Origin of the sequence: Chthonobacter rhizosphaerae (genome assembly GCF_013839525.1) — a bacterium.
GTDB classification, from domain to species: Bacteria; Pseudomonadota; Alphaproteobacteria; order Rhizobiales; family Pleomorphomonadaceae; genus Chthonobacter; species Chthonobacter rhizosphaerae.
The window spans coordinates 57,672-114,802 of the sequence record NZ_JACDIS010000008.1; the positions used below are offsets into that span (position 1 = coordinate 57,672).

A 57,131-nucleotide genomic window follows, 5' to 3' on the forward strand; every position below is an offset into this window, starting at 1 on the left:
CGTCCAGCGAGCCGGTGAGAAGATCGCGGGCGCGGGTGCTCTCGTCGAGGATGCGGCTGGCCACCTCGCCGAGCGAGCCGACGATGAGGTCGCGGGCCCGTTCCGATTCGCCGACCACGCGGGTGGCGGCGGTCTCCACGGAGCCGACCATCTCCAGGCGGGCCCGGTTGGATTCGCGCTCCAGCACCTGGGCGGCCTCGATCATGGCGCGGGCCAGAGCCTCGCGGGCGGTCTCGGTCTCGCTGCTGATGGCGCCGACGATGGCCTCCAGGCGCTCGCCGAGGTTGCGCTGCAGGGTCTCGGTGCGGCTGTCGAGGGTCTCGGCGACCTCGAACACCTTGGAGCCGAGGGAGACGTTGATCTCGGTGACCTTGTCGGCGAGCGTCTCGGTGAACTCCTCGGTGCGGTTCTCCAGGGCCTTGGTGATGGCCGCGAGACGGCCCTCGATGGCCTCCACCATGTCGGTCTGGCCGCCGTTGAAGGTCTGCGCCAGCTCGCGGGTGCGGGCCGCCAGCGTCTCGGTGATCTGCCGGGCGCGGGAGTCGAGCGCCTGATCGATGCGCTGGGTGCGCTCGTCCAGGGACTGGGTGATGGCGTCGGTCTTCTCCGCGATGTTGGTCGTGGCGGTTTCCAGGCGCCCGCCGACGGTGCGGTCGAACTCCTCCAGCTGGGCGGCGAGCGCGGAGGCGAGGCCGCCGGTGCGGTCGTCGAGCTGGCTGACGATCGTGCCGGTGTGGGCGTCGATGGTCTCCACGAAGCGGGTCGCGCGGCCGTCGATGGTGCCGGCGATGCTCTCGGCCCGGCCGTCGAGGGCTTCGACGAGGGCGGCGAGACGCTGGTCGAACAGGCCGGCGATGTTCTCCGACCGGCCGTTCAGGGTCTGCTCGATGCTCTCCGAGCCGGCCGCGATGGCGCCCTGCAGGGCGGCGGTGCGGGCCGCGAGAGCTTCCTCGAACGCGTGGATGCGCTCGGCGAGGGAGCCGTCGAGGGCTTCGCTGCGGCTGACGAGGCTATCCACGAGCGCGGCGGCGCGGCCGTTGACGATCTCGTCCAGGGTCTTGAGCCGCTGCTCGAAGGTGGCCGAGAGCGTGTCCGTGCCGGTGTCGAGCATGTCGGCGATGCGGCCGCCGGCGGTCGCCAGGTTCTCCTGGATGCGGTCGCCGCGGGTGTTGATGGCCGCCGCGATCTCGGCGCCGATGGAGGCCAGCCGTTCGGCGAGGCCGTTCTTCGACGTGTCGAGGATGCCTTCCACCGACTGGGTGACCTGATCGACCAGGGCCCGGATGGCGCTGGCGCGCTCGTCCAGCAGGCGGGCGATCTCCAGGCTGGAGGCGTCGAGCCGGCTGGTGAGGTCGGTGGCGTCGGAGACCGTGCGGGCGAGGGTCTCGCGGGCGTTCTCGGTCTCGGTGACGAGGGTGGCGGTGATCTCCTGCAGGCGGGTGTTCAGGCTGTCCTGCAGCGCGGCCGCGCGGTTGTCGAGGGTCTCGGCGACCTCGAACACCTTGGTGCCGAGGGCGAGATTGATCTCGCCGATCTTGCCGGCGAGCTGCTCGGTAAAGGCGTCGGTGCGCTCGTTGAGCGTGCCGGTGACCGCCACCAGACGGCCCTCGAGGGCGGAGACCATCTCGGTCTGGCCGCTGGAGAAGGTCTGGGCGAGGTCGCGGGTGCGGGCGAGCAGGGTCTCGGTGATCTGGCGGGCCCGGTTGTCGAGGGTCCGGTCCAGGTCGTTGGTGCGGCCGACCAGGTTCTCAAGGAGCGAGCCGGCCCTGTCGTCGAGGGTGCGGATGCGCTCCTCGAAGGTGGTGGACAGCGTGTCCGTGCGGTCGTCGAGGACCGTGGTGAGCCGGTTGGCGGCGACGGTGACCGTCTCGGCGAGGTTGTCGCTGCGGGCCGTGATGGTGCGGGCGATCTCCGCGCCGACGGTGGACAGGCGCTCGGAGAAGTCCTGGCCGGTGCCGCTGAGGAGGGTTTCGGCGGAGAGCGCGGCCTGGTCGATCAGGCTGCGCATGGAGCCGGTGCGCTCCTCCAGGACGCGGGCGACCTCGGTGCCGGTCTCGGCGATGCGGTCGGCGAGGGCGGTGCCGTTGACCGTGATGACGTGGCGCAGGTCGTCGCCGGTGAGGGCGAGGCGGTTGACGAGCTCGGTGCCGCGGGCCGCGATCTCGCCGGTGATGCGCCCGCCGGTCTCGTCCAGGCGGTCGGTGATCTCGCCGCCGCGGATGGAGAGGTCGATGAGGACGCTCTCGCCGGTGGTGCGCAGGGTGTTGGTGATCTCGTCCATGCGCCCGGCGAGGGTGTCGGCGAGCTCGGTGCCGGAGCGGTTGACCGCCTCGGTGATCTCCACGGCGCGGGCGGCGAACTCGTCGGCGAAGCCGCGGCCGGTGCGCTGCAGGGCGTCGGTGGCCTCGGCGCCGCGGACCTCGATGGTGGCGCCGATCTCGGCCGCGGTGCGGGCGAGGGTGTCCTCCAGGGAGCGGGTGTGCTGGTCGAGGGTGCCGGCGAGTTCGGCGGACCGGCCCTCCAGGGCGTTGGCCAGGAGGTCCGTGCGCTCCGTGATGGTGGCGGCCAGCACGTCGGTGCGCTCGCCGAGGGTGACGGACAGGAAGTCGGTGCGCTCCACGAGGGTGCGGCTGAGGACGCCGGTGCGGTCCTCGATGGTCGCGGTGAGGGCGGCGGTGCGCTCCGCGATGGCGCCGGAGAGGGTGTCGGTCCGCTCCGCGATCGTGGTGGCGAGGATGTCGGTGCGCTCGCCGAGGGTCTGGCCGAGGACGCTGGTGCGATCCTCGATGGTGGCCGAGAGGGCGGCGGTGCGGGTCTCGATCTCCGACGAGAAGGCGGCGGCGCGCTGGTCGAGGGCGCCGGACAGGGCCTCGGTGCTGGTCTGCAGGGCGGTGGAGAGGGCGCCGGTGCGCTCCTCCAGGGCGGTGGTCAGGACGCCGGCGCGGCGCTCCAAGGTGTCGGCGAGGAGGCCGGTGCGCTCGTCGATGGCCACCACGATGGCGTTCGACCGGTCGCCGAGGATGCGCTCCAGCTCGGCGGTGCGGTTGGCGAGGGTGGAGCCGATCTCGTCGGACCGGGTGGCGAGGGTGGTGCCGAGGCGCTCGGTCTGCTCCTGGACGGCGCTCGTCAGGCGGGAGCCCTGCTCGGCGAGGGTGACGTTGAGCTCGCCGCCGCGGGCCGCGAGTTCGGACGTGACCGCGGCGCCGGTCTCGGCGAGGCGGATGTTGATGCTCTCGCTCTGGCTGGTGAGCGTGTCGACGATGGCCGAGCCGCGGTTGGTGAGCTCGTTGGCGACGTCGTCGCCGATGGCGGCGAAGCGCTCCGCGAAGGCCGAGGTGTCGGCAGTGAGGCGTTCGGCGATCTCCTGGCCGGCGGTCTCCAGACGGACCGCGAAGGCGTCGCCGCGCTCGGTGACGGCGCTGATCATGGTGCGGCCGGCGCCGTCGAAGGCGGTGGTGAGCTGCTCGGCCTTCTCGCCGATCTCGCGGCTGAGGTCGCGGGCGGTGGTCTCCAGGCGGCCGGTGATCATGTCGCCGGCGACGCGGATCTCCTCGGCGAGGCCCTGGTGGGCGCCGGCGATGGACGCGCGCACGCGCTCGGCGTTGGTGACGACGGCCTCGCGCTGGGTGATGAGCTCCTCGATGAGGCCGCGGATGCGGATCTCGTTCTCCGAATAGGACCGCTCCAGGGCGGCCACCTCGTTGTGGACGAGGACCTCCAGCTCGCTGGCGCGGGCGAGAGCGCGCTCCACGCCGTCGCCCATGGCGGCGACCTCGCGGCGGATGGCCTGGCCGACGGTGACGACGTTCTCCTTGGCGACCGCCTCCGGCTCGGCGAGGCGGACGGCCACCTCGGCGAGGGCGCGGGCGGCGACGCGCATGTCCTGGGCGCGCCAGATCATGACGCCGATGGCCCAGAAGAACAGGATCGGCAGGACGATGCCGAGGCCGAACAGGAGGGCGTCCGGGCGGCGCAGGATGTCGGTGAGGGTGACGGGCGAGGGCAGGGTGGGGCCGATCGCCTCGGCGGCGAGGAAGATGCCGCCGGCGGCCCACAGGAAGGACACGACCAGGCAGATCCAGAACGGCGTGGACGAGGGCCGCCGCTGGATCTGGTAGAGGACGTTGGCGGCGGAGCGCCGGTCGTCGTTGGCGGGCGTGCGCGGGCGGGTGAGGCCGGGACGCGGCGTTTCGGGCTCGGGCGCCGCGTCGGCGAGGACCCGGGTGGGCGGCGGAGGCGGCGTCGGCGCATCGACGCGCGGGCGCGCGGCGGGCTTCTGGTCGGGCTCGCCGAACAGTTCGGTGTCGAACGTCCCCGGATCGCCGTCGGCGGTGCCGAAGTCGATCTTCAGCGCCTCTTCGACGGCGGACAGGGCCGCTTCCGCCGGATCCGTCACCTTGGTATTCTTCGCCATGGTCCCCTGGTCCCCTCGCGTCCGTACTTCGTCACAGACCGGCCGCTTCTCCCGAAGCCGGGTCGGCGCTGCCCGGTCGATGTCCGGCGGGGGGCTCGTGGCCTCCGAACCCCGTCGCCGGCGTCCCGACCGGTTCGCCCTCGGTGTCAGCGCGGGGAGCTAAACTCCCATGGCCAAACGACGCGGAGGCGGGTGACGCCTCCCTACCTAATGGCACAAGCACCCACTCCGAACAAGAAATGGGGCCGGACATATGCGAGTTGTTAACATGCTGTTAACTGAAGCAATGACTGCTCCGGCCGACCCGCGCCAAGAGGCTTTGGGACCGCGGCTTTCCATAATACTCTTCGGCACGCGCCCGCCAAGGCCGGCCCGGACCGCCCCGCCCGACGACGGAAACCCTGATTTTACCGGAGGATCGCGGGACTTTCACGCGTTTCGCGACGGCCCTTTCGCCACCTCGCCCGGGCAGGCGGGGAATAAGGTCCGGCAGAGGTCGGCGGGCTGCGTAAACTTCGTTAATGGGCGTTAACCATATCAGCAAAAACTCGACCGCGCCGATGCTCCCCCGGCCGGAGGGCGGTGCTCCTTAAGCGATCGACAAGCGGTCGGCCCCCATGCTCCGGACCATGCCGCCGGCCCATCGCCGGCCGACCGGAAGGGGAGAGCCGATGACCAACGCCGCCCTGAAGCCCGTGCAGGTCCCCGACGACCAGCAGGCCCGGCCCGTGGATCTCGCCCACCTCGCCCGCCAGACCCACGGCAACCGGGACCTGGAGCGGGAGGTGCTGCACCTCTTCCTGATCCAGTCGGAGCGGCTGATGAAGCGCCTGATGGCCGACGACGGGCCGCGGCTGGAGCTCGCCCACGCGCTGGTCGGCTCGGCCCTCGGAATCGGCGCCTGGGCGGTGGCGAAGGCGGCCGGGCGGGTGGAGACCGCCGCCCGGGAGGCGCGGGAGGACGACGGCGCGCTGCCGGAACTCGCCGACGCGGTGGCGACGGCGAACAGCTACATCCGCTCGCTGATCTGACGACGCGGGCGGCGGCGGGGGCGGCCGCGGGGCGTCGCGCTCTGTTGCGTCGCAGCGGGCGCTTGACGCGGCGCGCCGGCCGCTATTCTGTGGAGCGCCTCGCCAACAGCCCCTTTCCAGGACCGACCGAGACCATGCCCAAGATCACCTACATCGCGTTCGACGGAGCCACCTATGACGTTGAGGCCCCGGTGGGCTCCACCGTGATGGAGAACGCGATCAAGCACATGGTCCCGGGGATCGAGGCGGAGTGCGGCGGCGCCTGCGCCTGCGCCACCTGCCACGTCTACGTGGACGACGCCTGGGCGGAAAAGGTCGGATCGCCGGAGCCCATGGAAGAGGACATGCTGGACTTCGCCTTCGACGTGCGTCCGACCTCGCGCCTGTCGTGCCAGATCAAGGTGAAGCCGGACCTGGACGGGCTCGTGGTGCGGATCCCGGAGCGGCAGGCGTAGGGGGCACCTGACATCCTTTCCGTGTGGAGCCGCTTCGCCGAGGCGTATGGGCCGGCGGGGGAAGCGTGCGTCTGCGTGGTCGCTGATCACGACGGGCGCGGGGGGCATTCGGAAAGGTGGGTGAATGCGTGGGTGGTCCGCGTTCGCGGACCATGACGCGGTCGTCAGCGTGAGCGGACCACGGCGCGGTCGTCCGCGTGAGCGAACCAAGACGGGGTGATCTGCGCGAGCGAACCATGACTCATGAAGGGCTGGCGGACCGTTGCCGACGGCGGCAGGCTCGTCGGCCGCCGGGGTCAGACCGCCTTCAGGAATTGCGCGACGCTATCGCCGAGCCGCCTGGACTGGCCGGAGAGGCCGTCGGCCACGCCGCGGAGTTGGCCGGAGAGGGAGCCGGTCTCGGTGGCGGCTTCCGACACCAGGATGATGTTCGCCGACATGTCCGCCGTCGCTTGCGACTGCTGCTCCACGGCCGCGGCCATCCGGGTCGTGATCTGGGACAGGTCGCCGACGGCATCATTGATGCCCGTGATGGCCGATACCACTCCGTTCGTCGCCGACTGGATCGAGGCGATCTGCTCGGTGATCTCCCCGGTGGCCCTGGAGGTTTCGTTGGCGAGCTGTTTCACCTCGGCTGCCACGATGGCGAATCCTCGGCCGGCCTCGCCGGCCCGGGCCGCCTCGATGGTGGCGTTGAGGGCGAGAAGGTTCGTCTGCTCGGCGATCGACTTGATGAGCGCGACCACGCTGTCCACCTGCCGGGCCTTCTCGGCGAGCGCCCGCATGGTGCTGTCCGTGGTGTCCGCCTGCGCGGCGATCTGCAGGGCGCGGTCGGACATGGTCGCCATGTGGCGGGAAATCTCGGCGACGGAGGTCGCCATCTGTTCGGCCGCGGTGGACACCGACGCGGCCCGCGACCGCGCGGTTTCGGCGGACTGGTGGAGCCCCTGGGCCGATCGAAGCATTTCTCCCGACACGGACGTGACGGCGTCGGCAACGGTCGTGACCTCTTCCGCGATGCGAATTTGCGCGGAGACGACCGACCAGGTCAGCATGGGCCCGACGATCTCGCCGTCCACGTCCCGGATCGGCGTGATGCTGACGTTGAGGTCCTCCCCGCCGAGCCTGATCCGACCGGACCGGACCCGGCTGCCGGCTTCGTCCAGGAAATCGCGTTGCTGCGCGAGATCCTCAAAGAAGACCGACAGCGGCTTGCCGTTCAGATCCCCGGCCCTGAAGGGCAGTCGGTCCTCGATCGGCTCCAGCATCCTCACCGACCAGTCGTTGACGTAGTCGATCCGATGACCGAACGCCGGGTCTGCGGTCATCACGCCGAGCGGCATCGCGTCCAGCATCTGCCACGCCCTGATCATCCGGTTCTTCTGGGCCGTGATGTCGGCGGCAAGCTTGACGATCTTGCAGATCGTGCCGTCGTCTCCCGCGATCGGCAGGTAAAGCGCCTGAAGCCAGATCCGTCGACCGGACTTGGACATGCGCATGAACTCGTCGATTTTCGGTTGGCCTTCGGCAAGATCTCGCCAGAATTCCCGGTAGCCACTGCTGGACGCGTGTGCGGGATCGACGAACATCCGGTGGTGTTTGCCTCTGATCTCGTCCAACGAATAGCCCATCAGGGTCTGGAACGTGGCGTTCGCGAAAAGGACGTGACCGGTGCTGTCGAATTCGATCCGCGCGCAGCAGCGGTCGACAGAGTCGAACAAGGCAGCCGTCGCGTCATACCTGGGCCTTCTCGTGAACATTCCTCTCCCCCAGCCGAAAGAACATGATCGTCGGCAGGGTAAAGATTTCCGGTTTACGAACCGTGAATTTACGCAACTTAAGATTGCAAATTTCCTACTGAGGATGGCTCTGCTCCGCAGGCGGCCGGTTGTTGCATGACGAGTGCGCGAACACTCTTCTCTTGCGAGCGCGAAGAACGCGACATCACACGTTCAGCAACAGATATTCCCGCTCCCAGCTGGAGATGACGCGGTTGTAGAGGCGCCATTCGAGGCGTTTGACGTCGATGTAGGCCTCCACGAAGCGGGGGCCGAGGACGCGGCGGAGCGGGGCGCAGGCGTCGAGTTCGGCGAGGGCGTCGGACAGGTGGGAGGGGAGGGACACGCCGAGGGTGTGGGCGTCGATCTCCACGACGGGCTCGGGCTCGATCGCCTCCTCCAGGCCGAGGAGGCCGCAGGCGAGGGTGGCCGCCATGGCGAGGTAGGGATTGCTGTCGGCGCCGATGACGCGGTTCTCCACCCGGCGCGACTCCGGGCCGCTGTCGGGCACGCGCAGGCCGCAGGTGCGGTTGTCCCGGCCCCAGTGGACGTTGATCGGCGCGTCGGATTCCAGGCGGATGCGCCGGTAGCTGTTCACGTTCGGGCAGAACAGGCTCATGGCCATCGGCACGTAGCGCTGCAGGCCGCCGATGTAGTGGAGGAGCGCCTCGCTGTCGCCGCCGTCCGGGTGGGCGAAGATGTTGGTGCCGTCGTCAATGCGCACGATCGACTGGTGGATGTGGCTGGCCGAGCCCGGCATGTCCTGGTGCGGCATGGCCATGAAGGTGGCCACCATCCGGTGCCGGCGGGCGGCGAGACGGGCGGTGCGCTTGAACAGGAAGGTCTGGTCGGCGCGCTCGATCGGGTCGCCGTGCCGGAAGTTCATCTCCAACTGGGCCGGGCCGGCCTCGTGCGCCATGGTGGCGATCTCGATGCGCGATGCCTCGCAGTAGTCGTACATCAGGTTGACCACGTGGTCGAAGTCGTTGGCGTGCTCGATGCCGTAGGCCTGCCGCCCGCTCTCCTTGCGGCCGGAGAGGCCGATCGGTACGGCGAGCGGGAGGTCGGGGTCGTCGTTCTCGGCGGTCAGGTAGAATTCCAGCTCCGGCGCCACGACCGGCCGCAGGCCCTTCTCGGCATAGAGGTCGACGACGCGCTGGAGCACCTGACGCGGGGCGAAGTCCACCGGGCGGCCGTCGGCGAAGAAGCAGTCGCAGATGACCTGCGCGGTCGGCTCCTCGTACCAGGGCACCACCCGGAGCGTGGTGAGGTCGGGCACGCAGCGCACGTCGCGGTCGAGCGGGTTCACGACCTTGCTGCCGTCGGCGCTGTCGCCGGTCACGGCCTGGAAGAAGACGAACTCCGGCAGGCGGACGCCCTCGACGATGATGCGGATGAAGTCCTCCCGGGGGACGATCTTGCCGCGCATGATGCCGTTCATGTCCGGCACGATGCACTCGACCTCGTCGATGCGGTTCTCGCGCAGCCACGCGACCGCGTCGGTGGCGTTGGTGAGGCGGGCGGAAGTCGGGGGCGATGGCGCCATGATCGGCGGGATCCTCCGGTGAGTCGGATCAGCGCAGACTAGAGCGCTTCCGACGCCAAGGGAATCGCCCGCATCAGGCCGGCCGCATGGGTCCGGCCGTGGCGGCGGGCGGCGTCCTGGACGATCGCGCCGGCGGCCTCGTAGGACGCCCGCCAGGCGAGGAGGTCCTCCTCGGGCATGGGCCGGGCGAACAGGAAGCCCTGGACGCGGCGGAAGCCCGCATTGGTCAGGAAGGCGAGGTCGGCCGCGGTCTCGACGCCCTCCACGAGCGTCTCCGCGCCGATGGACTCGGCGAGCCCCAGAAGGCTGCCCATGATCTTGTCGCGGGCCGCGAGGTCGGGCTCGCGCAGGAAGGAACGGTCGATCTTCACGAGCGACGGGCGCATGCGCATCATGTAGGCGACGTTGGAATAGCCGGTGCCGAAGTCGTCGAGGGCGAGGCGCAGGCCCATGCCGGCGAGGTGGGCGAGGTTCGCCCGCACGATCGGGCTGTCGGCGAGGAAGACGCCTTCGGTGATCTCGATCTCCAGGTAGGCGGGGGCGACGCCGTGGCGCTCCAGGGCGTCCGCCACCGTGCGGACCAGGGTGGGGCGCTGGAAATGCCGGGCGGACACGTTGACCGACAGGCGGATCGGGTCGGCCCCCGCGCGGTCCCAGCGGGCGAGGGTCGCGCAGGCGGCGTCGAGCACGAAGGCGTCGATCTCCAGGATGAGATCGGAGCGCTCGGCGATGGGGATGAACTCGGCCGGCGGTATCATGGCGCCGGTTTCGGGGTCGTGCCAGCGCAGCAGGCCCTCGGCGCCGATCATCCGGCGACGGAGGAGGTCGACCTGCGGCTGCCAGAGAAGCCGGAGATGACCCTCGGCGATGGCCCGCCGGAGGTTGTCCCGCATGCTGTCGACGCGCGTTCGCCGGACCCTGATCTCCGGCTCGAACATGACCGTGCGCCCCTTGCCGAGGTCCTTCGCCTCGTAGAGGGCGATATCGGCGTTGAGGAGAATCTCGGCGAAGGTCGCGCCGTCCTCCGGCCAGAGGGAGACGCCGCCGCTCAACGAGACGGCGATCTCGCCCTCGTCGACCTTGAGCCGCGGCCTGCGGGCGAGCGCGGCGGCGAACCGGGCCATGATCTCCGCGCGGCTTATCTTGCCGACCGGAACGACGGCGACGAACTCGTCGCCGCCCCACCGGACGGCGATCCCCTCCTGCGCCAGATCCTGGCGGAGCCAATCGCCCACCGCGGTCAGCAGGCGGTCGCCCACGTCATGGCCATGGTGGTCGTTGACCGGCTTGAAGTCGTCCACGTCAAGTAAGATCAGCGCGTGCGGCGGGCGGCCCTCAGACGCGGCGATCCACTCCGAGAAGGCGCGCCGGTTGGCGAGGCGGGTCAGCGCGTCCTCGTTCATGGCGACGCGCAGCCGCGCGGAGTCGCGCCGATGGGCCAGGAGGAGCGCCAACACGCCCGCCACCAGCGCCGACAGGAGCAGGATGCTGACCACCACCCGCACCTTGAGGGCGCCGAACTCCGCATGCTGCAGGGCGATCGACCTGTCGGTCTCCTGTTCGACGGCATGCACGTAACCGGCGAGGCTGGCGAGGAGGCGGTCGGTGGACTCCCGCACGGTCCCGATCCTGTCCGGGTGGAAGGGGGCGCCGGCGGAGACGAGCGCGTCCAAGTGCCTCAGGACTTCGCTCGCCTCCGCCAGGACGCGGTCGAACTCGGGCGGCCTGTCCGTGCCGCCCACGAAGCGGAGCGCGTCGAACCGCACGAAGAAACGGTCGGACAGCGTCGAGAGCACGGCCAGCGCGGCCGGGCTCTCGACGCCGGTCTCAAGGAGATCCAAGGTCGCTTCCAGGTTCGTCACATCGGCGAACGCGAAACGGAGATCGCGGATCTGATAGAAGCCGTACCTGGGGAGCTGTTCTTCCGTAGCCGACAGATCCCGCCACGTGACGAAAGCCGCGGTCACGGTGACAGCCACGTAGACGACGGCGGCCGCGCCGGCGGCGAGCCGGACGGTGGCGGATCTGCGAGCCATTCCGGGCGCCCCTCAGTTCGACCGGACGGCCGTGATCCGGGAGATCAGCCACACGCCGCGCGCGGCATAGTCGTTCGTGTTCAGCTCCGGATTGCCGTCGAGAGGATAGACGATCCGCGCCGGGCCGCGTTTTCGGGGCAGGATGGGTTGTCCGTCCTGGCGGGTGGCGAGCACCACGTCCCAGTTCGACCAGTCCGCCCGCGGCACGGTCGCCACATAGGCGTCCGTCGCCCGGACCTCCAGGCCGTCGGCCCCCTCGGCGCCAAGGTGGGCCACCAGGTCGCGCAGGAGAACGCCCTGGAAGGTTTCCACCTCGTCCGAGTAGTGGGAGGCGGTGGTGACCTGCACCATGGGCAGGGCCTCCTCCAGGGCGGCGAGGGACAGCGTGTGGTCCTTCGACCCGTCGTTCCAGACGAACTGACCGGTCGGCGTGGGGCCGTCCGGCCGCGTGATCGGCTGGACGCCGTCCGCGGCCGCCGGTCCGGATAGAGCGCCGACCAGGGCGACAGCCCATAAAGTGCGAAGCACAGCACCAGCCATTCCCGCCTCCTCTGTTCGAGATCCAACGATTAAGGATTGTAGGGGCTACTGGTAAAAATCGCACTTAGAACGCGAAATTCGCGCGCGGTGGTGCATACGTGGCAATACTGATGAGGCGGCCGTCATCAGGCTCCGCCCTTCGGCCGCCGTCTCGCCGCTACCGGCCGAGGGCCCGCATGGCGCGGTCCAGACCCTCGAGGGTGAGCGGGACCATGCGGTCGCCGATGAGCTCGCGGACGAGGCCGATGGAATGGGTCCAGCTCCAGGCGTCCTCCGGGACCGGGTTGATCCAGGCGAGCTTCGGCCAGGTGGCGACGACGCGCTGGAGCCAGACGGCGCCGGCCTCCTCGTTCCAGTGCTCAACCGACCCGCCCGGATGGGTGATCTCGTACGGGCTCATGGAGGCGTCGCCGACGATCACCACGCGGGTGTCCGCCGGGAAGGTGCGGAGGAGATCGACGGTGGGGACGCGCTCGCCGTGGCGGCGGGCGTTGGCCTGCCAGACGCCTTCGTAGAGGCAGTTGTGGAAGTAATAGTGGTGGAGCGACTTGAACTCCGACCGGGCGGCGGAGAAGAGCTCGCTCGTCACGCGGACATGGTCGTCCATGGAGCCGCCGACGTCGAGGAAGAGGACGACGCGCACGGTGTTGCGGCGCTCCGGGCGGAGCTTCACGTCGAGCCAGCCCTGGCGGGCGGTGGCGTCGATGGTGGAGGAGAGGTCCAGCTCTTCCGGCACGCCGGTTCGGGCGAAGCGGCGCAGGCGCTTCAGGGCCACGCGGATCTGGCGGGTGCCGATCTCGACCCGGTCGTCCAGGTCACGGAATTCGCGCTTGTCCCAGACCTTGACGGCCCGCCGGTGGCGGCTCTCGTCCTGGCCGATGCGCACGCCCTCCGGATTGTAGCCGTAGGCGCCGAACGGGGAGGTGCCGGCGGTGCCGATCCACTTGGAGCCGCCCTGGTGGCGGCCCTTCTGCTCGGCGAGGCGCTGCTTCAGGGTCTCCATGAGCGTCTCGAAGCCGCCGAGGGCCTCGATCTGGCGCTTCTCCTCGTCGGTCAGGTAGCGCTCGGCCATCCTGCGCAGCCAGTCCTCCGGCAGGGCCTCGGGCGTGACGGCGTCGCCGGTGGACTCCAGGCCCTTGAACACGGACGCGAACACGCGGTCGAACCGGTCGAGGTTCTTCTCGTCCTTGACCAGGACCGTGCGGGCGAGATGGTAGAAGCCTTCCACCTGCCTGGCCGGCAGGTCGGCCTCCATGGCGCCCATGAGATCCAGGTATTCGCGCATGGAGACCGGAACGCCGGCCGCCTTGAGGGCGGTGAAGAAGGTCAGAAACATCGCAGCCGTCCGCTCGACATGGAATCGTCCTATAGTGGGCGCTCAAGTGCGCCGCCAAGACGGCGCCGTCGCCGCATGCCCGTTTTCCCGAAGGACACGATCCCGACACCATGGCGCGTCTCCTCCTCCTCCGCCACGCGAAATCCTCCTGGGACGACGCGAGCACGCCGGACTTCGACCGTCCGCTCAACATCCGCGGCCGGAGTTCGGCGCCGCTGATGGGCCGCCACATGGCCGACCACTCCCTCTTTCCGGAGCGGATCCTCTGCTCGTCCGCCCGGCGCACGCGCGAGACTCTGGCGGGCCTTCTGCCGCACCTGTCGGGGGACGTGGACATCCGCCTGATGCGGTCGATCTACCAGGCCTCGGAGGAGGGCTATCTGTCGGTGCTGCGCCAGGCGGGCGGGACGGTGAAGTCGCTGATGCTGATCGGGCACAATCCGGGCATGCAGGACACGGCGCTGTCGCTGATCGGCAGCGGCAACCCGGCCTACGTGGACGAGATCCGCGGCAAGTTCCCGACCGCCGGGCTCGCGGTGATCGACTTCGACCTTTCCGACTGGTCGAAGCTGGCGCCCGGGACGGGGCGGATCGTCGCCTTCTTCCGGCCGAGGGAGATCGAGGTGGTCGGCGCCCCGGCGCTCGCCGAGGCGGACGACTGACGCTGGCGCTGACGACTCCAACGGCTTACATGGGCCGAGATCGACGAGACCTGGACTGACCCCTTGCGACTGACTTCCCTGACCGACGAGGCGCGGATCGCCCTCGACAACGTGACCGACTTCGCCTCGACCCTCGGGTCGCCCGCGCTTCGGCTGGGCGTCACCGGGCTGGCCCGGGCGGGCAAGACGGTGTTCATCACGGCGCTGGTGCACAACCTGATCCACGGCGGCCGGCTGCCGATGTTCGAGCCGGTGCGGTCGCGCCGGCTTACGAGCGCGGCCCTGAAGCCGCAGGTGCACGACGAGGTGCCGACGTTCGACTACCGCGGCCACGTGAAGAAGCTGGTGGAGACGCGGATCTGGCCGGAGTCGACCCGGCTGATCTCGGAGATGCGGCTGACGATCAACTACGAGTCGGCGAGCTTCCTCGGCCGCAAGCTCGGCCGCGGCAAGCTGAACCTCGACATCGTGGACTATCCGGGCGAGTGGCTGCTGGACCTGCCGCTGCTCTCCAAGGACTACCGGGCGTGGAGCCGGGAGACGATCGAGCGGGCGCGCTATCCGGCCCGCCGGTCGATCGCGCGGCCCTGGCTGGAGCATCTCGTCACCATCGACCCGTCCGACCCGGCGGACGAGGAGGTGGCGGAGACCACGCACCGGCTGTTCTCCGGCTATCTGGCGGCGGCGCGGGCGGACGCCCACGCGCTCTCCATGGTGCCGCCGGGGCGGTTCCTGATGCCGGGCGACCTCGCCGGATCGCCGGCGCTGACCTTCGCGCCGCTGCCGGTGGTGGAGGGCGGCACGGTGCCGAAGGGCAGCCTGTGGGAGCTGATGGAGCGGCGCTACGAGGCCTACAAGGACGTGGTGGTGCGGCCCTTCTTCCGCACCCACTTCGCGCGGCTGGACCGGCAGGTGGTGCTCGTCGACGTGCTGGCGGCGCTGAACGCCGGACCGGCGGCGGTGCTGGACCTGGAGGCGGCGCTCGCCGAGATCCTGGCGAGCTTCCGGCCGGGGCGGTCGTCGTGGCTGAGCTCGGTGGTGACCCGGCGGATCGACCGCATCCTGTTCGCCGCCACCAAGGCGGACCATCTGCACCACACCAGCCACGACCGGCTGGAGGCGATCCTGGGCCGGCTGCTCGACGCGGCGGTGGCGCGGGCCTCGTTCGCGGGCGCGGAGGTGGACGTGCGGGCGATCGCGGCCGTGCGGGCGACCCGCGAGGCGACGGTGCGGCGCAACGGCGAGCCGTTGGAATGCATCCTCGGCGTGCCGCAGGAGGGCGAGGTGTTCGACGGTCGCCGCTATGGCGGGACCGAGGAGATCGCGTTGTTCCCCGGCGACTTGCCGGAGGATCCTGACGTTCTGTTCGAACGGGTTCACAATTCAATTCCAGATGATGCATCCGTCGGAAGCGCGGCGGCGCGACGGGCGGCCACCGAAACCCTGGTGCCGGAGCTGCGTTTCCTGCGCTTCCGGCCGCCGAAGCTGGAGACGACCGCCGAGGGGACGACCCTGTCGCTGCCGCACATCCGGCTCGACCGGGCGCTCGACTTCCTGATCGGAGACAAGCTGGCATGAAAGGCCCCACCCGCCGGCCGACAGCCTTCCGGATCGGCGACGAGGACGTCGCCGTCTCCCGGGACGGCGCGCCGGTGCCGCGGACGGCGCGGGTGGTGGTGGAGCCGGAACCGGAGGACGTGGGCATCCCCGGCCCGCCGGTGCCGAAGCGCAAGAGCTTCGGCTGGGGCAAGGTGTTCTGGGGCGCGCTCGGCGCGCTGATCTCGCTGGCGGTCGGCCTCTGGGTGGACCAGCTGGTGCGCGACCTGTTCGCCCGCAACGATCTCCTCGGCTGGGTGGCGCTGGGGCTCGCCGCGCTGGCGGGGCTGGCGGCGGGCGCCGTGATCGTGCGCGAGGTGGTGGGCGTGGCGCGCGTGCGCCGGATCGACGCCCTGCGCGAGCGGGCCGCGCTGGCGGCCGCCAAGGACGACGGCGCCGAGGCGGCGGCGGTGGCCGAGGAACTGGCCGGCTTCTACGCGGACCGGCCGGAGACGGCGAAGGGCCGCCGGGCCATGAAGCGGCACCTCGACGAGGTGATCGACGGGCGCGACCTCCTGGTGCTGGCCGAGCACGACCTGGTGCAGCCGTTCGACGACACGGCGCGCCGGCTGGTGGCGGACGCCGCCAAGCGGGTGTCGGTGGTGACGGCCGTGTCGCCGCGCGCCGTGGTGGACATCGTCTTCGTGCTCGTGGCCGTGCTCGGCCTCATCCGCAAGCTCGCGGACCTCTACGGCGGCCGGCCGGGGCTGATCGGCTTCCTGTCGCTGACGCGCCACGTGCTGACCCATCTGGCCGTGACCGGCGGGATGGCGATCGGCGACGGGCTGGTGCAGCAGATCGTCGGCCACGGGCTGGCGGCGCGCCTGTCGGCGCGGCTCGGCGAGGGCGTGGTGAACGGGCTGCTGACGGCGCGCGTGGGCCTCGCCGCCATCGAGGTCTGCCGCCCGTTGCCGTTCCTGGAGGCGCCGCGGCCGGGGATCTCGGACGTGATGGGCGGGCTGCTGCCGAAGAGCGACAAAGGCGAGGACGGGCCGGGGGACCGGTGACGGGGGCGGGGTCTCGGGGGATGAAAGAGGCCGAGGCGGCGGCCCGGTCGCGCGGTCGTCATCCCGGTGGGCGCCGGGATCCGGCCTTCCGTAGGCGCGACCAGAGCGGTGAGAGTGATGGCTCCGGCGGTTGGGCCCCGGCTTTCGCCGGGGTGACGGTTCGGGCGGCAAGACGATGTCGGGTCGGTGGCTTGGCTTGGGGCCTGGCGGTGGGCGGGGTCGGTGGCTTGCCTCAGGGCCGTGCCGTTGGCGGGGCAGGCGGCGTGGCTCGGCAGCGTGCGGTGGGCGGGGTCGAACCTTTTCAGGTCAATGGCTTGGCGAAGAATACCCGGTCGTAGCCCTCGTGGTGGCGGCGGGCGGTCTCGTGGTAGCCGAGGCGGGGGTAGAGGGTGAGGTTTTCGGTCATGCGGGCGTTGGTGTTGAGCCGGACCTCCGGACGTCCGAGACGGCGGGCTTCGGCTTCCGCGTGGGTGACGAGACGGCGGCCGAAGCCGCGGCCCTTCGCGGCGGGGTCGACGGCGACCATGTCGAGGTAGAGGTGGTCGGGCTCGGGCCAGAACACGACGGCGCCGAGGATCGCGCCGGCTTCCTCCAGCACATGGACCTGGCCGGCGGCGACGTGGGCGGCGTAGTCGGCGAGCATGGGGGCGGGAGGCTTGCCGATGCGAGGGACGTAAAGGGCGTAGGCCTCGGCGACGATCGCCTCGATGCGGGGAACGTCAGCGGCGGTGGCGGGTCGGATGGGCATCAGCCGGTCCTCGCTCGGATCGCCGCGACAATCGCGTGGGTACGGAGTGCGGGGGCGATGGATGGGGCGATGCGCATGGGCGGTCCCGACCGACAAGGGCGACGGCGAGGCGAGCGCTCGGCGTCACGGCGTCAGCGGCCTTCGCGGCGGGCCATGAAGGCGAGGCGTTCGAACAGGTGGACGTCCTGCTCGTTCTTCAGGAGGGCGCCGTGGAGCGGCGGGATCGCGGTCCTGGCGTCCTTGGCGCGGAGGGTCTCCGGGTCCACATCCTCGTTGACGAGGAGCTTGATCCAGTCGATCAGTTCGGACGTGGACGGGCGCTTCTTCAGGCCCTGGACGGCGCGGACGTCGAAGAAGACCGACAGCGCCTCCTGGAGCAGGCGCTTCTTCAGGTCCGGGTAGTGGACGGCCACGATGGCCTCCATGGTCTCCCGGTCGGGGAAGCGGATGTAGTGGAAGAAGCAGCGGCGCAGGAAGGCGTCCGGCAGGTCCTTCTCGTTGTTGGACGTGATGATGACGATGGGGCGCCGGGCCGCCTTTACGGTGCGGCCGGTCTCGTAGACGAAGAACTCCATGCGGTCGAGCTCGAGCAGGAGGTCGTTCGGGAACTCGATGTCGGCCTTGTCGATCTCGTCGATGAGGAGCACCGGGCGGACCGGGCTCTCGAACGCCTCCCAGAGCTTGCCCTTGCGGATGTAGTTGGCGATGTCGGCGACGCGCGGGTCGCCGAGCTGGCTGTCGCGCAGGCGCGAGACGGCGTCGTACTCGTAGAGGCCCTGGGCGGCCTTGGTGGTGGACTTCACGTGCCATTCGATGAAGGGCGCGCCGAGCGCCCGGGCGACTTCGCGGGCGAGGACGGTCTTGCCGGTGCCGGGCTCGCCCTTGACGAGGAGGGGCCGCTCCAGGGTGATGGCGGCGTTGACCGCCATGGTGAGGTCCGCGGTCGCCACATAGTCCGTCGTGCCCTGGAAACGCATCCGATCATCCCTGCTGGACGCGGCCCGGAGGAGGGCCGCCGAAGGTGGCCGGCAGGGTAGGGGGCCGGGCCGGCCGGATCAAGCCGACGCGCCGTGGCGGGCGGACGCGGACGCGACGCCGGGCGGGCCGGATCTGCCGGGTCCAGGGTTGACCGGGCAGAACTTGCCGGGCGCGGCGCAAGGTGCCGAGACGTTAACACAACCGAAACTATAAGGGACGCTCAAGCCTTTGCAAAGCCTGGGATTTTAGGCGTTCGTAGACTGGCATGCGGCTTGCGCTTGACCTGTCCGACGGTCCGGCGTTTCGGGCCCGACGTGCGTCCACCAGAGGAAAACGATCGTGGGTATCCTCTCTGCAATGAACAAGTCGGTGAGCGGTCTCAACGCGCAGTCGTTCGCGCTCGAGAACATCTCCGGCAACATCGCCAACTCCCAGACCACCGCCTACAAGCGGACGGACACGAGCTTCCAGGACATGATCCAGGGCTCGTCGAACAAGCCGCAGAACATGACCGCCGGCAGCGTGCGGGCGAGCGCCCGGTCGACCCTGTCCTCCCAGGGCGGCATCGAGAGCTCCGGAACGGCCACCTACATGGGCGTGAAGGGTGCGGGCTACTTCGTCGTCCGGGACAAGAGCGGCGAGGTGGACGGCTCCTCGGTGTTCGACGCGACGCCGCTCTACAGCCGGCGCGGTGACTTCCAGCTGGACCGGGAAGGCTACCTGGTGAACGGCGCCGGCCACTACCTGACGGGCCTCTCCATCGACCAGACCACCGGCAACGCCATCGGCGACACGCCGGAAGTGATCCGGATCGGCAACGACGAGTATCCGGCGTCGGCGACCTCGGTGATCGAGTACAAGCTGAACCTGCCGAAGGTGCCGACGACGGAGACCTGGGACACCGCGCCGGAAGGCGACGACCTGCTGGCGGAGAACAACACCGCCTTCGTGAACAACACGATCTCCGGCCAGACGGTGACGATCTACGACTCGACCGGGCAGCCGCTGAACGTCCAGTTCCGCTGGGCCAAGCTGACCACGGCCGACGGCGAGAACACCCAGTGGCAGCTCTACTACAAGAGCGACAGCGACGCCGCGACCGGCGAGCAGATGTGGAGCGCGGTCGACCAGACCTACGAGTTCGACGCGGACGGCCAGATGGTCGAGCCGGCGTCGGGCCAGGTGGACATCGCCGATCTCACGGTGGACGGCTCCACCTTCGCCACCATGCGGCTGCAGCACGGCACCACCGGCATCACCCAATATGCGGACGAGAACGGCTCCGCCCGGGTGCGCCAGCTGACCCAGGACGGCGTGCCGTCCGGCAGCTTCGTGGACGTGTCGATCAGCGACGGCGGCCGGATCACGGCCAACTACTCGAACGGCAAGACGCTGGACATCTACCAGATCCCGCTGCGCTCGTTCGCCGGCGAGGCCTGGCTGCGGCCGGTGGACGGCGGCGCCTACATCGAGACCAAGGAGAGCGGCCCCCCGATCTCCGACGCCACGGGCTCGATCGTCGGCTCGGCGCTGGAGAGCTCCAACGTGGACATCGGCGAGGAGTTCACCAAGCTGATCGTCACCCAGCAGGCGTTCTCGGCCAATTCGCGCGTCATCTCCACCGCCGACCAGATGATGAGCGACGTGCTCAACATCATCCGGTAACGGCCGAACAAGGGCCGGCGCCGCCCGATCCGGCGCCGGCCGTCATCTCGTGAACGAGTACAACCGCCATGGGTATCGGAGCAGCGCTCAACATCGCCCTGATGGGCCTGAAGGCCAGCCAGTCCGGCCTGGAGGTGACCGCCGGCAACGTGGCCAACGCGGGCTCCACCGGCTACAGCCGCCGCGTGCACACCACGTCGGCGCAGGTTGCGGGCGGCGAGACGATCGGCGTCAAGGCCGACACGGTCAAGCGCGAGCTCAACCTCTTCGTGCAGCGGCAGTGGCGCACGAGCGCGGCGAATGCCGAATACGCCAGCGTGCGGTCGGACAGCCTGCAGCGGCTGGACGAGATGCTGGGCGGGCCGGACAATCCCAACTCGCTCGACGCGGTGTTCAACGAATTCAAGAAGACACTCGAGGCGCTCGCCACCTCGCCGGAAGACCGGGCGGGGCGGATCGAGGCGGCCGCGGCGGTGGAGACCATCGCGACGCGGCTGCGGAGCTTTTCCACGGACATCCAGACCCTTAGGACGGACGCGGAGCAGTCGATCGGTGCGGCGGTGAGCGAGGCGAACGACCTTCTTCAACGCATCACCGAACTCGACGCCCAAGTCATCACGCTCGGGGCCTCCAACCAGAGCACCGCCGGCGTGATGGACCAGCGGGACGCGGCCATCGACCGGCTGGCCAAGCTGATGGACATCCGGGTGGAGGAACAGCCCTACGGGGGCGTCGCCATCTACACGGGCGCGGGCCAGCTGCTCTACGACGACCGGCCGGCGATCCTGAGCTTCGACGAGCGGGGCGACGTGGCGCCCCAGTCGCGCTGGTCCACGAACCCGGACGAGCGGACGCTCGGCACCGTGACGCTGTCGGGCCTCGGCTCGAACGGGGTGGACCTGTTCGCCTCCGGGGCGTTCCGGTCGGGCAGCATCGCGGCCTACCGGCAGCTGCGCGACGAGACGCTGGTGGCCGCGCAGGCGCAGCTGGACGAGCTGGCGGAGAAGCTGACGTTCGCGGTCGGCAACCGGAACGACCCGGGCACGGCGGTGACCAACGGCAGCGGCCAGGAGGGGTTTTCGGTCGACCTCAGGAACTTCACCGAGGGCAGCACCTTCCAGGTGAGCTACACGGTGGCCGGCGAGAAGCGCAGCGTCACCTTCGTGGGCACCAACGGGGCGACCGCGCTCGACGGCAGCTTCACGGCGGACCCGAACGACACGGTGGTGGCGATCGACGCCACCCAGTCCATCGACGACATCATCGCGGCGATCGGATCGGCGATGCCGGATCTCGCCATGGAGTCGGACGGCACGACGGTGAGCGTCTACGACGACGGGCCGGGCGGGGAGATCGACGTGACGTCGGCGACCGCGTCCGTGACGTCGCCTGGCCTGCAGTCGGGCGACGCGACGCTGCAGCTCTTCATCGACACCGGCACGGCGGACGGGGTCTACACGGGCCTCAACGAGGGGCGGAGCCAGAAGACGGGCTACGCTCAGCGGATCGCCATCAACCCGACCGTGAAGGCGGACCCGGCCTATCTGGTGAAGATGACGCCGGAGACCTCGGCGAGCGACAATACGCGGCCGCGGGCGCTCTTGGACGCCTTCACGGGCCTCAGCTTCACCTTCTCGCCGTCGACGGGCGTCGGCACGGAGACCTCGCCCTTCTCCGGCAGCACGGAGCAGTTCATCCGCCAGATCATCGCCGTGCAGGGCGCCTCGGCGGAGAACGCGCTCGCCGTGAAGGAGGGCCAGGACATCGTGACCAACAACCTGGCCGAACGCTACGAGGACAGCCGGAAGGTGGACATGGACGCCGAGATGGCCCAGCTGATCGAGCTCCAGACCGCCTACCAGGCCAACGCGCGGGTGCTGACGGCCGCCCGCGAGATGCTGGATTCCCTGATGCGGATCTGACGCCGCGCCCCACGGCGCGCCGGACCCGCCCGCTTCTGAAGGACGACGCCCATGGCGATCAACAATGTGGCTCTCCGCACCACGCTCGCGCAGCTGACGAGGATGCGCGGCGATCTGGAGACGCTGCAGCAGCAGCTCGGCAGCGGCAAGAAGGCCGACACCTACGGCGGGCTCGGCGCGCAGCGGTCGCTGTCGGTGTCGTTCCGGGCGCGGGTGGCCGAGGTGGAGAGCTACACCTCCACCGTCGACATGGTGGGCCTGCGCGTGAAGCTGATGGACAGCACCATGACGCGCCTGTCGGCAGTGCCGAACGACATCCGCTCGGCCATCGACCCGAACTCCTACGTGCTGCGCCAGGACGGCAAGACCGACGCCCAGAAGGTGGCTCGCATCGGCCTCGACGAGGTGATCGGCCTCCTGAACGCGCAGGCGGACGGGCGCTACCTGTTCGCCGGAACGGACGCGGAGACGCGGCCGGTCGTGGACCTCAACACCATGCTGGAGGGCGACGGCAGCCGCTACGGCCTGCGCCGGGTGACGGAGGACCGGCTGGTGGCGGACCTCGGCGTGCAGGGGATGGGGCGGCTGGAGCCTTCGGTGGCGGGACCGACCGCGACCCTGGGGCTGCAGGACCCGCCGTCGGACGTGTTCGGGTTCAAGATCGCGTCGTTCGAGAACGACCTCGCCGGCACGACGGTGGCGGGCGACGAGACGACCGGGCTCGCCGTGACCTTCTCCGGGACGCCGCCCTCGGCGGGCGACACGTTCCGGCTGTCGCTGACGAACCCGGACGGGACCTCGTCGTCGATCACCCTGACGGCGACGACGGCGGATCCGCCGGGCGACGGGGAATTCGCGATCGGCGGGGATCCGGACACCACGGCGGCGAACTTCAACGACGTGCTGACGCGCAAGATCCGCCAGACGGCGAAGAGCGACCTTTCGGCCGCCTCGGCCGTGCAGGCCGGCCGGGAGTTCTTCGACACCTATGGCGGCGCGATGCCGAAGCGGGTGGACGCCGCCTCGACCGATCCGGCGGACCTGGCGAGCGCGACCGGGCTGCGGGACGCGACGACGGGGGACACGGTGCAGTGGTACCGCGGCTCCAACAACCCGGTGGTGGACGGGGACCCGACGACGCAGCCGCGAAACGACGTGAAGGCCAGGATCGACACCAACGTGGACATCGCCTACGGGGCGCGGGCCAACGAGGAGGCCTTCCGCACGCTGGTGCAGTCGCTCGCCACGGTGGCGGTGGCGGAGTTCGACGCCGCCGAGACGAACGACGGCGCGCGTTACCAGGCGCTGATGGAACGCTCCCGCGACGCGCTCGCCTTCGACGGCGAGGCGGTGAGCCCGGCCGACGTGCACGCCGAAATCGCCGTGGCCGCCAAGGTGGCGACCGACGCCAAGGAGCGGCACCAGGTGAACAAGAGCGTGATGCTCGACATGGTGGACGGCGTGGAGGGCGTCACCATGGAGGAGGTGGCGGCGCAGATCCTGGCGCTGCGCACCCGGATGGAGGCGAGCTACCAGGCCACCGCGCGGATCTCGCAGCTGTCGCTGGTGAACTATCTCTAAGGGATGGGTGGGGCGGATGCGGCGGGCCGGTCGCGGAGGCTGCGGGCCGGCTGGACGTGGGGTCTGACAGGCACGGGCGTGACTTGACGGTCCAACGCCGTCATCCCGGCGAAAGCCGGGATCCAACCGAACGGGATGGAAACCGCCGACGGGTCGAGATTTGGCAGGTGTCGGCTGGATCCCGGCGTTCGCCGGGATGACGGAAAGGGCGTGACCTGCCGGGGAGTGCGTGACCTGCCGCGCGACAGGACTACGGTCATGGCCGGCCTTGGGGCCGACCATTCGCGCATTTGGGCCGGCGGGGGATGCATGGGTGGCCTGCGCGAACCACGACGGTGGAGGGTGGGGAAGGGGCCGGGACTCGGCGCCGGCCTGTCGATCCGCTGATGCCGCTCGCGCAGCAGCCTGCGATCCGCTACCGCCGCCCGGCACCGCAGCCAACGATCCGCTACCGCCACCCGCGCTTCAGCCTGCGATCCACTACCGCAGCCTGCGCAGCATTTCGATCCGCTGTCGCCGATTGCGCCTCGACCGGTCGATCCGCCGCCGCGCTCGGCTCAGCCGGCGGAGCCGCGGAGGCCGGCGGCTATGTTGGCGTTGATGAAGATGAGGGAGGTCAGCTTTTCCGGCTTCGGGTCGGAGAGGATCCGCATGGAATGGCTGAAGATGAACACCGCCATGTTGGCGACGTTGGTCTTGACCTCCTGGGGCAGCGGATTGTCGGCGCGGGTCGCCGAGGTGGCCAGGATGGTCCAGAGCTTGCGGTTGAAGGTGATCGCCTCGTCCAGGTCGGCGCGGCCGTTGTCCCAGTTGTCCCGCACCGACTGCAGCCTAGCGGCGGCCTTGATCAGCAGGGAGGCCTCCAGTTCACGCGGGTTTGCCGTCGTCTGCTGGGTCCGCTGGTACGCTTGCGCTACCTGGTTGTACATGGCTGATCAGCTTCTGCTCGTACTCGATGAGGGCGCGGGCTTCTTTCAGTGCTTTGTACAGCGAGTTGCTTAAGATATTATTACTGATGCGCGTAACATAAGGTATTGCGCTGGGGGCTGCTTCAATAATGTCGCGCACAAACTGGAAGTATTCGTCCTGGAACTTGGTCACTTCCTTTGACAAATACATGAGCTGGACGGCGAGATAGATGCGCTTTGCCGGGCTGTCGGCGGTCTTGGCGGTGAGGATGTCCTTCTCGCGGAGGATCGGAGCGTTGCCCTCGATGAAGAGACGCGTGCGCTGATTGTCGTTCGTGATCACCGACTCGCCGATGATGATCCGCTCGCCGGGCTTCAGTTCAACCTTCAGAGCCATGGTCCGTCCCCTTTCTGGGGCTGAACGACGCCGATCATCCCAGAAGCCGGAGGACGCCCTGGTCCGCCTCGCTGGAGATGGTGAGCGCGTTCGCCGAAAACTGCTGCCTCAGCTGCAGGGCGAGGAGGTTCGCGGCCTCCTCCTCCTTGTCGGCCGCCGTCAGGGTTTCCGAGCCGCTGACGAGCGTACCGGCGAACCCTTTCATAAAGCTTTCCCGGTTCTGAAGGATCGTTAGATTCATGCCGAACGTGGTGGCGTCGAGGCGCAGGGTCTCGCGCGCGTCCTTCATGGCCGGCACCAGGGTCTCGGGGCTGGCGGCGTCGTACCAGCTGCCCTTCTCGCCCGGGATGGTGCCGAGGGTGGACGTGCCGCCGACGCCGGAGGAGGCGAGGGTGACGTCGGCGACCGCCTCGAAGGTGAGCTTGCCGTCGGTGAAGCTCGCCCGGATGCCGACGTCGAGCCTGGTGAAGGCGCGGGTGAGGTCGGTCACGGTGGTGGAGGACGTGACCGTGATGGAGGCAAGGACGTTGCCGTCGGAATCGGTGGCGGTGATCTCGTCGCCCTCGGCGAAGAGGTCCGACGCGGCGACGAGCGGATCACTCGACGTGAGCGGCACGCCGCCGGACTGGAGATCGAGCGTGGTGCGGCCGATCTTGCCCTCGTCCAGGCGCGGCAGGCCGAGCCGGCCGGCGAGGTCGGTGTAGTCGACCGCGAGGATCTCCAGGGCGTCGACCCGGTCGTCGCTGAAATAGAGCTTCAGGTCGTTGCCCTCCCCCGCGAGGAGGTTCTTGCCCTGGTAGCCGGAGTCCTTGGCGAGGCCCTCCATGTCGGCGAGCGCCTGGTTGAAGGTTTGGGCGAGCTCGGCCCGGTCGAAGGCGCTGAGGCTTTCGCTCGCCCGGGTGACCAGCGCCGAGGCGGCGTCCAGCATCTTCTGCATGGACGTGATGCCGTTGTCGGCGGCCTTCACCACCTGCACGCCCTGGCCGAGATGCTCGACGATGCGGGTGAGTTCGGCGGCGCGGTCGCTGAGCGAGCGCGCGGAGAAGAAGGCGCTCGGGTCGTCGATGGCGGAATTGACCTTCTTGCCGCTGCCGACCCGCTCTCCGGCGATGCGGGCCTGCTCGACGGCGGTGCGCATGGACAGGAGGTTGTCGCGCGTCGCGCGGGTCAGTCCGACTTCGGTCATGGCAGGGTCCCGGCCTTCGGCATTAACGGCTCGATAACCATGTTTGATGCGCGATGGGTTAACGAACCCTTAAGGCCGGGCATTCCCCTTGGGGACAACGGGAGCGGCACGAAAAAAGGGGCGGAGCGTCGCCGCTCCACCCCGTGTCGAAGGTGCCGGGCGGCGCCGCGGTTGCGGGCGCCGCCCTGGTCTTTTCCGGCCTCAGCCGAGGAGCCGCAGGACGTTCTGGTCGGCCTGGCTGGCGAACGAGAGGGCGGTCGAGGACAGCTGCTGGCGCGTATTGAGGGCGAGCAGCTTGGCGCCTTCCTCGTTCTGGTCGGCGAGGGTCAGCTTGTCGGCACCGGTCTGCAGGGTGTTGATCATGGACTTGGTGTAGTCCTGGCGGATCTGCACGCTGGAGAGGTTGGTACCGAAGGTGGACGCCTGGGTGCGCAGGTTGGTCAGCGCCGAGTTCAGCGAGTCGATCGTATCGTTGATCGCCGTGTCGCCGGTGGTGCCGGTCGCCCAGTCGGCGGACGGATCGGCGACGGCGGTCAGGGACAGGTTCGACACGTCGGTGTAGCTGACGCCCGAGATCGTCAGCGAGTTCTGGGCTTCGCCCGTGCGCTCGTTGAAGATCACCTTCAGGCTGTCGCCCTTGAGCAGGTTCTTGCCCTTGTAGCCGGAGTCCTCCGCGATGTCGGTGATCTGGCTGAGCAGGTTGTTGTACTCGCTGGCGAACGTGGCGCGGTCGGTGGACGACGCGCTCGCGAGCGCCTGGTTGGCCTTGGCCTTGGCCGAGTCCACCAGCTTCTGGATCGCCTTGATGCCTTCGTCCGCCGCCTTCAGGGTCTGGACCGCCTGGCCCATGTCGTCGAGCAGCGTGTTCAGGTCGTTGGCGCGATCGCTGAGGGCCGCGGCCGTGAAGTAGTTGCCCGGGTTGTCGAGGGCCGAGTTGACCTTCTTGCCCGTGGCGAGACGGTTCTGCACAACCTCCTGAAGGCTCGAGGTCTGCTGCAGCGCCAGAAGGTTGGCGCGCACGCCCGCGGCGAGAGTGACTGACATGTGATGGTCCCCATTCTAGGTACGTCGACCGCCTCATTCTGGGCGGCTGCGTCGATACTGGGGGCTTAACCCTAAGAAGTCGTGAACCTGAATATATTGCGCACGGAAAAGCCGGCGGAGAAAACCCCGCCGGCCTGGTCGTTCGCGAGCGTCGTTTAAGTCTTCGGTAACCTCAGAAGAGGCGCAGCACGTTCTGCTCGGCCTGCGAGGCGAGCGACAGGGCCGTCGAAGCGAGGCTCTGGCGGGTCTGCAGGGCCAGAAGCTTGGCGCCTTCCTCGTTGCTGTCGGCGTTCACCAGGGAGTCCGCACCCTCCTGGAGGGTGTTGATCATGTTCTTGGTGAAGTTCTGGCGGTTCTCCACGACGGTGAGATTGGTACCGAAGGTGGACGCCTGGGTGCGCAGGCTGGTGAGCGCGTTGGTGAGCGAGCTGAGGGTGTCCTCGATCGCCGCGTCGCCGGTGTCACCGGTATCCCAGCCGCCGTCGGCCACTTCCGTGAGCGACAGAGCGCCGTCCGCGGCGTAGCTGACGCCGGAGATGGACAGCGAGTTCTTCTCCGTGCCGACCTTCTCGTTGAACGTCACCGAGAGGCTGTCGCCGTCGAGGAGGTTCTTGCCCTTGTAGCCGGAGTCCTTGGCGATGCCCTGGATTTGGGTCAGGAGCTCGTTGTACTCGCCGGCGAACTTGGCGCGGTCGGTGTTGGACGAGCTCTGCGCCGCCTGGTTGGCCTTGGCCTTGGCGGCCTCGACCAGGCTGGTGATGCTCTTGATACCCTCGTCGGCCGCCTTCAGCGTCTGCACCGCCTGGCCCATGTCGTCCAGAAGGGTGGAAAGGTCGCTGGCGCGGTCGTTGAGACCCGCGGCGGTGAAGAAGGAGTTCGGGTTGTCGAGGGCGGAGTTGACCTTCTTGCCGGTGGCGAGACGGTTCTGGGTCTCCGACATCATGTTGGCGGTCTGCTGGAGCGAGATGAGGTTCGCGCGGACGCCGGTCGAAATCGTCACGTTGGCCATAGCCAAGGTCCTTTCTGGTCTTCGATACACTCCTCGTCCTGAGGAGCACGACCATTTGGCCCGACGATCCGTAATGACATCTGAATATATATAGTTAAGTCGTGTGTAGGTTAAGGCGGTATTGCTGTTTACCTTGCGACGTTTACTGTGAATGGGGCGTTTAGGTTAAGGAAATGGAACCGTTAACTATGGGCGGTTTGCCGGTGATACTTGATCAACCATGGCGAATGCAGATTGAGTTGCGTTTTGCAACACATGCGAGGGGAGGGGTGAGTGGGTGGGGGCGGGTGTGCGGGAAAAGCGGTCGGGGTGGAGTGGGGAAAGGCGGGCGGCGGGGGACGCGTGAGGTGATCACGCCTGGTCGGCGGCTTGGGCCCTGGCCGGGGGCGGGTCGCGGGGGTGCCATGTGCGCTCGACGCCGTCATTCCGGCTGAGGCTGGGATCAACCGGATGGGGTGGAGATTGGCAAGGCGGGGAGACGTGGCCGCCGTCGGTTGGATCCCGGCTTTCGCCGGGATGACGGGGAGGGGGGCGGACGCCGGAGGGGGCGTGGGGTGGTCACGCCGGGTGGGCGGCGGGAGAAATGCGTGGGTGGTCCGCGTGCGCGGACCATGACGGCTGGGGCGGGCGGAGACGCCAGGCGGCCGGGCGGGAGTGTTTGGCGCGGGCGTGGTGGGGAGTGTGTGCCGCGTGCGCGCTCGACGCCGGTCATTCCGGCTGAGGCCGGGATCCAACTGGATGGGGTGGAGATTGCCGGGGCGGGGAGAGGTGGCCGCCGTCGGCTGGATCCCGGCTTTCGCCGGGATGACGGGGAGGGGGGGCCGGACGCCGGAGGGAGCGCGGGGTGGTCACGCCGGGTGGGCGGCGGGAGAAATGCGTGGGTGGTCCGCGTGCGCGGACCATGACGGCTGGGGCGGCGGAGACGCCAGGCGGCCGGCGGTGGCTGGGGCGGCGGAGACGCCAGGCGGCCGGCGGTGGCTGGGGCGGCGGAGACGCCAGGCGGCCGGCGGTGGCTGGGGCGGCGGAGGCGCTAGGCGGCCGGCGGTGGCTGGGGCGGGCGGAGTAGCCAGGCGACCGGCGGGGGGCTGGGGCGGGCGGAGAGGCCAGGCGGCCGGCGGGGGGGCTGGTGGCAGGTCGCCCGGTACCGGTCACGCTGCGTCAAGCGCCGGTGGCGCGGGGCGGCATGGGCCGGTGGCGCGGGGTCGGGCGCCGGTGGGGGTCGGCACGGACCGGTGGCGCGGGGTCAGGGGCCGGTGGCGCGGCGGTATTTGTAGCGGGCGGAGCCTTTGCCGGGTTGGCGGGCGGGGCCGACGTGGAAGACGAACTCGTCGATGACGACGAAGATCTCGCCGCCGCAGTCGGTCCAGCGGCGGCAGAAGGCGTAGTCCTCGCCGAGTGTGACCGGGCCGACGTCGGGGACCGGGTCGAAGCAGCGCAGATAGGCGCCGGAGAGGCCCATGGCGGCGGCGGCGCGAGGGGCGTCGCGGTCGACGATGTCGGGCAGACGGTCGGCGAGCGTCTCGAAGACCGAGCGGTGGATCAGCAGGATGCCGGTGCCGCAGCGGCTGACCGGGGCGAGCGAGCCCTCGTGGGCGACGAGGACCGGGGTGCTGCCGTCCTCCCGGTCGACGCCGACGCGAAACGCCTCCTTGTTCGGGATGTATTCGTTGGCGCAGATCTCCACGATGCGCACGTCGGCGAAGCGGCGGGCCATGTCGACGAAGGCGGGGCCCTTGAGGGCGCGGGCCGGCGAGACGACGCCGACCACGGGCTTGCCGCTGTCGAGCATCTTCTCCACGAGGCCGGGGAAGAAGCCCATGTCGCTGTCGAAGAAGAGGAGATGGCTGATCGAGGAATCGTTCAGCACCTTGGAGGCGAAGACGTTGCGCACGAGGCGCAGGTCGTAGGTCTCGATGAAATCGACGTCGAAGGCGACATCCGGCCGGTGGGCGGCGAAGTGATCCTTCAGCTGCACGACGGTGGCGCAGTAGTCGGCGCAGACTTCGCCGTTCGCGGTGGGCGTGGCGATCAGGATTCGGGTCGCTGCCATGGACGGCCTCCCGGCGATCAGAGGAAGCCGAGGCGGAGCTTGCTGGCGAAGTGGCCGACGAACCGGTACTCGGAGAAGCGCGACACGGGCGCCTCCATGTGGGTCCAGATCTCGCCGCCGCAGTCCTCGGTCCAGAAGCGCGCGAAGGCGGCGCCTTCCGCCACTTCGTCGGAGCGGCGGACGGAGGCGTGCTCGAAGCACTCGATGATGACGTCGCCCTCGTAGCCGAGCTTGGCGTAGTCGTTGCGCTTCTCGCGGATGACGATGTCCGGCCGCTTGGCGGCGAGGCGCTCCAGGGCGTCGCGGCGGATCAGGAGGACGCCGGCGCCGCAGCTCCTCACCTTCGCGAAGGCGCCGCGGGAGACCGGCTGCGGGCCGTTCGGCCCGGGCGCCATGACGAGGTCCTCGTCGCCGCCCACGTAGGTGGCGGCGCAGGCCTCGGCCAGGGAGGCGTCGTCGACGCGCCGGGCGGCCTCGGCGAAAGCCTGGCGGTTCCAGTCGCGGGTCGGGTAGGGGCAGGCGACCACGGGCTTGTCGAAGGTGAGCATCTGGTCGACCACGTCGGCCGGGATCGACATGTCCGGGTCGACGAGCAGGAGATGGCTGACGGACGGATCGGCGAGGGCGTGGCTGGCGAGCGCATTGCGGCAGAAGCCGATCAGCGAGCCGTTGGCGATCTTATGCACCACCGGCTGGTTCGGGCGCTTTCGCCGGAGATGGTCGATCGTCGCCACCACCATCTGGAAGTGCACGGTCGAGATGAGGCCGCGCGAATTGGGGGTGCCGAACAGGATGGCCATCGGGATCGCTTCCGGAAAGGGGCGGGTCAGCGGGCGCCGACCAGTTTCTGCCGCAGGTCGTAGTTGCCGGTGACGACGCGGGTGCCGGCGTGGGTGATGATGGCGTCGGCGGCGACCCAGAGGTCGCCGTGGCACTCGTCCACCCAGCGGCTGGTGAAGGACAGGTCCTCGCCGAGGAGGACGCCCTCCGGGCCGCGCCGCGGGGCGAAGAAGCGCGTGAAGCCGGCCGGCCTGCCGGCGCTCGGCTGGGTGAGCGTCAGTTGCGGGCAGCGCAGGCGCATGATCTCCAGGGCGTCGCGGCGGATGAGCAGGATGCCGGCGCCGGTCTGGCGGGCCTGGATCAGGCCGAGGCTGCCCTCGCCGTCGAGCATGCGCTCGGGCGCGAGGGAGTCGAGGCCGGGCGTGTAGCTGGCGGCGCAGACCTCGGCGAGCATGCCGTTCTGGTAGGTGCCGTGCATTTCGCGCAGAAGGTCGAGATCCCGGTGCCGCTGGGGCGCGATGGTGCCGATGATCGGCTTGTCGGCCTTGATCAGGGTCTCGATGAGGGCCGGGCGAAAGCCCATGTCGGCGTCGACGAACAGGAGATGGGTGTAGTCCGGCTCGTCGAGGACCTTGTTGGCGAGCCGGTCGCGGGCGCCAGCGATATCGCGGCCCTGCGGCATGTCGAGCTCGAACGTGATGTCCGGCCGCGTCCGCATGAAGGTGCCGACGAGCGTCAGGAGGGCGCTGCAGTAGGAGAGTTCCACGTCGCCGTCGGCGGTCGGGGACCCGATCAGGATACGCATGGCTGGCTCCTCCGCCGGCGGGCGGGATGCTTCGGAGTGGATGGCGTCTCAGACGTGGCCGAACTGCAGCTTGGTGAGGAAGTGGCCGGCGATGGTGTCCTCCACCCGCCGCTGGACCGGCTCCACGAAGCAGGCCCAGAGATCGCCGCCGGTGGCGGCCCACCGCTGGGCGAACGCGTCCTCGTCGCCGAAGAGGCCGGTCGGGGCCTCGGTCATGGGGTCGAACGCCTGCAGGACCGGGCCGGTGATGCCGAACTGGCGGTAGGGCTCGGCGCCGTTCGGCAGGTAGAGCTCCGGATAGGCGTCGTGGATCCGCTCCAGGGCGTCGCGGCGGACGAGGAGGAGGTCGTTGCCGACCCGGGCGACGCGCATGAAGCCGTTGCGCAGGATCAGGTCCTTGGCGCCCTGCTCGGCCGGGTTGTCGGAAAGCATCACGGCATCGCCGCCGCCGGCGTAGTCGAGTGCGCAGATCTCCGCCTCGGCGCCGGTGGAGACCTCGCGAGCCCGTTCGGCGAAGGCGTCGCGGTTGAGCGCGCCGGTCGGATAGGTGGCGCCGACGACCGGTTCGTCGAAGGCGAGCATGCGTTCAAGCAGGCTCGGCCGGAAGCCGATGTCCGGATCGACGAGCAGCATGTGGCTGTAGCTCGGATCCTCCAGGGTGACGCTCGCGAAGGCATTCCGCGCCCGGTGAACCACCGTCGCCTGGGCGATCTTCAGGTCCAGCGAGATGTGGTCGTAGGACTTGCCAAAGCTGGTGAACAGCTGGACGAGGCTCTGGAGGCAAGTCGTGCTGACCGACTGCCGATAGGCCGGGATACAGACGAGGATCTTCATGGTCAGCCTCCGCTATGCTTTACGGATGCTGAACCGACAGAGTTAATATGCGGTTAAGCGAATGAGTTGAGGCGGCGACATCTCCGGCCGCAGACAGGGGGTGCGGCCGCCTCCGACCGCTGTCGACATCACACGAACTGGGCCAGATATTCCCGGACGTCGAAAACGGCATCGTCCGCCTTGAGGGCCGGCGGGAAGGCGGGATCGAGCCGCAGGAAGGCGAGGGGGACGGTGGCGGCCTCCGCCGGCGCGGCGCGGCTGAGCCGGGCCTTCACGGCGGGCTTGAGGGCCTCCAGGAGCGCGCCGTCGATGGCAGGGTCGAGAACGACCGGGCCGGCCGCGTAGCTGGCAGCCTCCTCCGCGGCGGTCGCGAAAGCGGCGGCGGTGCGCACCTTGTCCTGCATGGCGCGGTTGAGCGGGCTTGCGCCGTAGGCGGCGAGCCGGTGATGCAAGATGTAGGCTTCCGCCCAGTGCTGGGCCCCGATGAGAAGCCTGAGCGCCACGCTCTGGCGAATGTGCATGAACCGGTTGATGTGGTCGACCAGCGGCTTGCGCTCGGTTGCCGGTGTGCGGTCGTCCGGGAAGGCAAGCGAGGCGACATATTCAATGCCGCCCCGATAACGGTCCCACTGGAACATGGTCTCGCTGTTGCCCTGCTGGGTGCGCGGGTCGCTGGAGACGGCGGTCACCCGGGCGAACGGTTCCGGGATGAACAGGATGTCCGCGTGGGCGAGCGCCCGGGCCGTGTAGAGGAAGGCCCAGAATATGAAGGGGCAGGCGGAGGAGATCGAACCGGCGAGGATGTCCCGGCGGATGATCATGAATTCCGGAAAGACGTGGTGGTCGAACAGGAACTGCAGGAAGGGCTGATAGGCGCCGCGCGCGAAGCGGGTCTCGCCCGGGATCCTGTAGAAGGGGCCGATCGGGCCGCCGCCGGGTCGCTCGTCCATCATCAGCCAGGGCGCCTGGACCATGCCGAGGCTGGGGTCTGCCTCCATGCGACCGATGTAGTCGACCACCGTCTCGGGAATGAGAAGATCGTCGTCGCCGAGGAAGATGGCGTACTTGCCACGGGCGCGGCGCATCACGAAGGCGTAGTTGTCGAGGAAGCCGGAGTTTCGGGCGCGCCGAATGGCCCGAACGCGTGGCTCGCCGGAAAGGCTCGCGAGATAGTCCGCCGTCCCGTCGGTGGAGCAGTCGTCGGCGATGACGATCTCGAATGGTATGCCGAGCGCGCTGAAGGACTCCAGGTGGAACGTCACGTTGCGCTCCAGAAGGGCCCGGCGGTTGAAGGTGGGCACGCAGATGGAAAGGAGCGGAGCTTCGGATGGTTCGCTTGGTCCGGCCGGAACGGAGGCCGCGCGCGGCCGGTCGATCGCCGGCGCCGGTTCGTCCTTCATGACGGCCATGGGCTTGCGCTCCAGGGAGGACGTCAGGCCGGCATTGGAGAAGGAGAAGCCGACGGCCGGCTTCGAGGTCGCGCTGACCGGCGGCGTCAGGAGAGCCGGCAGGTCGAGCTTCGAACGGACGGCCTGCGCGAGAGTGGCGAGCGCTTCGTCGTTCGCCCCGGAGGCGTTCAGCTGGTCGTAGAGGCCGGGGGTCGGCCCCATGGCGCTCGGGAACTCCCAGTGGCCGGCTCCCGCATCGGACGGCGGGACGGGCACCACCGGCGTGCGGGTCAGGAGCGTGGCGACGCGGAAGGCTAGGTCGTCCTGGGCGGGAGCGAGGCGGCGGAGGGCTTCCACGATGGCGAGACTCGGGAAGGCGTCTGTGCGGTAGAGCACGCCGCCGCGCCCGGTCGGGAAGATGCCGAGCCCGCCGGTCTGGTCGACCACCTTGTCGCGATGGAGAAGAGGCCAGCTCTCGTAGGGGGTGAGCCGGCCGTCCTCCACCCGGGCGACCCGCGCCCGGTAGGCCGCGATGGCGCCGGTGGGAGCCGCGGCCCGGTAGAGGCCTTCCAGCCAGCGCGGCGGATAGAGGACGTCGTCGTCCGCTGTCGCCACCCAGGTGGGCGTCCCGGCCGCGCGCTCCAGGACCGGCATGAGCTTGCGGTAGGAGCCGATGTTCGGGACGACCATCAGCTCCACCCGGCCGGATTCGATCTCCCGGCGCACGAACGCCGGCAGGTCGTCGGGCCGGACGCCGGCATCGAGGAGGTAGGGCTCCGGCGAGATCGCCAGCATGACCTTCGCGGGCGACAAGGTCTGCTCGAGCAGCGAGGCGATGACGAATTCGAGCGCCGGAAGCCGTTGGCTGATGACCGCGAGGGAGACGAGGACGGGCGGGAGCGACATGGACGTCCTGTAGGGTTCAGCGGAGATCCGCGAGGCCCGGCGCAGCGATGCGGACCGGATCAGCCCGGTCGCGGCGGAACACGAAGAAGTCGGCGAAGGACGTCTCGTCCGGTCGCGCCGGGTCGTAGGGGAAGAGGTTCGGCAGGTGCGCGGCGAGCGACCAGGACGGATGGGCGGCCAGCACGTGATCGGTAAGCCGGCGGTGGCGGACGTGCCGGTCGCGCCAGGCGAGGTCGACGTTGCTGGAGTAGACGACCACGTAGCGCTCGGCGAGGCCGAAAAGCTGGGTCATGTAGCGGTGGAAGACGTCGTCCTCGACCAGGTGGAAGATGACGTCGATCGACATGGAGAGCGGCGCGGGCGCAACCTCGGCGATGCGGTCGGTCGTGAGGAAACGGACGTCCGGCCGGCCGGCGAAGAGGCTCTGGCAGCGCGCCACGATGGTGGGCGAGACGTCGAGGCCGGTGTAGGCGGGGAAATCGTAGAGCGCGAGCTGCTGGCCGTCGCCGCAGCCGAGTTCGACCACGCCCGCGACCGCGTTGTCGGCCACGAACCGGTTGAGGAAGGCCGCCTTGTAGCGGGCGAGAACGCCCATGGACCCGGCTCCGGACGTGCCGCCCGCCCGATAGCGCTGGTCCCAGTAGCCGGCGGAGGAAAAGGCGGAGGTGGTCATCGGTCCGGGTCCTTGATGAAGGGCGGTGCTCGTCACCGGATCGGCCAGACGGAAGCCGGCGACAGCTTGGCCCGGACGCACCGGTCGGCGACGGACCCGAAGAGCCGGCGGCAGCGGGCGTAGCTGTCGGCGTCGAAATCGGCGAACGCGCGGGCGACGCGGCCCTGGAATTCCGCCATCAGGTCGCGGGGCAGGTTCGCGTGGATCCAGTCGAGCACCGTCACCCGGAAGAAGAGGTAGAAGGGGTGGAGAGCGGCCCGGTCCGACCGACCCTGGAACAGCCTGTCCACCTCCTCGAAGGCGGTGAAGATGTCGAAGCGCTGCCGGGTGAACTGGTTGTTCAGATGGTGGTCGGAGCCGCTGACCTTGTGGAGCACGCCGACGCGGTTGAAGGCGATGAAGCGCTCCGACTCCAGGAAGCTCTGCCAATGGGCGAAGACGTCGTTGTGGACGCGCGTCTCGGAGAAGTGCAGGCCGTAGGCGCGGAGCGCCGCCGTGCGGTGGATCCGGGTCCAGGGGAAGTTGACGAGCGCCAGGAAGCCGGCGCCCTCGTCGCGCGTGAAGGCGACGAGCTCGCGATCCTCCATCTGTCGCCGCCAGACGTCCACGTCGAGCCGGTTCATGGCGCCCATCTCGGCGGGGGCGTGTCTGAAGGTGGCGTAGCGGTAAAGGATGAAGTCGCCGCCGAACCGGTCGAGGTGGCCGACGGCGGCGCCGATCACGTCCGGCACGATGGCGTCGTCGGCGTCGAGGAAGACGGCGTAGGGAGCGGTGATCTCCAGCATCCCGCGATTGCGGGCCGCGCCGGCGCCCCGGTTCTCCGGCTGGCGGACCAGCCTGAAGCGCGGGTCGCCGGAGGCGGCCAGCGAGGCGGTCGACGCGGTCGTGTCGGTGGAGGCGTCGTCCACCACGATCACCTGGGCGACGAAGGGCTGGCGAAGCAGGTCGGCGACCAGGGGGCCGATCGTTCCGGCAGAGTTGTAGGCCGGGATGACAGCGGCGAGTTGCATGGGGGTCGGGCTCGTCCTCGGAGGCCCAGGCTGGTCCTGGTCCGGGAAAGAGTCCGCCCGACATGGTTAAAATATCGTGCATTTACTATGAAAGCGGGTGGCGGCGGCCGCCAACGGCTTCGGCCCGCCAGGCCGAAGCGGCCGGCGGGTGGAGGAACGACGCCGCTTGTCCGGCGGCGCCGGTCAGGTGCGCAGATCGACGCTCGGCGCCTGGCCGCGACCGGTGGAGACGCTGTCCCACGCCTGGATGGCGGCGCGCATCCTGAGGACGGCCTCCTCCGGCACCTGCTGGACCACGTCGCCGGACTGGACGTCGATCTTCTTGAAGACGAATTCTTCAGACTTGCGGTCGTATTCAACTTCCCGCTCGACCTCGCGCGACGCCGCGTCCGACTTGATCTTGTCGCGGGCCGACTTGGCCGCTTCGGTGCGGGCGGCCCGCTCGTCGTTCGACGAACGGGTCTCGTAGCCCGTCCGCTCGCCCTTGGGCGTGTCGGTCACGGCCTTGGGGCCGGCCAGATCCGTCCGGACCGCCGTTTCGCTGGCGGCCGGCGCTCTTGGCGTCGGCGCCACCAGACCGGACACCGCCGGTTTGACGCTGCCGATTTCCATCTCGAGTCATCCTCGGTTGTGCGCCGGATCGGATCTGGCGCTCCAAGGCTGACCCTAACGAAGAGGGATTGAGACGGCGTTCAGCGAATCATTCAAATTTTATGATTCGCCTGGAATTCCGCGGTTTGCCGGGCCTGGTGAACACGCCGTCGCCAAGACCGGAAAAGGTTGACTAAAAGTTTCGGTCGACCGCGATGCCGCGCATGGTGGTGTCCACCACGTCGCCCGGGCGACCGGCGCGGCCGTAGGTGGCCGGACGGTCCATGGTGCCGACCTCGGTCGCGACCGAGCGCAGGAGGTCCTCCGCCACGTCGCGGGCGGTGGCGAGCACGGCGAGGTTGATCTGCACTTCGGCGCGGAACACCTCGTGACGCCGGCGCAGCATCTCGGTGCTCCGGGGGGCGAGCCGGCCGAGGGCGGCCACCTCGTCACGGGCGAGGATCATCATCCGGGTGTATTCGGCGGCCTTCTCGTTCTTGCGCTCGGCGAGGGCGGTGGCCGCCTTCAGCTTGCCGGCCTTCACGAGGGCCGTCTCCTCGCCGAGGAGCGCCAGCACCTCGTCCATCGCCACGTTGAGTTCGGCGATGAGCGCCTCGGCCGCTTCCCTGGTGGCGATCCGGGTCTCCCGGGCCGCTCCCTGAACACTCGTCATGCTGCGCTCTCCTCCTGGATCTTCAGCAACTCGCGGGCGATCGGCTCGGCCAGTCCAAGGCCGCCGCGCGCCACGAAACGGTCCGCGTATCGGTCGGCCAGCATGTCCCGCCAGGTCTCCGACCCGGTGCCGCCACCGGTGAGGGGATCCGTCGAGACGCCCTGCCACATGGTCTTCAGCGCATCGGCGACGAAGACCGCCTCGAATTCCATGGCGACGGCCCTGGCCTTGTCGGCGCCGGCGCCTGGCTTCAGCCGGGGCGCAGACACTGCGCTCTGGATGGCGACGGTGTCGAGGGCGTTCATCACATCACCTCGACTTCGGCCTGAAGGGCGCCCGCCGCCTTGATCGCCTGCAGGATGGAGATCAGGTCGCGCGGGCCGAGCCCGAGGGCGTTGAGGCCGTCGACCAGTTCCTGCAGGCTGATGCCGGTGCGGACCACGGCGAGCTTGCGCTCGCTGTCGTCGAGCACGTCCACCTGGGTCCGCGGCACGACGACGGTCTGCCCGTCGGCGAGCGGGTTCGGCTGGGAAACCTGGGGATCCTCCGTGACCAGCACCGTCAGATTGCCCTGGGCCACCGCGACGGTGGACACCCGGACGTCCTGCCCCATGACGATGATGCCGGTCGCCTCGTCCACCACCACCTTGGCGGGGAGATCAGGCTCGACGATCAACTGCTCGATGTCGGTCAGGAGATCGACGATGTTCCCACGGAATTTGGGCGGAACGGAGACGCGCACGGTGCCCGGGTCGGTCGGCTCGGCGACGCCGGTGCCCATCAGGTCGTTGATCGCGAGGGCGATGCGCCGGGCCGTGGTGAGATCCGGGTTGCGCAGCGACAGGCGCAGGCTGCTCTGGGCATTGAGCTGGTAGGTGATCTCGCGCTCGATGACGGCGCCGTTGGCGATGCGGCCCTGGGTGGGAACGCCGCGCACGATGGTGGCCGCGTCGCCCTCGGCCTTGAAGCCGCCGATGGCGAGCGGGCCTTGCGCGATGGCGTAGACCTCGCCGTCCGCGCCGAGGAGCGGCGTGACCAGAAGGGTGCCGCCCTGGAGGTTCTTGGCGTCGCCGAGGGCGCTGACCGTGACGTCGATGCGCGTGCCGTTGGTGGCGAAGGGCGGCAGGTGGGCGGTGACCATGACGGCCGCCGTGTTGGCGGTGCGCATGTTGGCGTCGCGCACGTTGACGCCGAGCCGCTCCAGCATCGCTTGGAGGCTCTGGCGGGTGAAGGGCGCGTTGTTGAGGCTGTCGCCGGTGCCCTGCAGGCCGACCACGAGGCCATAGCCGATGAGCTGGTTCTCGCGGACGCCCTCCACGTCGACGATGTCCTTGATGCGGGACGCGGCGCCCGCCGGGACGAGGCCGGCGGCGGAGATCAGGACGGCGAGGGCCAGGAGGCCGAACCAACGCGACAGCATGCTTGTCCTCGGTCAGGGAGGCGGGTCTTGGTCGGCCCCACGCAAGGCGCATGCCACACCGACGGGCGGCGGTGTTCCTGGAACGGACTGTTTTGATTGGCTTTTCGGATCCGGCCGCCAGGTCGCGTTCGGGCGTCGTCAACCCTGTCGGCAAGTTCTGCCGTCCGTTTAACGACCCGTTAACCGAACCGGACGGAAATTGCCGGTCGACATTCACAGGAATGCATGGGCATGCGGATCAACGGGCCGAGCCGAGCTGTCGGCCCCCAGGCGGGGGGCGCCACGCGCCGCGCCGCGATGGCGGGCGGATCGTTCGCGCCGGCGACGGCGGAACCGGAGGCGCGCCCCATGGGCGGCGCCCACGCGCCGGTGCTCGCCGGGCTCGACGCGCTGATCGCGCTGCAGTCGGTGGAGGACGACCTGCCGCGCCAGCGGCGGCGGCGCACCGTCCGCAAGGGCAACGAACTGCTCGACGTCCTGGAGGAGATCAAGCTCGCGTTCCTCGGCGGCGGCCTTTCCGGGACGGCCCTCGACCGGGCCGCGGCGCTGCTCGTTTCGCTGGAGCCGAGCGGGGATCCGGGCCTCGACTCGCTCATCGAAGACATCGCCCTTCGGGCCGAAGTGGAGCTCGCCAAGCAAGGCCGATTTCTGAACAGGTCGTGATCCGGCGCGAAGGACGCACCGGAAGTCCATGTCTTCGTTCATCTTTCAGCTTTTATATGAAGAGTGGACGAAGTGACGCGTCGGCTGTTGTGGCAGACGGCTTGCATGGCTATATTCCGGCCCGCATTCGAGGCAGGAGAGGATATCGGATGTCGATCGATCTGGCGGATGACTATCGGCCGACGGAAGACGAGCCGTTCATGAACGACCGCCAAAGGGAGTATTTCCGGCGCAAGCTGCTCGCCTGGAAGGAGGAGATCCTGAAGGAGAGCAAGGAGACCCTTCAGCACCTTCAGGACGACAACATCAACTTGCCGGACATCGCGGACCGCGCCTCGTCGGAGACCGACCGCGCCATCGAGCTTCGGGCGAGGGACCGGCAGCGCAAGCTGATCTCCAAGATCGATGCCGCGATGAAGCGGATCGATGACGGCTCCTACGGCTATTGCGAGGAGACGGGGGAGCCGATCTCGCTGAAGCGCCTGGACGCGCGCCCGATCGCCACCCTGTCCATCGAGGCGCAGGAGCGGCACGAGCGACGCGAACGGGTCTACCGCGACGACTGAGCCGGCCGGAGGCCGGGCGAAGACGGATTTGAGGGCGGCGAAGCGAGGAGCTTCGTCGCCCTTTTTCGTGGTGGGGGAAGGCTCGAGCGGGGCGTGACGACGCCCCGACCCGCTGCGGCGTTACGGACCGGTGTGCCGTGGCGCGCGGACTGAGCTAGTATGGCCGAACTGGATCGGGACGGACGCCATGGATCGCCATCCCCTTTACGAAGAGGATTTCCACGCCTGGACGGAAGCCCAGGCGACGGCGCTGCGACGGCTTGCCGCGACTTTGCAGCCGGCGCCGAACGACCTCGATCTCGTGGCGGTGGCGGAGGAGATCGAAAGCGTGGGATGGTCCGAGCGGGCGGCGGCCGAGAGCCATCTCCGGCAGGTGTTCGTGCACCTGATCAAGATCGCCTCCTCGCCACTCGCACCCGCCGTGAAGCATTGGGGCAAGGAGATCGTCGGCTTCCACAACGAGTTCCTGGGCCGGTTCACGCCGTCCATGGCGCAGCGGATCGACTGCGATCTCGTCTGGGCGCGGGCGGTGCGGGAAGCGGCGGCCGCCCTGGAGGCCGACGGAGAAGCACTCCGGCCGGGACTACCGACCGCCTGTCCGTTCGCGATCGTGGATATCGCGGTGGAGACTTTCTCGGTGGCGGACGGATTGGCCCGGATCGCCATGGCGACGGACGGCGGAGCGCCGGACGCCTGAGAGAGCCTGCGCGAGCTTTGCAACAGGAGCGAAGACGGGTGCGGCCGGGGCCCTTGGGGACAGGACCCGGCCGCACCCGACGTCATCCGACCGGATGAGTGCGGGGAGCGCCGGTCGGGTGCCCGTCGCGCCAGAGCGGGGAGCGGCGCGCGGGCGGTCGTCCCGCGCGGACGGCCTGGGGAGCGCCGGCGCGGGAAGGGGAGGGACCGGACGGTCCGTCGGGACGGATCGACCGGTCGGATGGGCGGGTTGGCGCCGGATGGCCAGTCGTCAGAAGGGCAGGATGATGTCGAGCACCTGCTGGCCGTAGCGGGGTTGCTGCACGTCGGTGATCTGGCCGCGGCCGCCGTAGGAGATGCGCGCCTCGGCGATCTTGGCGCTGTCGATGGTGTTGTCGGAGGCGATGTCCTCCGGGCGGACCACGCCGGCGACGATCAGTTCGCGGACCTCGAAATTGATGCGGACCTCCTGGCGGCCTTCGATCACCAGGTTGCCGTTCGGCAGCGTCTGGGTGACCACCGCCGCGACGGTGGTGGTGACCGCCTCGGCGCGGTTGACCGTGCCGGTGCCGCGGGCGGACATGTCGCCCTCGCTCGACACGAGCGCGTCGGCGGACGTGCCGTCGGGCAGGATCTTCAGAAGCTGGGTGCCGATGACGCCCTGGACGCCGAGGCTGTCGGACGAGGTGCGGGTGCGCTCCGTGCTGTTCTCAAGCTCGGCCTTGTCGGTGATCCGGACCTTGACGGTGAGGATGTCGCCGACGCTGCGGGCGCGCTGGTCCTTGAAGAAGGTGCGCGCGCCGGACTGCCAGAGCGAATTCGGTGCGTAGGACACGGGCTCGGTGACCGGCATGGGCATCTGCACCGGCCGGTATCCGGGCGAGGCGGTGGGGTTCTCGATGGCCGAGAGCGGCGGCGCCTGGCCGACCTGCTTCAGCCGGTCGACCTGGGAGCCGCAGGCGGCGACCGGCAGGGCGGCGGCGAGGATGAGGAGCGCGCGGGCGGGGCGGATGGGGCGGGACGTCATGGGGACGCAACTCCGACGCTGGCGAGGCGGGACGCGGATGTGGTGACCTGCACCACGCCGGGGGCGGTGACGACGCCCTGGACGACCCGCTTGGACTGTTCGTTGAGGACGCTGACGAGAGAGCCGGACGCGCCGTCGGAAAGGGCGCGGCCGCGGGCCGACAGGGTGAGGCCGGGCTTCTGGTAGAGGAGCGTGACGAGCTCGTTGCGGCTGACGAGGCGCGGCGAGTCCAGGTCGTTGGCCGCGAGGGTGTCGCCGGCGCGGAGCGGCCGGCGGGCCGCCATGCCGACGGCCTGGTCGAGGTCGGTGAGGGCGCCGCGGGCGACCCGGCGCCGGTCGACCCGCTCCAGGGTCACGTCGGCGGCGGACAGGATGGCGCCGCGGGCGAGGGGGCGGGTGACGACGGGCAGTTCCACGGTCTCCACGGCGGTGCCCGAGAGGTCGACGGTGCGGCTGGCGGCGCCGACGTCCACCGTGACCTTGGCGGAGAAGCGACCGGTGCCGGACTGGAGCGCGAAGGCGGCGAGAACGGCCGGGCTCGCCGACGAAGCGTCGGCGGCGATCGTGTCGACGAGGCCCTCGAACGTGACGGCGACGTCGTCGGGCCGGGCGGCGATGCGGGCGGCGGCGGCGTCGCGGACGAGGCGCTCGAAGGTGGCGGCGTCGATGGTGGTCGCCGGGCGCATGACCCGGACGGTGGCGAAGCGCGGGTAGACGATCGGCAGGCCGACCCGGCGGGCGGCCTCCACGGCGTCCTCGACCGGGAGTTCGCCGTCGACGCCCGGGTCGGGCGCCTGGAAGACGGGCGTGCCGGCGAGCGGGCCGGCGCCGTCGAAGAGATCGCCGAGGGTGACGACGTCGCCGGCGACGGTGACCTCCCGCTTGAGGAGGCCCTCGGCGGCGGCCGGCCGGATCGAGATGGCGGCGGCGAGCAGCATGGCGATCAGGGTGGCGATCGCGAGGCGGGTGAAGAAGACGCGCGTCATGGCCGACCCCTTACCGGAGGTTCGAGGTGGCCTGGGCCATCTCGTCCGCCGCCTTCACGATGCGGGAATTCATCTCGTAGGCGCGCTGCGCCGAGATGAGCGAGGAGAGTTCGGACACGGCGACCACGTTGGCCGATTCCAGATGATTCTGGAGGAGGGTGCCGTAGCCCTCGTCGCCGGGGTTGGCCACCTGGGCCGGGCCGGAGGCGGAGGTTTCCAGGAAAAGGTTGTCGCCGATGGCCTCCAGGCCCGACTTGTTGACGAAGCGGGCGAGCTGGATCTGGCCGAGCACGGTGGCCTCGCCGGCATTGCCGATGATGGCCTGGACGGTGCCGTTCTGGCTGATGGTCAGGTCGCGGGCGTTCTGCGGGACGGTGATGGCCGGCTGGACCGTGTAGCCGTCCTCGGTGACGAGGGTGCCGTTGGCGTCGATCTCGAACGAGCCGTCGCGGGTGTAGGCGGTGCGGCCGTCGGGCATCAGGATCTGGTAGTAGCCCTCGCCGCGGACGGCGACGTCGGTCTCCTTGTCCGTCTGCTCGATGTCGCCCTGGCTCATGATGCGGGGCGTCGCGACCGTGCGGACGCCCGACCCGATCGACACGCCGGCGGGCACCATGGTGCCGGCGTCGGAGGTCTGGGAGCCGACGCGGCGGAGGTTCTGGTAGAACAGGTCCTGGAAGTCGGCGCGCTGGCGCTTGTAGCCGGTGGTGCGCATGTTGGCGATGTTGTTGGAGATGACGTTGACGTTCATCTCCTGCGCCATCATGCCGGACGCGGCGATGCGAAGGGCTTTCATGGGGTCGGTTCCTCTTCGCCTCAGGCCCGGACGTCGCCGAGGCGTTCGATCGCCTTGGTGCGCAGTTCGTCGTGGGCGCCGATCATGCGGCTGATCTGTTCGTAGGACCGGTTCACCTCGATGAGCCGGGTCATCTCGATGACGGCTTCGACGTTGGACTTCTCCAGGGCGCCCTGCTGGACGCGAGCCGCTTCGGCCGGGACGGCGCCCTCTCCGGAGAAGAGGTTCTCGCCTTCCTTGGTCAGCGCGCGGACGTCGGCGAAGTCGACGACGCGCAGCCGACCGCGGGGGCCCACGTTGCTGGCGATGGAGCCGTCGGCGCCGATGACCACGTCGGTCTCGTTGGCCTGGAAGACGATCTCGCCGCCCTCGCCGAGCACCGGCTTGCCGTCGTTGGTGACGAGCCGTCCGTTGGCGTCGAGCATGAAGTCGCCGGCGCGGGTGTAGCGCTCGCCGGCCGGCGTCTGCACCACGAAGAAGCCGGAGCCCTGGATGGCGATGTCGAACGGGTTGCCGGTCGTCTCGATGGCGCCCGGCTTGTGGTCGGTGGTGGTGGTCCAGTCCTCCACGAAGGACAGGGTGCGGTCGCGGCGCGGGAAGGTGTTCGCCCGCGAGACCGGCATGTCGTACTCGTCCAGCTCCAGGGCTTCGCGCTTGAAGCCGGAGGTGTCGATGTTGGCCACGTTGTTCGCGATCACGTCCAGCTTGCGCCTGAGCACAAGCTGCCGCGAGAGCGCAACGAGGGACGTGTTTTCCATCGTCGCAAGATCCCCAAGTCTGCCGGCCACACCACGCTCCCCAGCGGGGCGGCCGTCGGGATCCCTCTCGCACGGGCCGTGCCAGTTCGAAAAAGGCTGGAAAAGCAGGGATTTGACGCGCCCTGCCGGGGCGATCCGGCGGGGCTTTTCGTGCCGACCGGCAGGGGCGGGCGGCAGCTTTTGCCGGGCGGTTAACGCAATTTAAAGATTCATTAACTCTTATGAACGCACCTTTCCAAACGGGGACTGGAGCGCGCGGCCCGAGTCGTCGCGCGGGTGGTCCGGTGGGTGCGGGGCGATGGCCAAGAAGCCGAAGAAGGACGATGCAGCGCCGGCCGCCGGGGCCGAGGGCGAGAAGCCGAAGGGCCTCGTCGGGAAGCTGCTCGGGAACAAGAAGCTGCTCATCATCGTGGTGGCGGCGGTGGTTCTCATCGCCGGCGGCGGTGGTGCGGCCGTGTTCCTGATGGGGGGCGGCGACGACGAGGCGCTTGCGGAAGCCCCCAAGGTGCCGGCCGAGCCCACCGCCTTCTACTACGACCTGCCGGTGATGATCGTGAACCTGACCTCCGCGGAGAACCGGGAAACCTACGTGAAGGTTGCGGTGGCGCTGGAGGTGGCGGACCAGGAGATGCTGAAGGTGATCGAGCCGAACATGCCGCGCGTGCTCGACGCCTTCCAGACCTACATGCGCGAGCTGCGCGCCTCGGACCTGCAGGGCTCCGCCGGCCTCTACCGGCTGAAGGAGGAACTGCAGCGGCGCGTGAACGTGGCCGTCTATCCGGCGCGTGTGGACGACGTGCTCTTCAAGAACATCATCATCCAGTAGGGGCCTTCGATGGAGAACGAGGACGAAGACCTCTCTGCCGACTGGGGCGCCGCCCTCGCCGAGCAGAACGGCGGCGGCGAGATGGACGACCTCGCCGCCGAGTGGGGCGCGGCGCTGGAGGAGCAGGGCGTGGAGAACGCGGACGCCATGGCGGCCCAGTGGGCGGCCATGGTGGACGACGGCGACAGCGACCTGGAGAACTCCACGCGCGGCGCCGACCGGGTGCTGAACCAGGAGGAGATCGACAACCTCCTCGGCTTCAACCTGGAAGACCACATCTCCGGCGACACGAGCGGCATTCGCGCGCTGATCAACTCGGCCCTCGTCGCCTACGAGCGGCTGCCGATGCTGGACATCGTGTTCGACCGCCTGGTGCGCGAGACCACGACGTCGCTGCGCAACTTCACCTCCGACAACGTGGAGGTGTCGCTCGACAGCATCTCGTCGGTGCGTTTCGAGGACTATCTGAACTCGATCCCGCTGCCGGCCATCCTGGCGGTGTTCAAGGCGGAGCAGTGGGACAACTACGGGATCGTGACGGTCGACTCGTCGCTGATCTACTCGATCATCGACGTGCTCCTCGGCGGCGGCCGGGGCACGACGGCGATCCGCGTGGAGGGGCGGCCCTACACCACGATCGAGATGAACCTCGTGCGGCGCATGATCGAGATCGTGCTCGCCGACGCCGAGAAGGCGTTCGCGCCGCTCACCCAGATCAAGTTCAGCCTGGAGCGCCTGGAGACCAACCCGCGCTTCGCCGCGATCTCGCGGCCGAAGAACGCCGCCATCCTGGTGCAGTTCCGGGTGGACATGGAGGACCGCGGCGGCAAGGTGGAGATGCTTCTCCCCTACGCGACGATCGAGCCGATCCGCGACCAGCTCCTCCAGATGTTCATGGGCGAGAAGTTCGGCCGGGACACCATCTGGGAAGGCCATCTCGCTACCGAGATCTACCACGCCGCCGTCGAGGTGGACGCGGTCATGTGCGAGGAGGACCTTCCCCTCTCCATGATCCTCGACCTGCAGGTGGGCCAGACGCTGCTGTTCAACGTGTCGCCGACCGACCCGGTCGCGGTGAAGTGCGGCGACATCCAGCTGACGTCCGGGCACATCGGCCGGCTGGGCGAGCACGTCTCGGTCAAGGTCACCAAGCCGCTGCGCCGGCCGCGCATGACACTCGCCGCCTTCGAACGGGCGGTTCAGAAAGACCTGGAGAAGACATGACGGGCCTCAACCTCGGTATGATCATCGAGATCATCGTCGCCGTTCTTCTCGTGCTGACGATCGCCTACTGCATGGTGCTGAACAAGCGCCTGACCCGCCTGCGGGCGGACGAGGAGGTGCTGCGGGCGACCATCTCGGAGCTGATCACGGCGACCGAGATCGCCGAGCGGGCCATCCTGGGCCTGAAGGCGACGGCGGCGGAGTGCGAGAAGACCCTCGGCGGCAAGCTGAAGGCGGCGGACGGGGCCATCCTGGACCTCGACCGGCGGATCACCACGGGCAACGACATCGTGCGCCGCCTCGTGGCCATCGCCGGCGCCGCCAGCCCGGCGCCCCAGCAGCCGGCGCCGACCGCCGCCCAGGGCGCGTTCGCGGCCCCGGCCTATGCGCAGCCGCAGCCGCAGCTGACCCGCGAGGCGCAGGCGGCCCACTTCGCGCCCATCCCGCCTCCGGCTCCGGCTTACGCGGCCCCGACCTACTCGGCGCCCGCGCCGCACAACCCGGCCACCGCGCCGCGCGAGCCGGTGACGCGCTCGCTGCAGCAGGCCGCCGAGGCGGCCGCCGAGCGGCTGACCGCGTTCCGGCGCAACCGTGAGGAAGCCGCCTGATGGTCCGCATGCGGTTGCTGCCGATCGTGCTCTTCGGCGTGGGGGCGCTGTTCGTCCTGAAGGTCCTGGGGCTCGCCACGGGCGAGGGCTCGTTCGCGGTCGGCCCGGCGCCGGCGGTGGCGGCCGGCGGCGGCGGGAACGCGGCGCCGGCGGCGGACGACGATTTCGCGAACACCGCGGTGGAGCCGCCGGTCGACCTCAGGCGCGAGTTCAAAGAGCAGCAGCAGAAGGCGGCCGCCGCGGGCGGACATGGCAAGGCCGAGGGCGATGGCAAAGCGCCGGCGGCGGACGGGCACGGCGCGCCGGCCGCGGATGCGCAGGCCGCGGATGCGCAAGCCGCCGCGCCGGCGGATGCGCACGCGGCCTCGGCCACGCCGGATGGCGGCCACGGAACGCCGCCGAACGCCGACGGCAAAGCGGCCTCCTCAGCTGCCGGACAGGCCGGCGCGCCGGCTGCGGGCGACGCAGCGGCGGCGACCGAGCATGCCGCGCCGGCCGACGCGAAGACCGCACCGGCGGATGCCCACGGGGCGCCCGCGGCGGACGCGCACGGCGGCGGCGACGGGGAGGACGACGGTCTGGAGGGCGCGGTCACCACGGTGCGGCCGGAGGAGTTCAAGCCCGAGGGGTCGAAGTCGGAGACGGCGGTGCTCCAGAGCCTTTCGGACCGGCGCTCGGACCTCGACAAGCGCGAGGACGACCTGATGCTCCGGCTGAAGCTGCTGGAGGCCGCCGAGGCGCGGCTGCAGAAGCGGGTGGACGAACTGAAGTCGATCGAGACGCAGATCAGCGCCGCCCGGCAGACCGAGGAGGCCACCGCGAGCGAGCGCGTGAAGGGGCTCGCCACCATGTACGAGAACATGAAGCCCAAGGCGGCGGCGGCCGTGTTCGACACCCTGGACCTGCCGATCCTCCTCGATCTCGCCAAGTCCATGCAGCCGAAGAAGATGGCGGCGGTGCTGGCGCAGATGTCGCCCGCGAACGCGGCCCGCCTGACAACCGCGCTCGCCGCCCGGCCGGACGAACCGGTGCGGACCGTGTCGGCCGGCGAGCCCGGCGCGCCGGGAGTCGGGCAGACGGCGCCCGGCCTCGACGCGCTGCCGAAGATCATGCCGGCCGCGCCGGCCAACTGACCGGGCCGGGACCGACTGGAAAATCAGCGGACTACAGGGCATTGCCTCATCCGGCGTAACAGCACATTAAGCGCATTGAATTAGTCTGATCCCGACAGGCGGACCGCGAGGCCGGTTCGCGTTCGGGTGGGTGATGACAGGGATCGCACGACGTCGGGCCGGAAGCCACGGCGCCACGCTCCGCCGGGTGGTCCGGTCGGTCGGGGTGGTGCTCGCACTGCTGTGCGTGCTCGTCGGGACCTCTGGCGGGTTCGGCCGGGCGATCGCGGCGGAGCGCGCCGACGTGTCCGTGGAGGACGCGGGCACCCACGGCCGGGTGGTGGTCGACTTTCCGGCGCTGAACCTCCTGCCCAAGCACACGGTCCGCTCCACCAACGGCGTCCTCGTCCTGGAGTTCGACGTCGCGGTCGAGATGGATGTGAACCGCATCCCGATCGTGCTCGGCCGCTATGTGACGATCGCCCGCAACGACCCGGACGGGCGCGGGGCGCGGCTCGCGCTGAACCGCCTGGTGCGCGTCAACACCATGGAGGCGGGCGGCAAGCTCTTCATCGATTTCCTGCCGACGTCCTGGACCGGGCCGCCGCCGCGCCTGCCGGAGGAGGTGGTGGCCGAACTCGCCCGCAAGGCGGATGAAGCCGCCAAGCTCGCCCGCGAGGCGGAGATCCTGCGCCAGGCCGGCACGACGAAGCCGGAACTGGACCTCCGTGTGGGGCGCAATCCCACCTTCACGCGACTGTCCTTCGGTTGGAACCTGCCCTTCCAGGCGGACTTCAAGCGCGGCGACACGAGCGTGGTGCTGACCTTCGATCGGAAGGCGGCGGTGGACCTCGCGCCCATCAAGGCGGACATGCCGCCCTTCCTGGAGGACATCTCGGTGTCGTCGGAGCCGGACGGCGGGCTCGTGTTCCGGCTGGTGGTGCAGCCGGTCGCGGACGTGCGCGCCTTCCGGGAGGACAAGGCCTACGTGGTCGACATCCAGGGGCCGCTCGATCCGGCTACGCTCGATCCGACCAACGAGGCGATCCAGGCGGTGCTTGGCGGTGACGGGGGCGGGTCGGCGCGGGTGGTGTCGCTCGGGACGGCCCCGGAGCATGCGGAGGGCACGGACCACGCGCCGGCGCACGACGGGGCCGGGCACGCCGCCGCGCCGGCACCGGAGCCGGTGACGGACCCGACGGATCAGGCGATCGACGAGAGCCGTCAGGTCCGGCCGAAGCTGCCGCTGGTGGTGACGCGGGCGGCCGAGCCGACCGAGGAGCACACGGCTCCGCCGGCGGCGCAGCCGGCTCCGGCACAGCCGGAAGAGGACGACCTGGTGGAGGGCGGCACGCGCCGGCTGGTGGACGACGCCGTCCGGGTGGAGGCCAAGCGGATCGGTCGGGCGACGCGGGTGGTGTTCCCCTACAAGACCTCGGTCGGTTCGGCGCTCTTCACCCGAGGGCCGGCGCTCTGGTTCGTGGTCGACAGCCTGGCGCCGCTCGACCTCGACCCGCTGCGCGAGGCGCTCGCCGGCCTCGCCACGTCCATCGAGCCGCTGACCATCGGCGAGGCGCGGGCGCTCCGGATCGTCCTCGCGGAGCCGCTGCTCGCCACGCTCAATGCGGACGGCACCTACTGGGTGGTGACCATCGGCGACATCGTGATGGAGCCGACCCGGCCGCTGCCGATCAAGCGGTCGATCCGGGAGGACGGCACAACGGCGCTCGACATCCCGTTCGGCCGGATGACCGGTCTGCACGATTTCACGGACCCGGCGATCGGCGACCGGCTGGTGGTGGTGACCGGCCTCGGGCCGGCGCGGGGGCTGATCAAGCCGCAGTCCTTCGTGGAGGTGCAGGCGCTGTCGTCGGCCCACGGGCTTGCGTTCGTGCCGCTCACCGACGACGTGGAGATCCGGGCTGAGAACACGGAGGTAAGCATCGATCGGCCGGACGGCCTGTCGGTGTCCACGGCGGTGCCGGCGCAACGGGCGACGCTGATCGACATGCCGCGGGCGATGGGCGCGGCCACGGACGACCGGCCCGGATATGTGGACTTCGGCGACCTGGAGGCGGAGACGCCGCCTGACTTCTGGCGCGGACGCCACGAGCTGACGACCTCCCTGGCCCAGGCCAAGACCCGCGAAGAGCGGGTTTCGCGCTGGTACAGGATGGCCGAATTCCTGCTGGCCAACGGCATGGCGTTCGAGGCGATCGGCAGCCTCAACCTGATCGCGTCCTTCGCGACGGAGGAGGCGACGTCGCAGCGGATGGCGATGCTGCGGGCGGCCGCGTCGGTGCTCGCCAACCGGCCGAAGGACGCGCTGGATCTCCTCGACCGGCCCGAGTTCGAGACGAGCCCGGACGCGGCGGTGTGGAAGACGATCGCCCTGGAGGAGATCGGCGACCATCCGGGCGCGCGCAAGACCTATCCGCGCGGCGATGCGGTGGTGGGGAGCTATCCGAAGTCGATCCAGACCCGCTTTCTCCTGGCGGGGATCGAGTCGGCGGTGGAGCTCAACGACTTCGGGCGGGCGCGCAGCCTGCTGGCGCAGCTCGACCCGCGCTTCCTGACCCCGAACGACCTCGCCAGCATCGATCTCCTGAACGCGCGGGCGGCGGACGCGACCGGCCACATCACGGATGCCATCGACCTTTTGTCGAAGGCGGTGCAGTCGTCCACCGGACCGGTGGAGGCGGAGGCGACCTACCGGCTGGTGAATCTGCAGCGACGCGAGGGCCTGATCACCCTGGACCAGGCGGCGGACCGGCTGGAGCAGCTGGCCGTGTCGTGGCGCGGCGACGAGATCGAGCTGAAGACGCTGCGGACGCTGGCCCAGATCTCGGTGGAGCGGGACGACTACCGGCGCGGCTTCGAGCTGATGCGGATCGCCAACGAGGTGGGTCCGGGCTCCGACACCACGCGCCTGATGCAGGAGGAGATGCAGTCGGCCTTCTCCGAGCTCTTCCTGGACGGGAAGGCGAAGGACATGCCGCCCGTGGAGGCGCTGGCGCTCTACTACGACTTCCGGGAGCTGACGCCGAACGGCCGCCGCGGCGACGAGATGGTGCGCAAGCTGGCGGACCGGCTGGTGGAGGTGGACCTGCTGCCGCAGGCGGCGGAACTCCTGTCCTATCAGGTGGACAACCGGCTGCGGGGCGCGGCCAAGGCCAAGGTTGCGGCGGATCTGGCGCTCATCTACCTGCTGGACGACCGGCCGGACCTCGCGCTCCTGACACTCAGCCGGAGCCGGCAGGCGGACCTGCCGATCGCCATCGAGCGCCAGCGGCGGCTCGTGGAGGCGAAGGCGTTGGCGGACACCGGCAAGCCGGACCTCGGGCTGGAGCTCCTGAAGCCGCTGAGCGGCGGCGAGATCCAGCGGCTGAGGGCGGAGATCCTGTGGACGTCCGGCCGCTACCAGGACGCGGGCGAGACGTTCGAGCGGCTGGTCGGGGCCCGGTGGTCCGAGGCGACGCCGCTCGGCGCCCGCGAGCAGCTGGACGTGATGCGCGCCGGGATCTCCTACGCGCTGGCGGAGGACCGGCTCGGCGTGGACCGGCTGCGCTCCAAGTTCGCCGCCAAGATGGCCGAGACGCCGAACGGCGGCGCCTTCCAGGTGGTGACGAGCCCGGTGGAGGGTTCCGGCACGGCCTTCAACGACATCGTCATGCGGATCGCCAAGTCGGACGCGGTGGAAGGCTTCCTGGAGGACTACCGGACCCGCTACATCAACAGCGCCGGCGACGACCGTCCCGAGATCATCGAGCAGCCGGTTCCGGGCGCCGAGCCCGTGGACGTGCCGCCGCCGAGCGCGGAGAACCGCGTCGCGCCGCCGGTGAACGCCGGCTGAGACGGGCCGCGGACGGAACGCAAGCGGCGCGGCCCGGGTGACCGGAACCGCGCCGCCGTGGTTTCAGAGGGGAGAGCGCCTCGGGCAGGAGCCGGGGCGCGACACGCGTCAGCGGACGGCGATGTCCTTGCCGAGCTTCAGGAAGTAGGTCTCGCCGGAGGAGTCGTCGACGCCGTCGTTGTCGGTGACCACGTAGGCCTCGCCGTTGGCGTCGACCGCGAAGCCTTCCACCTTGTCGACCACGTAGCCGTTGAAGGCGGCGAGGTCCGGGACGAGGTCGCGGACCACGGACTTCTTGACGACCGGGATCTCGGACGCGCCGACCGGAGCCGGGGTGACGCCCGCGAGCGAGACCTCGGTGAGCGTCTTCAGCCCGGCGGCCTCGCCGATCTGGTTGTCGCGCTCGATGATGATGAGCTTGTCGCCGACGGCGGTGATCTCCGACAGGCCGACCCAGGCGCCTTCACCCGCGGCCTTCTCCAGCGGATAGTGGACGACGCCCCAGGCCTTGGTGGCGGGCGTGTAGGCGAGCAGCATCGCCATGCCCTTCGGGTCGGACTTCCACTCGCGCTGGACGGCGAGCCAGACGGTCTCCGCGTCGCCCTCGCCGGTGACGGTGACGCCCTCCAGGCCGTTGGAGGTCATGCCGGCGACGAGCTCGGCCGGCAGTTCGATCTCCTCCTGGATCGCGCCGTCGGCGCCGACCTTGAGGAGGAGGTTCTTCAGCTCGTTCTTCACGTGGCCTTCCGAGGCGACCCAGAAGGTGCCGTCCGCGCGGGTCGCGATGCCCTCGAAGTCGAGCTTCTCGCCGGGCTTGCCGTCACGGGTGACGGTGATCGCGTCGGTCACCATGGCGGGCTTCGACGTGGCGTCGATGGTGAGGATGCGCGGGGCGGCCTTGTAGATGCTGTCCGTGACCGCGTAGAGCTTGCCGGGCTGGGTGCGGTCGGCGGTGAGGCCGGACAGGGCGCCGAACGGGATCGGCAGGCCGTCCTTCGACGCCGAGCGGATGGTCGGGTAGACCGCTTCGCCCTCGCCGCGGGCGTAGATCATCACGTGCGCGCGGACGCCGCCGTCCTCCACGAGGTCGGTCTCGTTGGCGGTGACGAACAGGTTGCGCGACGGGATGGCGAGGGTGCCTTCCGGGCCGATGCCGGAGGGGAGCATCTGCAGGAGTTCCGGCTCGGCGCCGGTGTCGCGGTAGACGGCCACCAGGGAGGCGCGCTCGGAGGCGACGAAGATCAGCTTGTCGGCCCCGAAGGTGGCGGCGTCGACGCCCTCGATCTCGATGCCCTTCTTGTTGCGCTTGTCGTTGTAGTGGCCGAGGGCGACCATCTCGTGCTCGAGGGTCGCGCCGGCGTCATAGAGGACCTTGCCGTCGCGGCCGAAGATGGAGAAGCCGCGGGTGCCGCCCTTGAAGTCGCCCTCGTTGGCGGTGACGAAGCGCTCGTCGTCGATCCAGACCACGCCGTCCGGCTCGCGCGGGACGTCCTTCATCTCGCCGGTGAGCGCGATGGCGCCGTCCTTCTCGGTGTCGATGCCGGTGAGCGTCACGGCGCCGGCGGTGTAGTGGGCGACGACCTTGGCGGTGGCGAGGTCGACGATGGCGATGTGGTTGTTCTCCTGGAAGGTGACGACCGCCTCGTTCCGGCCGTTGACGGAGACGAACTCCGGCTCCGGATCCTCCGGGGCGACCTCGGCGAGACCGGTGAGCTCGACCTTCTTCAGGCTGTCGCAGGCGGGCAGGCCGTCCTTGACGGTGAGGACGGCGAGGAAGCCGCCCGGAAGCTGCGGCAGGGCGCCGTCGTTCACGTCCTCGTCGCGCTCGTTCTCGATGGCGATGGCGACGAAGCCCTTGTCGGGGGAGAGGGCGACGCTGTCGGGCTGGCCGCCGAGGTCGCAGGTGCCGTCCACGGCCTTGGAGGCGATGTCGACGACGGCGAGGTGGCCGGCGGGCTTGTCCTTGCTCTCGGAGGTGACGACGCCGACGATCGCCTTCTCGCCGATGACCTTCACGGAGGTGGGCTCGCCGGACAGCGCCACGAAGCCGGCGGCCTTGGGGGCGGCCGGGTCGGTGATGTCGACGAGGCCGATGCCGCCCTGCGGGCTGTCGGTGTAGACGAGCGTCATGCCGTCCTCGGTGGCGGCGATGATCTCGGCGACGGACTCCTTGCCGGGCTCGGGCGCGTTGGCGGCGGACGAGATCGCCGACACCCGATTGAACATCTCGGCGGCGGGCGCGGACAGGACGGTCGTGGAGAGAAGGGCGGCGGCGAGCGCGCCGAGCCGGAACGTGGAGGTCATGGTCTTCCCCGAGGGCTGAGGACAAGCTTGGGAAGACCGTCAAACCATGCTCTCGATGACGGATGGATGACGTTTTGACGATGCTTTCACGAAAGCCCGAAGGACCGCACCAGGCTGCCGGCGAGGAGGGACCAGCCGTCGACGAGGACGAAGAAGATGAGCTTGAACGGCAGGGACACGACGGCGGGCGGCATCATCATCATGCCCATCGCCATGAGGATGGACGACACGACCATGTCGATGATGACGAACGGCAGGTAGATCAGGAAGCCGATCTCGAAGGCGCGCCGGAGCTCGGAGATCATGAAGGCCGGGATGAGGATGCGCAGGCTCAGTTCCTCGGCGGTGGCGGGCGCCTCCTGGTTGGCGAGATCGAGGAAGAGCGCGACGTCCTCCTCGCGGACCTGCGTGCGCATGAAGGTGTGGAAGGGGGCGATCGCCCGCTCGGCCCCCTCGCCGAGTTCCAGCGTGCCCTCGATGACCGGCTGGATGCCGTCCTCGTAGGACGCCTCGAAGGTCGGCTGCATGATGAAGGCCGTGAGGAAGAGGGCGAGCGAGATCATCACCGCGTTCGGCGGCGCCGACTGGAGGCCGATGGCGGTGCGCAGGAGCGACAGGACGACGACGATCCGGGTGAAGGACGTCATCATGACGAGGATGGACGGGGCGAGGCTGAGGACCGTGATGAGGCCGATCAGCTGGACGGCCCGCTCGGTGAGGGTGGTGCCTTCACCGAGCGCGATGGAAATGTCCTGGGCCGCCGCGGGCACGACCGCCGCGACCCATCCGCCCGCCGCCAAGAGCGCCAGCCTGCCCCACCGCATCGCCATCGTGTCCACCTGGTATCGCCGCCCCGGACGGGGCGCCCGTCGTCTGCCGGACGAAAAAGGGCCGGCGGGAGAGCGGCCTCTCACCCCGCCGGCACGGACGCGTCACGCCATGGAACGAACGCCGCCGGCGACGCGGGGCGGTGTCGCCCCGGACGCCGGCTGAAGGACGGCGGGCAGGCTCCCGCGGGAGCCCTGGCCGCGCCGCCGTGCCGGTCGCGGCTGCCCGAGCCGGAGGCCGGGCGAGCCGACCGGCGGGCCGGTCAGGACCGGCCGGACGAGCGGTTGCCGTCGCCGGCCAGCTCGTCGAGCAGGCGGGCCATCTCATCCTCCAGGGAGGTGAAATCGTCCGCCTTGGAGGGGGTCTGCTGGGCCGGCTTGTCGATCGTCACCGGAGGCGCCGCCTCCGGGGCGGGCTCGACCCGCTCGGCCCCGAAGTCCAGCACAGGCTCGGGCCGGCGGGCGCCCGGGTTCGGCTCCTCGACCAGGATCCGGGCGAGGTCGTCGGCGAGGCTGGCGCCGATGTCGCCGCGCGGGGCAGGCTCGACGGCCGGCAGGACCGCCGCGCTCGGGCCGGCGGTGCGGGCGAGCGTCTCCGGCTCCACCTTCGGGAACTGGGGCGCGTCGGCCAGCCCGTCGTCGGACACCGGCTTCAGGCCGATCTGCTCCGGCTCCAGTCGCGCGCGGTCCGGGCCGGCGGCCTGCACCGGCGCGGGTGCCGGCTGCGGGACGGGCGCGTCGGCGACGGTCTCCACCCGGATCGGGCCGCCGGCCGGGGCCGGCGTCACGCGGGGGCGGAACCAGGCGCTGGCGGAGCCGAGCACGGTCTTCGGAGCGGAGGCGGCCGGCGCGGGGGCGGGAGCCGGCGGCTCGACGGCCGGCGGTTCCACCACGGGCTCCTCGGCGACGGCCGGAGCGGGCGGGACCGGCGCCTGGGGCGGCGTCTCGCGCATGGTGAAGGCCGCTGGGCCGCGCGTCGGGCGGGCGTATGTCGCCGGCGGCGGCGTCGGGGCGCGGGCGGGCGCCGGCGGGGGAGCGGACGCGGCCGCCGGAGCGGAAGAGGCCGCCGGGCGGGGCTCGTCCACATCGAGGCGGAGGGCTTCGTCGAGGCGCGCGGCGAGATCGTCGAACGGAATGGCCGGGGCCTTCGGGTCGACCGCCGGCTCGGGAGCGGCGGCCTCGGCGACGAGCGGCGGCGTGGCGATGGGCTCGGTTCGGGCGACCGGGCGGCTCGGCGCCGGCGGCACGTAGGGCTTGGCCGGGCCGGCGGGCGCCGGAGGCTCGGCGGCCGCCTGGACCGGAGCCGCGACGGGCGCCGGATGGGACGGCGCCGACTGGAGCGGCGGATTGGCGCGAGGCGTGAAGCGACGGTCGGCGGCGGGCCGCGCGTCCGCCGCCGGGCGCGGTTCGGCCGGCTCGACCGGGCGGATCTCGGCGGCGGGTCGGAGCGGCCGGACCGTGCTGTCCTGGGCGGGCTCGAGGCGGGCGACCGGGGGCTCCGCCCGTTCGGCGGCGAAGGCCCGCTCGGACGGGGACTGGCGCTCGGACGGGGACTGGCGCTCCGCCTGGGCGTGACGCTCGGACGGGCCGGGACGCTCGGGAGCGCGGCGATCGGGCCGGTCGTCGGGCGCCGGGGGCGACGGCACGTCGAAGGCCTGGGGCGGACGGGCGACGCGGCCGGCGGTGGTGCCGACCGGGACGCCCTTGATGATGGTCTGCTCGACCACGACGTCGGACGGACCTCCGATCAGGATCAGGTGTTCCACGTTGTCGCGCCGTATCAGCACCAGGCGCCGACGATTGTCCACGGCCGTCACGTCCATCACGGCCAGGCGGGGCTGCCGGCTGCGCATGGTGCCGAGGGCGGACCGGCCAACCGTCGCGTTCCAAAGGCGCGGAAGGATGAACCAGCAGAA

47 protein-coding genes (2 of these 47 cut by a window edge) are annotated in these 57,131 nt (G+C 70.0%); 16 read left to right on the forward strand and 31 right to left on the reverse strand.

Translation table 11 applies throughout. The features are described from left to right. A protein-coding gene (locus HND91_RS15240) for an apolipoprotein A-IV repeat region-like domain-containing protein (RefSeq protein WP_181707459.1) crosses the window boundary here: on the reverse strand, positions 1–4,414 show its 5' portion. The gene continues 2,450 nt to the left of window position 1, outside the view; only the first 4,414 of its 6,864 coding nucleotides appear in the window; its start codon is at positions 4,412–4,414; the stop codon falls past the left edge of the window. Positions 4,415–5,085: 671 nt separating this feature from the next. Between HND91_RS15240 and HND91_RS15245 the strand changes: the two genes are divergently transcribed. Continuing rightward, complete coding sequence (locus HND91_RS15245) at positions 5,086–5,445, forward strand: Hpt domain-containing protein (protein ID WP_181707460.1); 360 nt, start codon at positions 5,086–5,088, stop codon at positions 5,443–5,445. A gap of 134 nt (positions 5,446–5,579) precedes the next feature. Next, a complete protein-coding gene (locus HND91_RS15250; protein WP_181707461.1) occupies positions 5,580–5,900 on the forward strand; it encodes a 2Fe-2S iron-sulfur cluster-binding protein in 321 nt (106 codons plus the stop codon). Between the two features lie 296 nt (positions 5,901–6,196). Here HND91_RS15250 and HND91_RS15255 read toward each other — a convergent pair whose 3' ends face one another. From HND91_RS15255 to HND91_RS15275, 5 genes are all read right to left on the reverse strand, one after another. Further along, the gene (locus HND91_RS15255; RefSeq protein WP_181707462.1) at positions 6,197–7,660 is read right to left on the reverse strand and encodes a methyl-accepting chemotaxis protein; all 1,464 of its coding nucleotides are present in this window, start codon (positions 7,658–7,660) and stop codon (positions 6,197–6,199) included. A 184-nt stretch (positions 7,661–7,844) separates the two neighbouring features. Continuing rightward, complete coding sequence (locus HND91_RS15260; RefSeq protein WP_181707463.1) at positions 7,845–9,224, reverse strand: glutamine synthetase family protein; 1,380 nt, start codon at positions 9,222–9,224, stop codon at positions 7,845–7,847. Between the two features lie 38 nt (positions 9,225–9,262). After that, complete coding sequence (locus HND91_RS15265) at positions 9,263–11,260, reverse strand: putative bifunctional diguanylate cyclase/phosphodiesterase (protein WP_181707464.1); 1,998 nt, start codon at positions 11,258–11,260, stop codon at positions 9,263–9,265. Positions 11,261–11,272: 12 nt separating this feature from the next. After that, positions 11,273–11,800, reverse strand: a complete 528-nt coding sequence (locus HND91_RS15270) for a putative pterin-binding protein (protein ID WP_181707465.1) — start codon at positions 11,798–11,800, stop codon at positions 11,273–11,275. A 157-nt stretch (positions 11,801–11,957) separates the two neighbouring features. Continuing rightward, positions 11,958–13,136: a vWA domain-containing protein gene (locus HND91_RS15275; protein ID WP_181707466.1), complete on the reverse strand. Its 1,179-nt coding sequence runs from the start codon at positions 13,134–13,136 to the stop codon at positions 11,958–11,960. 110 nt (positions 13,137–13,246) lie between these two features. Between HND91_RS15275 and HND91_RS15280 the strand changes: the two genes are divergently transcribed. The 3 genes from HND91_RS15280 (at position 13,247) to HND91_RS15290 (ending at position 16,401) form a co-directional block, all read left to right on the forward strand. Then, a complete protein-coding gene (locus HND91_RS15280; RefSeq protein ID WP_181707467.1) occupies positions 13,247–13,798 on the forward strand; it encodes a SixA phosphatase family protein in 552 nt (183 codons plus the stop codon). 63 nt (positions 13,799–13,861) lie between these two features. Then, on the forward strand, positions 13,862–15,376 hold the full coding sequence (locus HND91_RS15285) for a YcjX family GTP-binding protein (RefSeq protein WP_181707468.1): 1,515 nt from the start codon (positions 13,862–13,864) through the stop codon (positions 15,374–15,376). Then, entirely contained in the window at positions 15,373–16,401 is a 1,029-nt protein-coding gene (locus HND91_RS15290; RefSeq protein WP_181707469.1) for a YcjF family protein, read from the forward strand. The genes HND91_RS15285 and HND91_RS15290 overlap by 4 nt, the downstream gene beginning before the upstream one ends. Positions 16,402–16,702: 301 nt before the next feature. Here HND91_RS15290 and HND91_RS15295 read toward each other — a convergent pair whose 3' ends face one another. Further along, a complete protein-coding gene (locus HND91_RS15295; protein ID WP_181707470.1) occupies positions 16,703–17,149 on the reverse strand; it encodes a GNAT family N-acetyltransferase in 447 nt (148 codons plus the stop codon). A 131-nt stretch (positions 17,150–17,280) separates the two neighbouring features. Then, entirely contained in the window at positions 17,281–18,126 is an 846-nt protein-coding gene (locus HND91_RS15300) for an AAA family ATPase (RefSeq protein WP_181707471.1), read from the reverse strand. A gap of 340 nt (positions 18,127–18,466) precedes the next feature. Here HND91_RS15300 and HND91_RS15305 point away from each other — a divergent pair, with 340 nt between their 5' ends. The 3 genes from HND91_RS15305 (at position 18,467) to HND91_RS15315 (ending at position 23,295) form a co-directional block, all read left to right on the forward strand. Then, entirely contained in the window at positions 18,467–19,792 is a 1,326-nt protein-coding gene (locus HND91_RS15305) for a flagellar hook-basal body complex protein (RefSeq protein WP_181707472.1), read from the forward strand. A gap of 68 nt (positions 19,793–19,860) precedes the next feature. Next, the gene (gene flgK, locus HND91_RS15310; protein ID WP_181707473.1) at positions 19,861–21,714 is read left to right on the forward strand and encodes a flagellar hook-associated protein FlgK; all 1,854 of its coding nucleotides are present in this window, start codon (positions 19,861–19,863) and stop codon (positions 21,712–21,714) included. A 51-nt stretch (positions 21,715–21,765) separates the two neighbouring features. Further along, complete coding sequence (locus HND91_RS15315; protein WP_181707474.1) at positions 21,766–23,295, forward strand: flagellin N-terminal helical domain-containing protein; 1,530 nt, start codon at positions 21,766–21,768, stop codon at positions 23,293–23,295. 557 nt (positions 23,296–23,852) lie between these two features. Here HND91_RS15315 and flaF read toward each other — a convergent pair. The 16 genes from flaF to HND91_RS15395 form a co-directional block, all read right to left on the reverse strand. Then, complete coding sequence (flaF, locus tag HND91_RS15320) at positions 23,853–24,224, reverse strand: flagellar biosynthesis regulator FlaF (RefSeq protein ID WP_181707475.1); 372 nt, start codon at positions 24,222–24,224, stop codon at positions 23,853–23,855. Next, positions 24,163–24,600: a flagellar biosynthesis repressor FlbT gene (gene flbT / locus HND91_RS15325; RefSeq protein ID WP_181707476.1), complete on the reverse strand. Its 438-nt coding sequence runs from the start codon at positions 24,598–24,600 to the stop codon at positions 24,163–24,165. Before flbT ends, flaF begins: the two co-directional genes overlap by 62 nt. Positions 24,601–24,634: 34 nt before the next feature. Next, on the reverse strand, positions 24,635–25,786 hold the full coding sequence (locus HND91_RS15330) for a flagellin N-terminal helical domain-containing protein (RefSeq protein WP_181707477.1): 1,152 nt from the start codon (positions 25,784–25,786) through the stop codon (positions 24,635–24,637). A gap of 201 nt (positions 25,787–25,987) precedes the next feature. Then, positions 25,988–26,830, reverse strand: a complete 843-nt coding sequence (locus HND91_RS15335) for a flagellin N-terminal helical domain-containing protein (RefSeq protein WP_181707478.1) — start codon at positions 26,828–26,830, stop codon at positions 25,988–25,990. 172 nt (positions 26,831–27,002) lie between these two features. Next, positions 27,003–27,839 (reverse strand): flagellin N-terminal helical domain-containing protein, encoded by an 837-nt coding sequence (locus HND91_RS15340; RefSeq protein ID WP_181707479.1) that lies wholly within the window; start codon positions 27,837–27,839, stop codon positions 27,003–27,005. 1,243 nt (positions 27,840–29,082) lie between these two features. Next, a complete protein-coding gene (locus HND91_RS15345) occupies positions 29,083–29,889 on the reverse strand; it encodes a P-loop NTPase family protein (RefSeq protein WP_181707480.1) in 807 nt (268 codons plus the stop codon). 17 nt (positions 29,890–29,906) lie between these two features. Next, positions 29,907–30,689, reverse strand: a complete 783-nt coding sequence (locus HND91_RS15350) for a hypothetical protein (RefSeq protein ID WP_181707481.1) — start codon at positions 30,687–30,689, stop codon at positions 29,907–29,909. 26 nt (positions 30,690–30,715) lie between these two features. Continuing rightward, entirely contained in the window at positions 30,716–31,474 is a 759-nt protein-coding gene (locus HND91_RS15355) for a hypothetical protein (protein WP_181707482.1), read from the reverse strand. A 48-nt stretch (positions 31,475–31,522) separates the two neighbouring features. Beyond that, on the reverse strand, positions 31,523–32,308 hold the full coding sequence (locus HND91_RS15360) for a hypothetical protein (RefSeq protein WP_181707483.1): 786 nt from the start codon (positions 32,306–32,308) through the stop codon (positions 31,523–31,525). 128 nt (positions 32,309–32,436) lie between these two features. After that, positions 32,437–34,602, reverse strand: a complete 2,166-nt coding sequence (locus HND91_RS15365) for a glycosyltransferase family 2 protein (protein ID WP_181707484.1) — start codon at positions 34,600–34,602, stop codon at positions 32,437–32,439. Positions 34,603–34,618: 16 nt separating this feature from the next. Continuing rightward, positions 34,619–35,275, reverse strand: coding sequence for a class I SAM-dependent methyltransferase (locus HND91_RS15370; protein ID WP_181707485.1), 657 nt, complete (start codon positions 35,273–35,275; stop codon positions 34,619–34,621). A gap of 32 nt (positions 35,276–35,307) precedes the next feature. After that, on the reverse strand, positions 35,308–36,285 hold the full coding sequence (locus HND91_RS15375; RefSeq protein WP_181707486.1) for a glycosyltransferase family 2 protein: 978 nt from the start codon (positions 36,283–36,285) through the stop codon (positions 35,308–35,310). 183 nt (positions 36,286–36,468) lie between these two features. Next, positions 36,469–36,897, reverse strand: coding sequence for a flagellar protein FlaG (locus HND91_RS15380; RefSeq protein WP_181707487.1), 429 nt, complete (start codon positions 36,895–36,897; stop codon positions 36,469–36,471). A gap of 172 nt (positions 36,898–37,069) precedes the next feature. Further along, positions 37,070–37,549: a flagellar protein FlgN gene (locus tag HND91_RS15385; RefSeq protein WP_181707488.1), complete on the reverse strand. Its 480-nt coding sequence runs from the start codon at positions 37,547–37,549 to the stop codon at positions 37,070–37,072. Then, positions 37,546–37,854, reverse strand: coding sequence for a rod-binding protein (locus HND91_RS15390; RefSeq protein ID WP_181707489.1), 309 nt, complete (start codon positions 37,852–37,854; stop codon positions 37,546–37,548). The genes HND91_RS15385 and HND91_RS15390 overlap by 4 nt, the downstream gene beginning before the upstream one ends. Next, positions 37,854–38,969, reverse strand: coding sequence for a flagellar basal body P-ring protein FlgI (locus tag HND91_RS15395; RefSeq protein ID WP_181707490.1), 1,116 nt, complete (start codon positions 38,967–38,969; stop codon positions 37,854–37,856). The genes HND91_RS15390 and HND91_RS15395 overlap by 1 nt, the downstream gene beginning before the upstream one ends. Before the next feature lie 231 nt (positions 38,970–39,200). Here HND91_RS15395 and HND91_RS15400 point away from each other — a divergent pair, with 231 nt between their 5' ends. The 3 genes from HND91_RS15400 (at position 39,201) to HND91_RS15410 (ending at position 40,895) form a co-directional block, all read left to right on the forward strand. Next, positions 39,201–39,632, forward strand: a complete 432-nt coding sequence (locus tag HND91_RS15400; protein WP_181707491.1) for a flagellar assembly protein FliX — start codon at positions 39,201–39,203, stop codon at positions 39,630–39,632. A gap of 149 nt (positions 39,633–39,781) precedes the next feature. Continuing rightward, entirely contained in the window at positions 39,782–40,198 is a 417-nt protein-coding gene (gene dksA / locus HND91_RS15405) for an RNA polymerase-binding protein DksA (protein ID WP_181707492.1), read from the forward strand. Positions 40,199–40,385: 187 nt separating this feature from the next. Next, positions 40,386–40,895 carry a DUF29 domain-containing protein gene (locus tag HND91_RS15410; protein ID WP_181707493.1) on the forward strand — a complete coding sequence of 170 codons (510 nt, stop codon included), beginning with the start codon at positions 40,386–40,388 and terminating at the stop codon, positions 40,893–40,895. A gap of 270 nt (positions 40,896–41,165) precedes the next feature. On the opposite strand, the gene flgH is transcribed toward HND91_RS15410, so the two are convergent. From flgH to flgF, 4 genes are read right to left on the reverse strand one after another with little or no spacing between them, the layout of a single operon-like run. Then, complete coding sequence (gene flgH / locus HND91_RS15415) at positions 41,166–41,921, reverse strand: flagellar basal body L-ring protein FlgH (protein ID WP_181707494.1); 756 nt, start codon at positions 41,919–41,921, stop codon at positions 41,166–41,168. Further along, on the reverse strand, positions 41,918–42,907 hold the full coding sequence (gene flgA, locus HND91_RS15420; protein WP_181707495.1) for a flagellar basal body P-ring formation chaperone FlgA: 990 nt from the start codon (positions 42,905–42,907) through the stop codon (positions 41,918–41,920). The genes flgH and flgA overlap by 4 nt, the downstream gene beginning before the upstream one ends. A 10-nt stretch (positions 42,908–42,917) precedes the next feature. Next, on the reverse strand, positions 42,918–43,703 hold the full coding sequence (gene flgG / locus HND91_RS15425; RefSeq protein WP_181707496.1) for a flagellar basal-body rod protein FlgG: 786 nt from the start codon (positions 43,701–43,703) through the stop codon (positions 42,918–42,920). Positions 43,704–43,723: 20 nt separating this feature from the next. Continuing rightward, positions 43,724–44,461, reverse strand: coding sequence for a flagellar basal-body rod protein FlgF (gene flgF, locus HND91_RS15430; protein WP_181707497.1), 738 nt, complete (start codon positions 44,459–44,461; stop codon positions 43,724–43,726). Positions 44,462–44,759: 298 nt separating this feature from the next. Here flgF and HND91_RS15435 point away from each other — a divergent pair, with 298 nt between their 5' ends. The 5 genes from HND91_RS15435 to HND91_RS15455 all read left to right on the forward strand — a co-directional run bounded on the left by HND91_RS15435 (position 44,760) and on the right by HND91_RS15455 (position 52,084). Beyond that, positions 44,760–45,287 carry a flagellar basal body-associated FliL family protein gene (locus HND91_RS15435; protein ID WP_181707498.1) on the forward strand — a complete coding sequence of 176 codons (528 nt, stop codon included), beginning with the start codon at positions 44,760–44,762 and terminating at the stop codon, positions 45,285–45,287. Positions 45,288–45,296: 9 nt separating this feature from the next. After that, complete coding sequence (gene fliM / locus HND91_RS15440; protein WP_181707499.1) at positions 45,297–46,511, forward strand: flagellar motor switch protein FliM; 1,215 nt, start codon at positions 45,297–45,299, stop codon at positions 46,509–46,511. Beyond that, complete coding sequence (locus HND91_RS15445; protein WP_181707500.1) at positions 46,508–47,119, forward strand: DUF6468 domain-containing protein; 612 nt, start codon at positions 46,508–46,510, stop codon at positions 47,117–47,119. Before fliM ends, HND91_RS15445 begins: the two co-directional genes overlap by 4 nt. After that, on the forward strand, positions 47,119–48,252 hold the full coding sequence (locus tag HND91_RS15450; RefSeq protein WP_181707501.1) for a MotE family protein: 1,134 nt from the start codon (positions 47,119–47,121) through the stop codon (positions 48,250–48,252). The genes HND91_RS15445 and HND91_RS15450 overlap by 1 nt, the downstream gene beginning before the upstream one ends. Positions 48,253–48,385: 133 nt before the next feature. Further along, on the forward strand, positions 48,386–52,084 hold the full coding sequence (locus HND91_RS15455; protein ID WP_181707502.1) for a hypothetical protein: 3,699 nt from the start codon (positions 48,386–48,388) through the stop codon (positions 52,082–52,084). Positions 52,085–52,192: 108 nt separating this feature from the next. Here HND91_RS15455 and HND91_RS15460 read toward each other — a convergent pair whose 3' ends face one another. From HND91_RS15460 to HND91_RS22470, 3 genes are all read right to left on the reverse strand, one after another. After that, positions 52,193–54,388 (reverse strand): esterase-like activity of phytase family protein, encoded by a 2,196-nt coding sequence (locus HND91_RS15460; protein WP_181707503.1) that lies wholly within the window; start codon positions 54,386–54,388, stop codon positions 52,193–52,195. A gap of 86 nt (positions 54,389–54,474) precedes the next feature. Further along, positions 54,475–55,212, reverse strand: a complete 738-nt coding sequence (fliP, locus tag HND91_RS15465; protein ID WP_181707620.1) for a flagellar type III secretion system pore protein FliP — start codon at positions 55,210–55,212, stop codon at positions 54,475–54,477. Between the two features lie 266 nt (positions 55,213–55,478). Beyond that, a protein-coding gene (locus HND91_RS22470; RefSeq protein WP_210272737.1) for a flagellar biosynthetic protein FliO crosses the window boundary here: on the reverse strand, positions 55,479–57,131 show its 3' portion. It continues 84 nt past the right edge of the window; the window shows 1,653 of its 1,737 coding nt (coding positions 85–1,737); its start codon lies off the right edge, out of view; it ends in the stop codon at positions 55,479–55,481.

Excerpts from the sequence above, each read along its gene's own strand:
- HND91_RS15385 (WP_181707488.1), bottom strand. The coding sequence starts at position 37,549 with ATGACGAGTGTTCAGGGAGCGGCCCGGGAGACCCGGATCGCCACCAGG.
- fliP (WP_181707620.1), bottom strand. The coding sequence starts at position 55,212 with ATGCGGTGGGGCAGGCTGGCGCTCTTGGCGGCGGGCGGATGGGTCGCG.
- flgF (WP_181707497.1), bottom strand. The coding sequence starts at position 44,461 with ATGGAAAACACGTCCCTCGTTGCGCTCTCGCGGCAGCTTGTGCTCAGG.
- HND91_RS15295 (WP_181707470.1), bottom strand. The coding sequence starts at position 17,149 with ATGCCCATCCGACCCGCCACCGCCGCTGACGTTCCCCGCATCGAGGCG.
- HND91_RS15345 (WP_181707480.1), bottom strand. The coding sequence starts at position 29,889 with ATGGCAGCGACCCGAATCCTGATCGCCACGCCCACCGCGAACGGCGAA.
- dksA (WP_181707492.1), top strand. The coding sequence starts at position 39,782 with ATGTCGATCGATCTGGCGGATGACTATCGGCCGACGGAAGACGAGCCG.
- HND91_RS15255 (WP_181707462.1), bottom strand. The coding sequence starts at position 7,660 with ATGTTCACGAGAAGGCCCAGGTATGACGCGACGGCTGCCTTGTTCGAC.
- flgH (WP_181707494.1), bottom strand. The coding sequence starts at position 41,921 with ATGACGTCCCGCCCCATCCGCCCCGCCCGCGCGCTCCTCATCCTCGCC.
- HND91_RS15350 (WP_181707481.1), bottom strand. The coding sequence starts at position 30,689 with ATGGCCATCCTGTTCGGCACCCCCAATTCGCGCGGCCTCATCTCGACC.
- HND91_RS15445 (WP_181707500.1), top strand. The coding sequence starts at position 46,508 with ATGACGGGCCTCAACCTCGGTATGATCATCGAGATCATCGTCGCCGTT.
- HND91_RS15260 (WP_181707463.1), bottom strand. The coding sequence starts at position 9,224 with ATGGCGCCATCGCCCCCGACTTCCGCCCGCCTCACCAACGCCACCGAC.
- HND91_RS15400 (WP_181707491.1), top strand. The coding sequence starts at position 39,201 with ATGCGGATCAACGGGCCGAGCCGAGCTGTCGGCCCCCAGGCGGGGGGC.
- HND91_RS15360 (WP_181707483.1), bottom strand. The coding sequence starts at position 32,308 with ATGAAGATCCTCGTCTGTATCCCGGCCTATCGGCAGTCGGTCAGCACG.
- HND91_RS15300 (WP_181707471.1), bottom strand. The coding sequence starts at position 18,126 with ATGCGTTTCCAGGGCACGACGGACTATGTGGCGACCGCGGACCTCACC.
- HND91_RS15315 (WP_181707474.1), top strand. The coding sequence starts at position 21,766 with ATGGCGATCAACAATGTGGCTCTCCGCACCACGCTCGCGCAGCTGACG.
- HND91_RS15335 (WP_181707478.1), bottom strand. The coding sequence starts at position 26,830 with ATGTCAGTCACTCTCGCCGCGGGCGTGCGCGCCAACCTTCTGGCGCTG.
- flbT (WP_181707476.1), bottom strand. The coding sequence starts at position 24,600 with ATGGCTCTGAAGGTTGAACTGAAGCCCGGCGAGCGGATCATCATCGGC.
- HND91_RS15375 (WP_181707486.1), bottom strand. The coding sequence starts at position 36,285 with ATGCAACTCGCCGCTGTCATCCCGGCCTACAACTCTGCCGGAACGATC.
- HND91_RS15270 (WP_181707465.1), bottom strand. The coding sequence starts at position 11,800 with ATGGCTGGTGCTGTGCTTCGCACTTTATGGGCTGTCGCCCTGGTCGGC.
- HND91_RS15245 (WP_181707460.1), top strand. The coding sequence starts at position 5,086 with ATGACCAACGCCGCCCTGAAGCCCGTGCAGGTCCCCGACGACCAGCAG.
- flgA (WP_181707495.1), bottom strand. The coding sequence starts at position 42,907 with ATGACGCGCGTCTTCTTCACCCGCCTCGCGATCGCCACCCTGATCGCC.
- HND91_RS15390 (WP_181707489.1), bottom strand. The coding sequence starts at position 37,854 with ATGAACGCCCTCGACACCGTCGCCATCCAGAGCGCAGTGTCTGCGCCC.
- flgK (WP_181707473.1), top strand. The coding sequence starts at position 19,861 with ATGGGTATCGGAGCAGCGCTCAACATCGCCCTGATGGGCCTGAAGGCC.
- HND91_RS15380 (WP_181707487.1), bottom strand. The coding sequence starts at position 36,897 with ATGGAAATCGGCAGCGTCAAACCGGCGGTGTCCGGTCTGGTGGCGCCG.
- HND91_RS15275 (WP_181707466.1), bottom strand. The coding sequence starts at position 13,136 with ATGTTTCTGACCTTCTTCACCGCCCTCAAGGCGGCCGGCGTTCCGGTC.
- HND91_RS15290 (WP_181707469.1), top strand. The coding sequence starts at position 15,373 with ATGAAAGGCCCCACCCGCCGGCCGACAGCCTTCCGGATCGGCGACGAG.
- HND91_RS15450 (WP_181707501.1), top strand. The coding sequence starts at position 47,119 with ATGGTCCGCATGCGGTTGCTGCCGATCGTGCTCTTCGGCGTGGGGGCG.
- HND91_RS15460 (WP_181707503.1), bottom strand. The coding sequence starts at position 54,388 with ATGACCTCCACGTTCCGGCTCGGCGCGCTCGCCGCCGCCCTTCTCTCC.
- HND91_RS15340 (WP_181707479.1), bottom strand. The coding sequence starts at position 27,839 with ATGGCCAACGTGACGATTTCGACCGGCGTCCGCGCGAACCTCATCTCG.
- HND91_RS15410 (WP_181707493.1), top strand. The coding sequence starts at position 40,386 with ATGGATCGCCATCCCCTTTACGAAGAGGATTTCCACGCCTGGACGGAA.
- HND91_RS15250 (WP_181707461.1), top strand. The coding sequence starts at position 5,580 with ATGCCCAAGATCACCTACATCGCGTTCGACGGAGCCACCTATGACGTT.
- HND91_RS15395 (WP_181707490.1), bottom strand. The coding sequence starts at position 38,969 with ATGCTGTCGCGTTGGTTCGGCCTCCTGGCCCTCGCCGTCCTGATCTCC.
- HND91_RS15365 (WP_181707484.1), bottom strand. The coding sequence starts at position 34,602 with ATGTCGCTCCCGCCCGTCCTCGTCTCCCTCGCGGTCATCAGCCAACGG.
- HND91_RS15265 (WP_181707464.1), bottom strand. The coding sequence starts at position 11,260 with ATGGCTCGCAGATCCGCCACCGTCCGGCTCGCCGCCGGCGCGGCCGCC.
- flaF (WP_181707475.1), bottom strand. The coding sequence starts at position 24,224 with ATGTACAACCAGGTAGCGCAAGCGTACCAGCGGACCCAGCAGACGACG.
- HND91_RS15330 (WP_181707477.1), bottom strand. The coding sequence starts at position 25,786 with ATGACCGAAGTCGGACTGACCCGCGCGACGCGCGACAACCTCCTGTCC.
- HND91_RS15355 (WP_181707482.1), bottom strand. The coding sequence starts at position 31,474 with ATGCGTATCCTGATCGGGTCCCCGACCGCCGACGGCGACGTGGAACTC.
- flgG (WP_181707496.1), bottom strand. The coding sequence starts at position 43,703 with ATGAAAGCCCTTCGCATCGCCGCGTCCGGCATGATGGCGCAGGAGATG.
- HND91_RS15370 (WP_181707485.1), bottom strand. The coding sequence starts at position 35,275 with ATGACCACCTCCGCCTTTTCCTCCGCCGGCTACTGGGACCAGCGCTAT.
- HND91_RS15435 (WP_181707498.1), top strand. The coding sequence starts at position 44,760 with ATGGCCAAGAAGCCGAAGAAGGACGATGCAGCGCCGGCCGCCGGGGCC.
- HND91_RS15455 (WP_181707502.1), top strand. The coding sequence starts at position 48,386 with ATGACAGGGATCGCACGACGTCGGGCCGGAAGCCACGGCGCCACGCTC.
- HND91_RS15280 (WP_181707467.1), top strand. The coding sequence starts at position 13,247 with ATGGCGCGTCTCCTCCTCCTCCGCCACGCGAAATCCTCCTGGGACGAC.
- fliM (WP_181707499.1), top strand. The coding sequence starts at position 45,297 with ATGGAGAACGAGGACGAAGACCTCTCTGCCGACTGGGGCGCCGCCCTC.